The sequence below is a fragment of the Mycobacteriales bacterium genome, from assembly GCA_035550055.1.
Taxonomy (GTDB): domain Bacteria; phylum Actinomycetota; class Actinomycetes; order JAFAQI01; family JAFAQI01; genus DASZTV01.
The window spans coordinates 1-56,946 of record DASZRO010000095.1 but is presented as its reverse complement, the minus strand read 5'-3'; the positions used below and the strand labels follow the sequence as shown (position 1 = coordinate 56,946).

Genomic DNA, 56,946 nt, shown 5'->3' with positions numbered 1-56,946 from the left:
CGGTTCCGGCGGCTGGTTGTGTGCTACTTCGAACCGGGGTGGGGGTTATTTGTCGACGTCGCCGATCACGTAGAAGAAGCTTGCGAGGGCCGTGGTCAGGTCCTCGATGCGCGTTCCCGGCAGGGCGGCGCCCAGCGCCTGCACGTTGTTGAACGACGCGGTGCGCAGCTTGAGTCGCCACGGCGTCCGCTCGCCCCGGGAGACCAGGTAGTAGCCGTTGGCACCGAGCGGGTTCTCGGTCCACGCGTAGGTCTCGCCTTCCGGAGTGCGGACGACGTTGGGCAGCCGTACGTCGATCGGCCCGGGCGGCAGCTCGTGAAGTACGTCGATGCAGTGGTCGGTGATGGCGAGGGAGACCTCGATCTGCTCGACGAGGCACTCGTAGCGAGCCAGCGCGTCGCCGTCGCTGCGGGTGACGACCCGCATGAGCGAAGGCGGCAGCTCGGCGTACGCGAGGTAGGGGTCGTCCCGGCGCAGATCGATGTCGAGACCGCTGGCGCGTGCGACCGGACCCGAGACGCCGTACGCCGCGGCGTCCGAGACATCGAGGACGCCGACGCCTCGCGTGGCGGCTCGGAACTGATCGTCCTCGCGCACGAGCGCCGACAGCCGGGCCACGTCGTCGAATACGGCGGCCGTTGCCTCCCGGACGCGTCCCAGCCACCCTTCGGGCAGGTCGGCCTTGAGCCCGCCGACCTGGTTGAACATGAAGTGCATCCGGCCGCCGGTGGCCTCCTCCATGACTTGCTGGATCCGCTCCCGGGCCGACAACGCGGCGGCAGCCGGCGAACCCGGCTCGATCCCGGACGTGGCGCCCCCGAGGAACATCAGATGGCTGAGCACCCGGTTGAGCTCGGCGAGCAGCATGCGCGCCCAGACCGCACGGGCCGGTACCTCGATCCCCAGCATCCGCTCGACCGCGAGCACGACGCCGAGCTCGCTGCCGAACGCCGACAACCAGTCGTGGCGGTTCGCGAGCACCAGGATCTGGCGGTAGTCGCGGACTTCGAACAGCTTCTCGGCGCCGCGATGCATGTAGCCGACGATCGGCTCCGCCGTCGCCACCGCACCGTCTTCGACCGACAACGCAAGCCGCAGCACCCCGTGCGCGGCGGGGTGCTGCGGTGCGAGGGTCAAGACGGCGTCGGCGGTCTCCAGCCGACCGGTCGAGACGGTGAGTCTCGTCATCCCTTCCGCGGCGTCCACTGGAAGTGGCGTACCGCGAAGATCGTCGACCCGATGCCCCACAGCGCGAGGCTGCCCAACTGGTGCCAGGCCCACGCGCTGCCGGAGTTCAGCGGCGAGAAGGCGCCGTGGTAGTACAGCGCGACGATGAACGGCCGCAGCGGGAGCCAGGCGGCGATGTGCGCCATCGTCCCGCTGATCGGGAAGTACGTGCCGGAGATGAACACCAGCAGGAAGTACGGGACGTTGACGATTGCCGGGCCGGAGTCGACGTTCGGGATCACCGAGGAGATCGCAACGCCGAGCGCGCAGAACGCGACGGCGGCCAACGCGATCGTCACGACGGTCGGCAGGATGTCCTTGGCCGGGAACGACACGCCATAGGCGACGACCGCGAACACGATGCTGATCGCGGACAACGCCGTCGCGACGATCACCGCGTTTCCGATGACCCCTCCGATGACCGCCCACGAGGGCGCCGGCGTACCCCTCAGTCGCTTCAACACCCCGGCCTCGCGCTGGCGGACCAGGGTCATCGCCACCGACATGAAGCAGGCGCTCATCACGGCGTAGCTGAGCACGCTCGGCGTCAGGTACTGCGCAAGGTGCACGCCTTTGCCGAGATCCTTGGTGTCGGTCGAGCCCTTCGTGACGCCGACCAGGATGAAGAAGAGCACGAGCGGGAACAGGAACGTGAAGCCTGCCGCCAGCGGGTTGCGCCAGTAGCTCTTCTGCTCGTAACGGATCTGGGTGCCGACGAGTGCGATGTCTGTCATGAGCTTGCTCCGCTGGTCGCTGGGGTGAGTGCTTCGTCGAGTACGTCGTGGCCGACGAGGGCGAGGTAGGTGTCCTCGAGGCTCGGCCGGCTGGCCACCAGCCCTTCGAGCGGCACTCGTTGTTTCAGCGCCCAGCCGGTGAGGGTGTTGAGGACTCTGATGTCGTCGGTGGTCGTGACCTCGCAGAACCCGTGGTGGTCGACCGTCACGGGCACGGGCAGGCTCGCCGGGTCCACTTCCGACGGCAGGCGGAACCGGATCTGGAGTGCGGCAGTGTCTCGACCGCCGAGCGAGTCCGGGGTCCCGGTGGCGACGACCCGGCCGCCTCCGAGCACCACGATGTTGTCGGCGAGCGCCTGTGCCTCGTCCATGTAGTGGGTGGTCAGGATGATGGTCGTCCCGAGCGTTCGCAGGTCCTTCACGAGGTCCCAAGCGCCGCGGCGCGCGGAAGGGTCGAACCCGGTCGTCGGCTCGTCGAGGAACAGCAGCTTCGGGTTTCCGATGATCCCGTAGGCGACGTCGAGCCGGCGTTGCTGACCTCCGGAGAGCTTGTTGATCCGGGAGTCCTTCTTCTCGGCGAGGCCGACCAGCTCGATGACCTCGTCGACGTCGCGCGGCGCGCGATAGAACCCGGCGCTGCGGGTCAGCGTCTCGCGAACGGTCAGGTACGGGTCGACGGCGGTGCCCTGCAGCACGATGCCGATCTGCTCGCGCCACGCACGGGTGGCGTGTTGCGGGTCGACGCCGAGGACCTCGACTCGCCCGCCGTCGCGGGGCAGGTAGCCCTCGAGCACCTCGAGGGTGGTCGTCTTGCCGGCCCCGTTCGGGCCGAGCAGAGCCACGCACTCACCCTCGTTGACGGTGAAGCTGGCACCCGCTACGGCGTGAACCGCCCCGTAGCTCTTGCGGAGGTCCTCCACGAGGATCGCTGGCATTCGCGATGACCTTTCATCAGTACGGCTGGGCTGACCGATGCGACGGTACTAACCCCGATCCAGCGAGTTCCTCGGCCGTCGGGTGGAGCCCGGGTGGACAATCGCTGTCCACCTGCCGACCGATGTGCGGCCCGACCTCCGCGCCGTACCGTCCCTTCATGGGCGGACGAACGGACTGCACGCCGAGTGACTGCGGGCCGGACAGGATGGATCCGCTGCTGACCCAGCACTGGCCGGGGTCGGCGCGGCTGGTGCTGCGCAACCTGCTGGCGATCCTCATGGTCGTCGAGACCGTCACCGGGCTCGGCGGTCTGTCGACCGGCTACGTCGTGCTCAGTCTCGGGCTGATGGCGTTGGTGGTTGCCGCGGCGACGAGCTTCACCCATCGCCGCATTGGTGACTGGAAGGACATCGTCGCCATGTGCCTGATGGTCGGCGCTGGCGCCGGGCTCAACGTTCTCAGTGGTCACACCCAGGTCTATCTGTGCGGCTACACGGCGGTGTTCGTCGCGATGTACTGGTACCGCCTGCCGTGGAGTCTGATTCCCGCGAGCCTCGGTGTCGTCGCGGTCGGCCTGTCGACGGCGTACGTCGGGCGCTACGACCCGCTCGGCGGGCTCGGCCAGGCAGCCGGGGCCCTCGGGCTGGGTACGGCGATGGCGTTCCGACGTCGGGCGGTGCGGGCGAACTGGCGAAACCGCGAGCTTTCCGACGAGCTTCGCGACAGTCGCGAGGCGGAACAGCGAAACGCGATCGCGGCAGAGCGTGCCCGGCTCGCCCGCGAGTTCCATGACGTGCTTGCCCACACGTTGTCGAGCCTGTCGCTGCATCTGGAGTCGACGCGCGTGCTTGCCAAGTCGCGCGACGTCGACGCAGAGGTGCTGGAGCGCATCGACCGTGCGGTCGCCCTCGCGCGCACCGGTCTGGTCGAGGCGCGGGACGCGGTCGGCACGCTGCGCGATGACGCCCTGCCCGGCCCCGCTCGGTTGCCGGCGCTCGTCGCGGACTTCGAGCGCGACACCGGGCTGACCGTGCACTTCGCGCAGACCGGTACGCCGGGCGAGCTCGCAGCGGAGGCGCGCGTGGCGGTGTTTCGTGCCGCGCAGGAGGCGCTGACCAATGTGGTCAAGCACGCGCAGGCGACCGAGGTCGACGTCTCCTTCGCTTGGCAGCCCCACGAGGCCGTGCTGCGGGTCAGTGACAACGGCAAAGGCGCCGAGACGCCGCGAGCGGCAGGTGCCGGCAACGGGCTGCGCGGGATGCGCGAACGCGCCGAGCTCGCCGGCGGCAGCGTGAGTGCCGGTCCCGGAGACACTGGGTACGTGGTGGAGGTGAGACTGCCGCTCGTTGCGGCAAGCGTGTCGTGATTCGCGTCGTGCTCGCCGACGACCAGACCCTTGTCCGGGAGGGCCTCACTTTGATGCTCGGACTCATGGACGGCATCGAGGTGGTGGGCGTGGCCGCCGACGGCGAGGCGGCGGTCGCCGCGGTCGAGGACCAGCACCCCGACGTCGCTCTGCTCGACCTGCGGATGCCGCGCGTCGACGGCGTCGAGGCTACGCGACGGCTGCGGGCACGGGCGCCTGAGGTCGAGGTGGTGGTCCTCACGACGTACGCCGACGACGAGTCGGTGATGTCGGCTCTCCGCGCGGGCGCGCGCGGCTACCTCACCAAGGACGCGAGTGCCGAGGAGATCGAGAAGGCGATCCGCGACGCCGCTGCCGGCCGTACGCGCTTGGACGCAACGGTTCAGGAGCGGCTTGTCGAGCTGGTCACCTCCGGTACCGCGCCCGCGACACCGGGGGAGAGCCCGGTGCCGCCGGGCGGCGCGCTCACCGAACGCGAGACCGAGGTGGTGCAGCTGATGGCGCAAGGGCTGTCCAACCGGGACATCGCAGCGCGACTGTTCGTGACCGAGGCGACGGTGAAGACGCACGTCAACAACGTCTTCAGCAAGCTCGACGTGAGCGACCGTGCCGCCGCGGTCGCATGGGCGTTTCGCGCCGGACTCGCGACGTAGCGGCGCGCGCGGGCGTCCCCGGTGATCCCTACGCTTGCGCCCATGGCGTCCGGCGAGGAGGTTCGGGAGTTCTGTCTCACCCTGCCGCGCACGACTCTCGGCCTCGTCCGTGGCAGTGCCCGCTACCGCATCGGGCGCATCGTCTACGCAGGGGTCTCCCGCGACGAGGAGCTGTTGGGCTTCGCATTTCCCAAGCAGGAGCGGGACGGGCTCGTCGCGTCCGAGCCGGAGAAGTTCCAGCTGCCTCGGCCGGCTGACCTCCGCTACAACTGGGTCCACGGCCGGCTGGCCGTCATCGCGCTCGACGAGCTCCACGAGCTGCTGGTCGACGCCTGGACGATGTGTGTCCCCAAGAGCGTCGACCGCGAGTACCGGCTCACGCACGGCTGGCCGCTACCCGAGCGGTAGCGGCGCGATGCCGACCGGGTGAAGCAGCCAGGTGAAGCCGCCCAACCCCTCGGGGTTGAGCAGCTCGGCGACCTCGGTGGCACGGGTGAGCTCGGCGAGGTAGTGGCTGGGATCGGCGTCGTACTCCGGGGGGCTCGCGTCGACACCGAGCCGGCGAAGCGCTTCGCGCTGGGTGAGCAGCAGATCGCCGTCGCGCCGCATCGACTCGAACAACACGTGTGCGGTCAGGTCCATGGAGCCGTCGGGGACAGGGTCCCGATGACGGCCGTTGCGGTAGCCGGACAACGTGCCGGCGACGTGCTCCTGCGGGTTGGCGGCATAGTCGACCGCGGCGGCGAGTCCGGCTTCGAGGCCGTCGGTGAGCTCTCGCCACAGACGGTCGCGGGGCGCCCCGATCTCCGCGCGGTCACCTCGCAGTCGTAGCGGCCACCAGCGGGCGAGCCAGTCGCGGTCGTCGGCGCAGGCGGGGGCGCCGAGCCGCTCGGTGCCGTCCTCGTCGACCTCCACGATCTGCGGTACGTCGTCGCCGAGCTCGACGACGTCGACCGGGATGACGTCGAGCAGCTCGAGGGCGACCACGAGACCTCGGACCGCGTTGGGGAACTGGCGCTGCCAGCCGACTCGCGTCGGCAGCTCGGAGGGCCGGTCTGCGACATCGACGCCGGTCAACGACCATCGGGCCGGTGCGACCTGCGCGAGTCCGGCAAGCACCTCGCCTGCGCCGGCGCCGACGTCGACGACGGTGAAGTCGTCAGGGTTGCCGAGCGCGTCGTCCACCCGCCCGGCCAACTCGGCGATCGCATCGGTCCAGGTCGATCCGGTGTGCGCCGCCGTACGGAAGTGGCGCGCCGCCACCCCGGTCACGGTGTAGAAGCCCCGGTCGCCGTAGAGCGCGTCCGTCATCGCTTCGCGCCAGGTACGCCAACGAGTCGTCACCAGCCGAACAGTACGGCGTACGATCTTTGCGTCCGGGACCCTCACAGGACTGGAACACACCCTCATGACGACGCCAGCGGATCGGCCTGCCCGGCTCGCGGTCGGTGTGATCAGCGCCGGGCGGGTCGGCGCGGTGCTGGGGGCCGCGCTCGCCCGGGCCGGTCACCGCGTCGAGGCGGTCGCCGCGGTCTCCGATGCCAGCCGTCGTCGCGCCGACGCTCTGCTTCCGGGCGTGGCGATCCGGCCGCCCGACGAGGTCGCGGCGGCAGTCGACCTGTTGCTGCTCGCCGTCCCGGACGACTCGCTCGGCCCGCTCGTCGGCGGCCTCGCCGCCGCCGGCGCGGTACGCCGCGGCAGCCTGGTGGCGCACACCAGCGGGGCGCACGGCATCCGGCTGCTCGACCCACTGGCAGAGGTCGGGGCGTTGCCGCTTGCGCTCCACCCGGTGATGACCTTCACCGGCACCGAGGTGGATCTGCAACGCCTCGACGGCGCGGCATTCGGCGTGACCAGTGACGAGGTGCTGCGGCCGGTCGCGGAGACCCTCGTCCTCGAGATGGGGGGCGAGCCGTCGTGGATCGCCGAGGAGCTGCGCCCGCTCTACCACGCCGCGCTGGCGTTCGGCGCGAACCAGCTGGTCACGCTGGTCAGCCAGTCGGCCGACCTGCTCAGCGCCGCGGGCGTCGAAGCGCCGCAGCGAATGCTGGGCCCACTTCTCGGAGCGGCGCTCGACAACGCCTTGCGAAGCGGCGACCGCGCCTTGACCGGTCCGGTCGCGCGCGGTGACGCCGGGACCGTCAGCGTCCACTTGTCGACCCTTGTTGAACGTGCACCGGAAACGGTCGACGCCTACGTCGCGCTGTCGCGACTCACGGCGGGACGTGCGCTCGCGGCGGGCCTGCTCGACGTCGAGAAGGCCGCCGACCTGCTCGACGCGCTCGCCACCCGGAAGCAGTCATGAGCGACGTCGTCGTCGCGTCGAGCCGGGCGCAGCTTCGTACGGCGCGGGCGGCGTTGCCCGGTCGGGTCGCGGTCGTGATGACCATGGGGGCGCTGCACGACGGTCACGCGCAGCTGATGGACGTCGCGCGCGAGCACGCCGACCACGTGATCGTGACGATCTTCGTCAACCCGAAGCAGTTCGGTGCCGGAGAGGATCTCGACCGCTACCCACGAACGTTGGACGCGGATCTCGTGGTCTGCGCGGCGCACGGCGCCGACGTCGTGTTCGCTCCTGCGGTGGAGGAGGTCTATCCGGCCGACGAGCAGGTGCCGGCCGTCTCGGCCGGCGTGCTCGCGACGGTGCTGGAAGGCGCGCATCGGCCGGGGCACTTCGACGGCGTCGTGACTGTCGTCTCCCGGCTGCTCGACCTGGTCCGGCCCGACGTGGCGGTCTTCGGAGAGAAAGACGCCCAGCAGCTCGCGGTGATCCGCCGGATGGTCGCCGCCCAAGGCCGCGCGGTCGAGATCGTCGGCGTACCGACCGTGCGGGAGCCGGACGGCCTGGCCATGTCGAGCCGCAACCGATACCTCAGCGCCGGCGAGCGAGCCGCCGCACTCTCGCTGTCGAAGGCGCTGGCCGCCGGTGTCGAGCGCCAGGCCGAGGGCGCCGAGGCGGTGCTCGACGCGGCGCATGCGGTGCTCGACGCCGCGCCGGGGATCGTCGTGGACTACCTCGCGATCGTCGACACCGAGACCTGGCAGCCGCCGCGTGACCGAACCCGGTTCGGAAAGATTTTGGTGGCCGCCCGCGTCGGCGGCACCAGATTGATTGACAATATGGACGTACGCCTCGGCACCCGCGTTGGGCTGAAGGAGACCTAGATGTTCCGCACCATGCTCAAGAGCAAGCTGCACCGCGCCACGGTGACGCAGGCCGACTTGCACTATGTCGGGTCGGTCACGATCGACGAGGATCTGATGGACGCGGCGGATCTGCTGCCCGGCGAGCAGGTGGCGATCGTCGACATCAACAACGGATCGCGGCTCGAGACGTACGTGATCGCCGGTCCGCGCGGCAGCGGCGTCATCGGCATCAACGGTGCGGCGGCGCGGCTGGTCCACGAAGGCGACCTCGTCATCATCATCAGCTACTGCACGGTGACCGACGCCGAAGCGCGTGAGCTCAGCCCGCGTGTCGTGTTCGTGGACTCCGAGAATCGCATCGTCGGGACCGGGAGTGACCCGGCGGAGGCGCTCGCCGGGATGGACGCGGTGCGCGGCGACGCCGTCTACGGCGCCGCAGTCGCCGGCAACTGACGGGTTCCGGAGTCGTGGGGGACAGCCCGGCGGATCGGGTGCTGCTGGCGATCGACGTCGGCAACACCAACACCGTCATCGGCTGCTTCCACGGCGAGCGGCTCATCGAGTCGTGGCGGATCAAGACCGACACCCGGGCGACCGCCGACGAGCTGGCGTTGCTGTTACGCGGCCTGCTGTCGGACTCGCCGTCACCTGACGGCATCGCCGCCTGCTCGACGGTGCCCGCCGTCCTGCACGAGCTGCGCGGCGTGTTCGCGCGCTATTACGCGCAGGTGCCGGCGGTCATCGTCGAACCCGGCGTGAAGACCGGCGTCCCGCTGATGTACGACAACCCGCGTGAGGTCGGTGCCGACCGCATCGTGAACTCCCTGGCCGCCTTCCACCTCTACGGCGGGCCGGCGGTCGTCGTCGACTTCGGCACCTCGACCAACTTCGACGTCATCAGTGAGAAGGGCGAGTTCCTGGGTGGAGCGCTCGCACCTGGCATCGAGATCTCCGTGGACGCCCTGGCCGCACGTGGTGCACGGCTGTTCAAGGTCGAGCTGGCCCGGCCGCGCGCGGTGATCGGCAAGAGCACCGTCGAGGCGCTGCAGTCGGGAATGGTCTACGGCTTCGCCGGCCAGATCGACGGCCTGGTCCGGCGGATCAGCGAGGAGATGGACGCCGATCCCGTGGTCATCGCGACCGGCGGCCTCGCGTCACTGGTCATCGACGAGTGCGAGACGGTGACCGAGCATGAGCCGGACCTCACGCTGATCGGTCTGCGGCTCGTCTTCGAGCGCAACTGCGCCTGAAATACTCCACTGCGATGTCCAGGCTCGAAGGCGGTAGCGACGGCGACGCGACGGCCGGGGACCACGCCCTGTCCGAGCAGCAGCTGATCCGTCGCGAGAAGCTCGCCCGCCTGCAAGCCGCGGGCGCGGAGGGCTACCCGGTCAAGGTGCCGCGCACCACGACCAACGCGGCGATCCGCGCGGCACATCCCGACCTCGCTCCCGACACCGAGACCGGCGAGCAGGTCAGCATCGCGGGCCGCGTCGTACTCAAACGCGACGGCGGCAAGCTCTGCTTCGCGACCTTGCGCGACGGCACCGACGACCTGCAGGTCATGCTGTCGCTGGACCGCGTCGGCGCGGATCGGCTCGAGGACTGGAAGCGCGACGTCGATCTCGGCGACCACGTCAGCGTCGACGGGGAAGTCGTGGCGAGCCGGCGAGGCGAGCTCTCGGTCATGGCCGGCGCGTGGCGCATGGCGAGCAAGGCACTGCGGCCCCTGCCCGAGAAGTGGGCCGGGATCTCCGACGACGAGGAGCGGGTTCGCCGCCGCTACCTCGACCTGGTCGTCAACGCCGACGCCCGCGAGCTCGTCCATGCCCGGGCGACGGTGCTGCGGTCGTTGCGCGCTACGCTCGACGCCCGTGGCTACGTCGAGGTGGAGACCCCGATCCTGCAGACGCTGCACGGCGGGGCGTCGGCGCGGCCGTTCCAGACGCATCTCAACGCCTTCGACCTTCCGATGTATCTGCGGATCGCGCTCGAGCTGTGGCTGAAGCGTCTCGTCGTGGGCGGCGTCGAGCGGGTCTACGAGATCGGCCGGATCTTCCGCAACGAGGGCGTCGACACGACACACAGCCCCGAGTTCACGATGCTCGAGGCATATGAGGCGTACGGCGACTACGACACGATGGCCGAGCTCACCCGCGAGCTGGTGCTCGACGCGGCGACCGCGCTCGGTACGACGACGGTACGCGGGTCCGATGGCACCGACATCGACCTCACCGCGCCGTGGCAGACCGTCACCGTGTTCGGCGCCATCAGCGAGGCGCTCGGGACCGAGGTGACGGTCGAGACGCCCAAGGCGGAGCTCATCCGCCTCGCGGCGTCGCGAGACGTCGCATTGCGCCCGGACTGGGACGAGGGCGAGATCGTGCTCGAGCTCTACGAGCAGCTCGTCGAGGACCGGCTGATCCAGCCGACGTTCGTGCGCGACTACCCGGCGTCGGTCCGGCCGCTGGCCAGACCGCATCGCGACGACCCGCGGCTGTCCGAGGCGTGGGACCTCATCATCAACGGAGTCGAGCTCGCCCCGGCGTACTCGGAGCTCGTCGACCCCATCGAGCAACGGCGCCGGCTGACCGAACAGTCGGCAAAGGCGGCCGGCGGCAACGCCGAGGCGATGCAGCTCGACGAGGACTTCCTGCGCGCGCTCGAACACGGCGCCCCGCCGATGGGCGGGATGGGACTCGGTGTCGACCGGCTGGTGATGCTGCTGACCGGCGTCAACATTCGCGAAGCCATTACATTCCCGCTGCTGCGCCCGGAATAGCGGTATTTACGGCAAGCGGCGGAATCCGCATTTGTTGATTTCCGAAATCGCCGCGTAGTTTCGAATCACGCTTTGGATTTCGAGACGAGCGAGGTGACTTCCCCAAATGGCTCAGCGAGTACAGGTTCTGCTGGTTTGTGATCTCCATGACGACGACACCGAGGGCACCGAGACGATTCGGTTCGCATTGGATGGCGCCGGTTTCGAGATCGACGTGTGTGCACAGCACGCCGCGCAGTTGCGCGACTCCTTCGCGCCTTACGTCGGCGTTGCACGACGTACCGGACGGATCGCGGGATCGGGTGGGCGCCGGGCACGCGGATCGGCCGGCGTCGACCCGGCCGCGGTGCGAGCCTGGGCCAGGTCGTCGGGCATCAAGGTCAACGAGCGCGGGCGTATCCCGGCAGACATCATCGAGCAGTACACCGCCGCGGGCCACTGACCGCTTGGTGACGAAACGCCGCATTCGGCAAGGTTTCGCCATCGGCTGAAGTGGAATCGAACGTTCTTCGTGATTCGTTGCGTCTAAGTAAGTGAAGGCTCTGGAGGAGTGGCGCGGTGCGTCACATGCCAGGGCTAGCATGCGGACAACGGGGCAACCCGGGTACGGCGCGAGGAGCGAGGATGTTCGAGAGATTCACCGACCGCGCGCGACGCGTCGTGGTCCTGGCGCAAGAAGAAGCCAGGATGCTCAACCACAACTACATCGGGACCGAGCACATCCTGCTCGGCCTGATCCACGAAGGCGAAGGCGTTGCCGCCAAGGCCCTCGAGTCCCTGGGCATCTCGCTGGAGGGCGTCCGCCAGCAGGTCGAGGAGATCATCGGCCAAGGGCAGCAGGCGCCGAGCGGACACATCCCCTTCACGCCGCGGGCGAAGAAGGTGCTCGAGCTCAGCCTGCGTGAGGCGCTGCAGCTCGGACACAACTACATCGGGACCGAGCACATCCTGCTCGGGCTGATCCGTGAGGGCGAGGGTGTCGCCGCGCAGGTGCTCGTCAAGCTCGGCGCCGACCTCAACCGGGTGCGCCAGCAGGTCATCCAGCTGCTATCGGGCTACCAGGGCAAGGAGCCCGCGGCGGCCGGTGGCGTCGGGGAAGGCACCCCGAGCACCTCGCTCGTGCTCGACCAGTTCGGCCGAAATCTCACCCAAGCGGCGCGCGAAGGAAAGCTCGACCCGGTCATCGGGCGCGAGAAGGAAATCGAGCGCGTCATGCAGGTGCTGTCGCGTCGTACCAAGAACAACCCGGTGCTGATCGGCGAGCCCGGCGTCGGCAAGACCGCGGTCGTCGAGGGTCTCGCCCAGGGAATCGTCAAAGGCGAGGTTCCGGAAAACCTCAAGGAAAAGCAGCTTTACACCCTCGACCTCGGCGCGCTGGTCGCCGGCAGTCGCTATCGCGGCGATTTCGAGGAGCGGCTGAAGAAGGTCCTCAAAGAGATCCGCACCCGCGGCGACATCATCTTGTTCATCGACGAGATCCACACCCTGGTCGGTGCGGGTGCCGCCGAAGGCGCGATCGATGCGGCGTCGATCCTCAAGCCCATGCTCGCTCGCGGAGAGCTGCAGACGATCGGTGCGACGACCCTCGACGAGTACCGCAAGTACCTAGAGAAGGACGCGGCGCTCGAGCGCCGGTTCCAGCCGATCCAGGTGGGCGAGCCCACGCTGGCGCACACGATCGAGATCCTCAAGGGGCTGCGCGACCGGTACGAGTCCCACCACCGGGTCTCGATCACCGACGCCGCGCTGGTCGCCGCCGCGCAGCTCGCCGACCGTTACATTTCCGACCGGTTCCTGCCGGACAAGGCGATCGACCTGATCGACGAGGCCGGCTCCCGGATGCGGATCCGGCGGATGACCGCGCCGCCGGACCTGCGCGAGTTCGACGAGAAGATCGCCTCGGTACGCCGCGACAAGGAGAGCGCGATCGACGCGCAGGACTTCGAGAAGGCGGCGTCGCTGCGCGACAAGGAAAAGCAGCTGCTGGCGCAGAAGGCCGACCGTGAGCGCGAGTGGAAAGCCGGCGACATGGACGTCGTCGCCGAGGTCACCGACGAGGAGATCGCGGAGGTCCTCGCGACCTGGACCGGCATCCCGGTCTTCCGGCTGACCGAGGAGGAGACCGCGCGCCTGCTCCGCATGGAAGACGAGCTGCACAAGCGCGTCATCGGTCAGGAGCAGGCGGTCAAGGCCGTCGCGCAGGCGATCCGTCGTACCCGCGCCGGGCTGAAGGATCCGAAGCGGCCTGGTGGGTCGTTCATCTTCGCCGGGCCGTCGGGGGTCGGGAAGACGGAGCTGTCCAAGACGCTGGCCGAGTTCCTCTTCGGCGACGACGACTCGCTGATCCAGCTCGACATGAGCGAGTTCATGGAGAAGCACACCGTGTCGCGGCTGGTCGGCTCCCCGCCGGGTTACGTCGGCTACGAAGACGGCGGTCAGCTCACCGAGCGGGTACGCCGCAAGCCGTTCTCGGTGGTGCTCTTCGACGAGATCGAGAAGGCCCACCCCGACGTCTTCAACGCGCTGCTCCAGGTGCTCGAAGACGGCCGGCTCACCGATTCGCAGGGCCGTACGGTCGACTTCAAGAACACCGTGATCATCATGACCACGAACCTCGGGACCAAGGACATCGCGAAAGGCCTGAACCTCGGGTTCGCCGCCGGCGACCACGACGTCAACAACTACGAGCGCATGAAGCTCAAGGTCAACGACGAGCTGAAGTCGCACTTCCGGCCGGAGTTCCTCAACCGGGTCGACGACACGATCGTGTTCCACCAGCTCTCCGAGGAGAACATCGTCACGATCGTCGACCTGATGATCAGTCGCGTCGACGAGCAGATGAAGAACCGGGACATGGCGATCGAGCTCACCTCGGACGCCAAGCGGCTGCTGGCCAAGAAGGGGTACGACCCGGTGCTCGGCGCCCGACCGCTGCGTCGCACGATCCAGCGGGAGATCGAGGACACCCTGTCCGAGAAGATCCTCTACGGCGAGCTGACCGCCGGTCAGATCGTCGTCGTCGACGTCGACGAGCCGGAGGAGGGCGAGGAGCGGTTCACCTTCCGCGGCGAGTCGAAGCCGATGGAGCTCGACGTACCGCTGGTCGAGGCGGGCACCGCGCCCTCCGCGGACGGCGCTTCCGAGGCGAGCTAGTCCAAGTTGTCCGTGTCTGCGGCGCCGATGGCGACCGCAGACACGGACGAGTCGGTGGGGGACGATGACGACTGACGCGGCGACCGTGATCGCCGATCTTGCGGCCGAGCAGGACGCGATCGAGGCGATGGTCGGTGGCCTCGACGAGGCACAGTGGCTCTCGCCGTCAGCGGCCGTGGGGTGGAGCATTTCCGACGTCGTACTGCATCTCGCGCAGAGCGAGGAGGCGGTCGTCACGAGCGTGACCGGCGCACACGTGTCGTTGATCGACGCGTTCCCGGTGGAGGGCGACACGCTCGACGAGATCATGGACAACCGGGTGCGCGCCGAACGCGGCGACCCGTTCGAGGTCTTCCAGCGTTGGCGTACCGCGCGCCGGGCGGCACTAGCCGCCCTGCGCGAGGCGGACCCCGACGCGCGCTATCCCTGGGCCGCGGCGCCGTTGCGCCCACAGGTGATGGCGACGACCAGGCTGGCCGAGCACTGGGCGCACGCGCTCGACATCGCCGAGGCACTCGGCGTGCCCTATCCCGACACCGCGAGGTTGCGCCACGTCGCCTGGCTCGCCCACCGCACCCTGCCGTACGGTTTCGGCCTGGCCGGTCGAGACCCGCAGCCGGTCTATGCCGAGCTCGCCGGGCCGGACGGCCAGATCTGGCAGTACGGCGACAGCGATGCACCGTCGCGGATCACCGGCGACGCCGGCGCGTTCTGCCGGGTCGGCGCGCACCGACTGGCTCCCGAGGACTCGGGCTTGACCACTGACGGGCCCTACGCCGAGGCGGCCTTGCGGGTGCTCCGCAACTACGCCGCCTGACCCACGCCACGCGCCGCTGACCGCCCCTCGCCGTACGCAAGAAAACACAAACGTTGCGAAAGACCGTTCTGCCGAGCCCCGTGAGCGCTGAGAACGTGATTCCAGCAACGTTTGTGTTTCCTTAGGGGCCGGTGAGGGCTTTGTGGAGCAGATTGACGTGGTCGCTGAAGATTCCGTCGATGCCGAGGCGGCGACAGCGGGCGAGCGCGAGACGCCACTGCACGTCCCAGGCGAAGGCGAGTAGCCCGAGCTCGTGGACGTCATCGACCGCGCGACGATGCCAGTACGGCCACCGCGCGTTGACGACCTCGACGCCATCGCCCGCCAGGTGACGGAGCAGCTCCCGGCGGCGTGACCGGCGCCACAGCTGCCGTCCGCGCACCGTCACGCCGGCGTGTGCCGGCTCGATGGCACCGGGCAGGACGGCGCTCGGTGTGAACACCCATAGCCGGTCTGCGGCGCCGTGACGCCGGGCGACGTCCGCGATGGCCGGCGCGCCGCCGTCCCCCTTCGCGTCGACGGCGAGCTCGAAGTCCGTCCCGCAGCTGCGATAGAGGTCATCGAGGGTGGGGATGTGTACGGCGAGCTCGGCCCGGCGCACCGTGGTGATCGGGACCTCGTCGGCCGCGCCGGCGCGGTGCAGGCCGTCGTGATCGAGTACGACGATGCCGTCGGCGGTCACCCACGCGTCGGTCTCGATTGCGCGCGCGCCACGAGCCAGCGCCTCGGTGAACGTCGGCAGCACGTTGTCGGGCCCGTGTGCCCGTCCGCCGCGATGGGCGAACCCGTACCTCATGTCGGCAGCCGGAAGAGGTCGCTACCAACCGCCTCGACGAGCCCGTCCTCGATGAGGCCGGCCAACGAACGCTCACGCTGCACGACGTCGTCCCAGACGATTTCCAGCTCCGGCCGCGTGACCACGTCGGCCGCCTCGCGAAGGACTGCGAGCAGCCGGCCGCGCACCTGCCGGTCGGTGCCGGCGTACCCCTGTGGCTTGCGCGTGGCGGCCGCCGCGGGCTTGCCGGCTCGACGCCATGCGCAGTCGCCGCGGACCGGACAGGCCCCGCAGCGCGGGTCTCGCGACGTGCAGACCAACGCCCCGAGCTCCATGACGGCGACGCTGTATCGGGCCGGGTCGAGCGCGGGGACGCGGTCGGTCGCGGCGGCCTGCTCGGCGCGACTGGGCGAGGCCGTGGCTACGTCCGCCGCTCCCGAGAAGAACCTCGCGTAGACACGGCGGACGTTGGTGTCGAGCACGGCGTGCCGAGCGTGGTAGCCGAAGACTGCGACCGCGGCAGCGGTGTAGCCGCCGACGCCCGCAAGCGCGAGCAGGTCGTCGTACGACGCAGGCACCTCGCCGCCGTGGCGGGCGACGATCGCGTTGGCGGCCTGGTGCAGTCGTAGTGCCCGTCGCGGGTAACCGAGCCGGCCCCACTGCCGCACCGCTTCGCCCGGGGCCTCGCCGGCCAGCGATGCCGGGATCGGCCAGCGCGCCAGCCACGCCTGCCACGCGGGAAGCACTCGAGCGACGGGGGTCTGCTGGAGCATCACCTCGCTGACCAGCACGCCCCAGGCGGTGACGTCCGGCCCGCGCCAGGGGAGATCGCGCTTGTTCGCGTCGTACCAGCGCTGGACCTCGCGGGCGAACCTGATGTCGGTCATCCTCACCCTCGAGTGTCCCATCCGGCGCGACATTGCGTCCTACGATCATCCGGATGAGCAGCGTGCTGTCGCCGGTCGGCCCGCAGCCGGCGCGGGTCTACTGGATCCGCCGGCTGGTGGTCCTCGGCGTGCCGCTCATCCTGATCATCGTCATCGCGGTGTCCTGTTCGGGGGGCGGGAAGAAGCCGTCGGCGAGCTCGACCGGTTCCGGCACCCCGACCGGCAGCAGTACGCCGGCGGGTGGCGTCACGGACTGCGCGCCCGGAGACTTGTCCGCCGCGATCACGACCTCGGAGCAGACGTACGCCGTCGGTGACGAGCCGGTGTTCACCGGGACACTCACCAACGTCTCCTCGACCACCTGCCGGCTGACCACCGCGCCGTCGGACGAAATCTGGACGGTGACCTCGGGGGCCGCCGACTGGTGGACGACCGGGGCGAGCGCAGGCTGCCCGACCTCGGACGTCGCAACCACCAAGAATCTCGCCCCCGGTGCCACGACCACGCTGTCGATCACCTGGGACGGCAAGCGTCTCGACCCCGGCTGCAGCCCGGGCGAGGCGGCCTCGCCCGGCACCTACCACCTCGCCGCAAAGCTGGCCGGCGTCCGGGCGCAGCAGGTGACCTTCCATTTCACCCAGAACACTGACTGAACGCCTCAATCGGGTGGCTTCGGACATCTCGTCCGCAGCCTCAAGCACGTGGACGGACACGACGACATGTCACAGGTGACTGCGCAGCCGGAGCTCCCGTCTCCGGTCACGGTGGTCATCGTCGACGACTCGGCGACTCAGCGCCGGTTCATCCGCGCCGCGATGGCGGCGGACCCGCTGCTCGAGGTGGTCGGCGAGGCGCGAACCGGCCGCGATGCCGTCGCGCTCGTCGAACGGCTGCAGCCGACCGCCGTGATCATGGACCTGCATCTGCCGGTCATGAACGGCATCGAGGCGATCGAACGGATCATGGCCAATCGGCCGACACCGATCGTCGTGTACTCCGCCTTCGTCAACGGCGCCGACCGCGACAACGCGGCGTCGGCGCTGGCTGCCGGCGCCATCGACGTGATGGCCAAGCCCGGACCTGAGGACAGCGCCCGGCTCTCGGAGTACGCCGAGGAGCTGCGCCAGCGACTGCGGGTTGCCGGCCGGGTGCGGGTCATCACCCATCCCCGAGGACGGCTCGGCGTCACGCGGTCCTCGATGACCACGGCCCGGTTGGACGGCACGACCGAACGTCCGGCACCTCGAAGCACGTCGCGGCGGCAGCCGCCACCGCGTCCTGACGAGCCGAGCGCACTGATGGAGAGCCTCGCGCAGCGCGAGTTCGAGCTGCTCGTGATCGGTGCCTCGACGGGCGGCCCGCAGGCCCTCGCGACGCTGCTGGCGGATCTGCCGCGGCGTACCGACACCGCGATCGTGGTCGTGCAGCACATGGCCGACGGGTTCATGGAGGGCCTGACCCACTGGCTCGACGACGTCTGCCCGTTGCCCGTCGTCCTGGGCGAGCACGGCAAGCGGATCGCCCCGGGGGCAGTCACCGTGGCGCCCGGCGGAACCAACCTGGTCATTCACGACCATCTGCGGGTGACCACGTCACCGCCCCCTCCGACGCAGTACCACGTCCCGGGCATCGACGTGACGTTCACCTCCGCCGCCGAGTCCTACGGCTCGATGGCTGCCGGCGTACTGCTGACCGGCATGGGACGTGACGGTGCGACCGGTCTGAAGCGGATCCGGGACCGGGGTGGCCTCACGATCGGCCAGGACGAGTCGACCAGCGCGGTGTACGGGATGCCGGCGGCCGCGAAGTCCGAGGATGCGGTCGACCTCCAACTGCCCCTGCCGGAGATCTCGGTTGCGCTGCATCGGCTGCTCAGCCCGGTGGACGGCGGCAAGGTATGAAGCGCGTCGCGCTCAGCGACGCGGAGTTCGCGGCGATCACGAGGCTGCTCCACGAGGCCGCGGGGTTGTCCTTCGACGACTCGCGCCGGGACTCCCTCAGCTTCTCGGTCGGCGAGCGGATGCGGGCGACCAGAACCCCTGACGTTGCGGCCTACCTCGCGAAGGTCACTGCGGTCACCGGTGCAGAGGAGCGCCAGGCGCTGCTCGACGAGGTGACGATCCCGGAGACCCACTTCTTCCGGAACCCGCCGCAGATCCGGGCGCTTCGCAAGTACGTCATGCCTGAGCTGATTCGGCAGAACGCCGACCGCAAGCGGTTGCGCATCTGGAGTGCCGGCTGCTCGACCGGCGAGGAGGCCTACACGGTCGCGATCCTCGTCCGCGAACTGCTTCCCGCGTCGACCGACTGGGACGTCAAGGTGCTCGCCACTGACATCTCGACCCGCGGCCTCGCGGCGGGAGGCGCGGCGAGGTACGGCGAGCGGTCATTCGTGATGACCGAGCCGTCCGACCTGGCGCGCTGGTTCGTGCCGGACCCGGACGGCACCGCGTGGACGGTTCGCGACGAGGTCCGCTCGATCGTCGAGTTCGAGCACCGCAACCTGGTGACCGAACCGGCCGCGTTCGAGCCGGGAGAAGCCGACCTCATCCTGTGCCGCAACGTGACCATCTACTTCGACCGCGACACCACTCGTCAGCTCATGAAGCGCCTCCACGAGCGGCTGCGGGACGGCGGCTACCTGTTCCTCGGTCACGCCGAGACGCTCTGGCAGATCAGCGACGACTTCACCCTCGTCTCACTCGGGGACGCTTTCGTCTACCGCCGCCTCGACGACGTCGAGGAGAAGGCCGATGACGCCGACCGCCGCCGGGTGCTGCCCGACCGCCGCTCGGCTGACGAGCCGGTGCCGCGAGCGCCCGAACGCCGAAAGAGCGACTCCGACCGTCGTCGCCGGGAAAAGCATGCCGGCGCGGTGCCGAAGCTGCCGCGACTGGTCACCCCGGCGCTTCCGGTGCCGCGTGTCGTGCCTTCGGCGGCACCGCTTCCGGACCCGCTCGACGCGGTACGCGTCGCGTTGGACGAGGGCCGCTACGCCGAGGCCGCCGACATCGCGGCAGAGGTTGCCGGCAGCACTCCGCTGCGGCCGGATGCGCATTATCTGTGGGGGGTCGCGCTTACGAACCTCGGCAGGGATGCCGATGCACTCGTCGTGCTGCGAAAGACCTTGTACCTCGACCCTGAGCACGGGTTCGCCCATTTCATGCTTGCCGGTGCCCTCGACCGGGTGGGTGAAGGTGTGGCCGCCGCTCGCTCCTACCGAGCGGCGGCGCGCACGCTCGGCAACCGTCCGGCCGACATGACCGCTCCCGAGCTCGGTGGGCGCGAGGTCGGCGAGCTCGCCGCGCTGTGTCACCAGCTGGCCGATCGAGCCGGCGCGGCTGCTTCACTCGAGGGCACACCATGACCACCGGCTACGTGATGTTCCGCCTCGCGGCGCGCACCTTCGCGACCTCGTTGGACGACGTACGCGAGATCGTGCGGCTGACCGGTCTGCAACGGCTGCCCGGGGTGCAGGCGCCGCTGGCCGGCGTGATCGAGCTGCGCGGCGCGCCGTTGCCGGTCCTCGACGTCCGCGGCGCAGACGCACCGGAGGACCAGGGTGACGTTCTGGTGGTCGAGGTGGCGGAGGACGCCGTCGGCGTCGCGGTCGACCAGGTGCTTGCCGTGCTCCCTGCCGACGCGTTGCCCGAACTGACCGATCGACCCGCGAAGGTCCTGCCGTCGTACGTCGTCGGGGTGCGCAGCTCGGCAGACGGTCCGGTGCTCCTGGTGGACCTCGAGAAGATGCTCGACGTCGCGGCTTCCGGTTGGGCGGAGACCCTTGCGGGAGTCGACGACCTGAGCGCCGCGCTCTGATCAGACGGGCGGTCCTCGCGACCGCCGTCGTCGCAGCTGTCGTCGCGACCGTGCCGGGTCCGGCGGCCGTCCGGGCGAGCGCCGCGCCGTCTTCGGCCGCCTCGCCGTTCGCCGACTGCCAAGCCGCGAACGCAGCCGTGGTGGTGGGCGTGGTCACCTGCCGGCGCGAACCGGCACCGGACCTCGGCGGGACCACCGCGTTCTCCTACTTCGTGCCGGCCGGTTGCGCCCGCCGGCGCTGCCCGACGCTCTACCTGCTGCACGGGTTCGGTGGCGACCTCACCTCCATGCTGGGTACGGCGAGGGATCCCAGCGCCTGGGTGGCCGCGCTCGACAGCGAGCCCGCGGTCTCGCCGTACCGCACGCCCACCCCGTGGAAGTACGCCGACCAGGCGAAGTGGAAGCCGGCAGCGCCGCTGGACCTGGTGCTGGTCGCGCCGGATGGCCGGACGGTCCCCGGCGGCTACGGTCCGGGCCCGTTGCTGGACGGCTTCTGGGTGGACTGGAACCCGAGGTACGGCCGCGGTGGCGACCGGCAGAGCTATCCGAGTCCGCCACCGCGGTTCGCGTCGTACGTCGTCGACGAGCTGGTGCCCTTCGTCGAGCGGCACCTGCACGTCGCGCGTGGCCGCGCATCCCGCATCCTCGACGGCGAGTCACTCGGTGGCTACGGGTCCTACGCCATCGGGCTGACGCATCCCGACCGGTGGGCGAGCATCGGCGCCGACTCCGGGATCATGAACATCCTGCTGGCGCCCGGCCTCGCTGACCTCGGCCCGCTCCCCGACGGGCTGCCGGATCTGCTCGGCGGCACTGTCCCGTTGAACGGGCTGCCCGGAACCGCGCAAGACGTCGCGGTCGTGCTGTACGCGTTCGGTGATCCGGCAGCCGATGAGGGGTACTACCTCGCCCGCCAGCCGGTCGACCTGGCGCTCAACGCGGCCGCCTTCGCGCGCGGACGGCAGTCACTGATGATCCGTGGCTTCTCCAACGACACCCTCCCGCGCGTTTCGGCTGACCTCTCACTGCCCGGTTACCTCACGGCGCAGGCGTTCGAGGATCTGGTGTTGCCGACGAACGTCGAGATGAACCAGGCGTTCGCCGCGGCCGGGGTGCGCCAGCACTACGAGCTCCACCCGGGCATACACGAAGACCGGTACTGGAACCCGTGGCTGCGTGCGCAGCTGGTGGCCCAGTACGCCGTCGTCCGGCATGCCGACGGCGGCGGCGCGCCGCCACCAGTGCCAACCCGGTTCTCCTATCTCAGCGGCGCCCGTTCGTTCGGCGTCTGGGGCTGGCGGGTACGCGATCGCGACGAGCGTCCGGGGATGCTGACGATCACCGACGCCAGCTGCCGCGGTCTTACCCTGCGAGGGACCGGGGAGGTGACGGTGCGGCCGGCACCGCGATGTGACGCCCGCGACGTGCGAGTGGAGCTCGGAAGCGCTCCGCGCCAGCTATACGTACCGCTCCAGGATTGAGGATTCCGCCAGCCGCGACAGGCCCTCGCGGACCGACCGGGCCCGGGTCTCGCCGACGCCCTCGACCAGCTGCAAGTCGTCGATGGTGGCCGAGAGCAGCTTCTGCAGTCCGCCGAAATGGTCGACGAGCCGGTCGATGACGGCCGACGGCAGCCGCGGCACTCTCGCGAGCAGCCGGTAGCCGCGCGGGGACACCGGGGTGTCGAGCACGTCGGCGGCGCTGCCGAGCCCGCACACCCGAGCGATCACCTCGAGGTCGAGCAGGTCGACGCCGGACAGTGCGTCGAGCTCGGCGAGGACGTGCTCGGCGGTTCGCGGCTTGCGGCCGTGTGGCAGCGGCATGTAGTCGCGCACCACCAGCTCGCGTTCCTGGATCACCCCGGCCATCAGCTCGTCCCGCTGCAACGCGAGCAGTCGGCCGTCGGTGCCGAGCTCGACGACGTACCCGTCGATCTCCGAGGCGATCCGCAGCACCATCTCGAGGCGCTGGGTCACGACGACGGCGTCGCGGACGGTGACGAGGTCTTCGATCTCGAGCGCCGAGAGCGTGCCGCTCACCTCGTCGAGGCGCAGCTTGTACCGCTCGAGCGTGGCGAGGGCCTGGTTGGCACGCGACAGGATCGCCGCGGAGTCGTCGAGCACGTAGCGCCGGCCCTCGACGTAGAGCGCGATGATCCGCATCGACTGGCTGACGCTGATCACCGGGTAGCCGGTCTGGCGCGCCACCCGCTCCGCCGTACGGTGGCGAGTGCCGGACTCTTCGGTCGGGATCGACGGGTCGGGCACCAGGTGTGTCGCGGCGCGAAGGATCCGGGTGAGGCCGTCGTCGAGGACGATGGCGCCATCCATCTTCGCCAGCTCGCGCAGCCGGGTCGCGGCGAACTCGACGTCGAGCGGGAACCCGCCGGTGCAGATTCCCTCGACGACCTTGTCGTGACCGAGGACGATCAGCGCGCCAGTGTGACCGCGCAGGATCCGCTCGAGGCCGTCGCGAAGCTGGGTGCCCGGCGCGACTTTGGCAAGGGTCGCCCGCAGCAGATCGCCTTCGGCGCGCTCGGGTGCCACGTCATTCCTCGATTCGCTCGACGAGCGAGTCTATTGGTGGGGCCGGTGATCGTTGTCGATCTTCGTCCGGCGAGCTAGGCGTCAGGCCACACCCGGCGTACCGCGTCCATGACGTCGCTGACCTCGATCGCGCGGATGCCCGCGGCGTCCGAGCCGCATCGCGGCGGGACGAGGGCCGTCGTGAAACCCAGTCGGGCCGCTTCGACCAGCCGGCCGCGTACGCCGGAGACCGGCCGGATCTCCCCGGCGAGCCCTACCTCGCCGATCGCGACAAGGCCGGGCAGTACCGCGACGTTGAGGAACGTGCTGGCCAGCGCGAGCGCGAGCGACAAATCTGAGGCGGGGTCGTCGATTCGTACGCCGCCGACCGTCGCGGCGTAGACGTCTCGCTTGAAGAACGCCAGGTTGGCCCGGCGTTGCAGCACCGCGAGCAGCATCGCCAACCGGGCCGCGTCGACGCCGCTGGTCGCCCGTCGAGGGTTGGGCAGATCGGTGGTCATCACGAGTGCTTGCACCTCTGCGACCAGTGCGCGCCGGCCCTCCATCGTGACCGTCACGCAGGTCCCGGGCACGGGGTTGCTGCCGTGCGAGAGGAACAGGCCGGACGGGTCGGGCAGACCGACGATGCCGTCGTCGGTGAGGTTGAAGCACCCCACCTCGTCCGCCGGCCCGAACCGGTTCTTCACGGTGCGTACGAGTCGCAGCCGCGAGTGGCGGTCTCCTTCGAACGACAAGACCACGTCCACCAGGTGTTCGAGGGTGCGAGGGCCGGCGACCGCGCCGTCCTTGGTGACGTGGCCGACCAGAATCGTCGCCATCCCACGGGCCTTCGCCAACCGGATGATGGCGGCCGCGACCTCGCGAACCTGCGCGACGCCGCCGGCCGCTCCGTCGACGTCCGCCGATCCGATCGTCTGGACCGAGTCGACGACGAGGACGTCGGGGTTGACCGTCTCGACGTGGCCGAGCAGCGCGGAGAGCTCGGTTTCGGCGGCGAGATAGAGGTCGTCGGCGAGGGCGCCGATCCGTCCGGCCCGCAGGCGTACCTGGGCCGCCGACTCCTCGCCGGTCACGACGAGGCAGCGCCGACCGCTCTCCGCGATCCTGGCCGCCGCGCTGATCAGCAACGTCGACTTGCCGACGCCGGGTTCCCCCGCGAGCAGCACGACCGAGCCCGGGACCAGCCCGCCGCCGAGCACCCGGTCGAGCTCGGCCTCACCGGTAGCGCGGTGCCGGGCGGACCCTTCCTCGACCTCGGCGATCGGTCTGGCGGGAGCCGACACCGGGCCGGCGACGACACTGAGGCCCGGCCTCGCGCCGGCCTCGCTGATCGTGCCCCATGCCTGGCACTCCGGGCAGCGCCCCACCCATTTGGCGACCTCGACGCCGCACTCGTCACACCGGTATGCAGGCCGCGCGGCCGCCTTCGACGCCATGGCTGAGACGGTAAGGCGCACCGGCGACACTTCCCCGCAACGCGCCCAGCGACGCTGCGTTGCTGGGCCATTCCCCCCAGCAACGCAGCGTCGCTGGGCGGATTGCCCCAGCTAAGGAGCGTTGCTGGTCAGTCGGCGGGGTGGGCGGTGAAGCGGCCGGCGAGGTTGGCCTCGCAGATCTCGGCGAGTACGTCGTAGGCCGGCTGCCCCATCAGCTCGATGAGCTCCGGGGCGTTGCTCACATACACCGGCTCCTCGCCCACGTGGGCCTCGGTGGCGCCGGTGCAGTACCAGTTGAGGTCGTGACCACCGGGACCCCAGCCGCGCCGGTCGTACTCGCCGATCGAGACGACCTGGACCTCGGTGTCGTCGGGGCGGACCCGCTTGTCGTAGGTACGCCGGATCGGCAGCTGCCAGCAGACGTCCGGTTTGGTCACCAGCGGGTTCTTGCCGATGTTGAGGGCGTGCAGGTGCAGGGCGCAGCCCTGCCCGCCGGGAAAGCCCGGCCGGTTGAGGAAGACGCAGGCGCCCTTGTACACGCGGGTCTTGGCGGCGCCGTCCTCCAGCTCAGTGACGCCGTTCTTCAGCCCCTCGTCGCGGTACTGCCATTCCTCGGCACTCAGCGCCTTCGCGTACTTCTTCGTCTTCTTCTCGTCGGCCTTGTCCGAGAAGTGTGCGCCGTGCGTGCAACAGCCGTCGTCCTTGCGGCCCTTGACGATGCCCTTGCAGCCGTTGCCGAAGATGCACGTCCAGCGCGACAGCAGCCAGGTGAGGTCGCAGCGGAAGATCTGGTCGGCGTCCGCCGGGTCGGCGAACTCGACCCACTGTCGCGGGAAATCCAGATCTACCTCGGGCACCGGACAACCCTACGGCGATCGGCACCGCCGGCCGCCACGGGCCTAGGCTTTGACGTCGTGACAGTCGTCAAGGTGCCGGACGCGAAGGTGGCCTTGTCGACCGCGTCCGTCTATCCGGAGTCGACGGCTGCCGCGTTCGAGATGGCCGCTCGGCTCGGGTACGACGGGGTCGAGGTGATGGTCACCCCCGACCCGGTCAGCCAGGACGTCGAGGCGCTGCGCAAGCTGTCGGACTACCACGGCATCGCGATCCTCGCCGTCCACGCGCCCTGCCTGATCATCACGCGCACCGTCTGGGGCACCGAGCCATGGGGGAAGCTCGTGAAGGCACAGGCGGTCGCCGAGGCGTTGCAGTCGCCCACGGTCGTCGTACACCCGCCGTTTCGCTGGCAGCGCGAGTACGCCCGTGACTTCATCGAAGGCATCGAACGAATGGCCAACGAGACCGACGTTCGCTTTGCCGTCGAGAACATGTTCCCGTTGCGTGCCCGCGGCCGGTCCGTCGTTCCGTACTCGCCCGACTACGACCCGAGCGAAGAGGACTTCCGTCACTTCACCCTGGACCTCTCCCACACCGCCGTCTCGCAGAACGACGCACTCGAGATGGCTGCGCGCATGGGCGATCGCCTCGCTCACATCCACATCGCGGACGGCATGGGCAGCGCCCGCGACGAGCATCTCGTCCCGGGCCGTGGCGCGCAGCCGTGCGCCGAGCTGCTGGAGCAGCTCGCGGTCAACGGCTTCAACGGCACGGTCGTGGTGGAGATCAACACCCGTCGTGCTGACGACCGCATCGAGCGTGAGTCCGACGTCGCGGAGGCGCTCGCCTTCACCAGGCTGCACCTCGCGGCTCCGGTCGCCGCCGACGAATCGAGCGCCTAGCCCGCACCCGATCTGCGAGGATCGCGGCATGGCTTCGACGGTCGCGTTCCTCGGCGCGGGGAAGATGGGCGAGGCGCTGATCTCGGGCCTGCTCCGGTCCGGGTACGACGCGGATGACGTCGTCTTCGTCGAGCGGTACGACGACCGCGCGGCCTACGTCGCCGAGCAGTACGGCATCGCCCGACACGACGTGGCCGGCGCCCTCGGACGTGCCGACACGTTGCTCGTCGCCGTGAAGCCGGCGGAGACGACGGCTCTGCTCGACGAGGTGTCGACGCTGGGCGCGGCCGGCAAGCTGGTGATCTCGATCGTCGCTGGGTTGTCCTGCGCGACGCTCGAGCAACATCTGCCGGCCGGCACCGCGCTCGTCCGCGTCATGCCGAACACGCCGGCGTTGGTCAACGAGGCCATGAGTGCGGTGGCGCCGGGCACGAACGCCGGCGAGGAGCATTTGGCGAGGGCAGAGGCGCTGCTCGCCACCGTGGGCAAGGTCATCCGGGTCGACGAGGACCACCTCGACGCCGTGACGGCGGTGTCGGGAAGCGGGCCGGCGTACTTCTTCTACGTCGTCGAGTCGATGGTCGCGGCGGGCGTTGCGCTCGGGCTGGACAAAGACGTCGCGCAGGACCTGGCGATCCAGACCGTGACGGGAGCGGCGGCGATGATGCGCGACTCCGGTGACGACCCGACGACGCTTCGCGAGAACGTCACCAGCCCGAACGGCACGACCGCTGCGGCGATCCGCACCTTTGACGAGATGGGAATCCGACAGGCCATCGCGGCCGGCATGCAGGCTTGCCGCGACCGGTCGCGAGAGCTCGCCGTCGAGCTGACGTGACCTGCTCGGTCGCCGCCGCGTGGGACGAACGGCTGCTGGAGTACGACTTCGGCCCCTCCCATCCGCTCAACCCGGTTCGCGTCGAGCTCACGATGGCGCTGGCGCGAGACCTCGGGGTGCTCGACCGCGTCGAGCTGATCGGGTTCGACGCCGCCGACGACGCGTTGCTCGAACCGGTGCACTCCGCGGCCTACGTCGAGGCGGTCCGCCGGGCGGGCCAGTCCTTGGCGCCTGATCCGGCTCACGGCCTGGGTACGCCGGACGACCCAGTGTTCTGCGACATGCACGGCGCGAGCGCTCTGGTGGCCGGTGCCACTGTCGCGGCGGCGCGTGCCGTCGTTGCCGGCGACGCCGACCACGGTGTGAGCATCTCCGGCGGCCTGCACCACGCGATGCGCTCACGGGCGTCCGGGTTCTGCGTCTACAACGATCCGGCCGTCGCGATCGCCTGGTTGCTGGCGCAGGGTTACGAGCGGGTTGCGTACGTCGACATCGACGTCCATCACGGGGACGGCGTGCAGGCGCTGTTCTGGGACGACCCGCGGGTGCTCACCGTCAGCCTCCACGAGTCCGGTCGCACTCTGTTTCCCGGCACCGGCTTCGCCGACGAGACCGGCGGTCCGAACGCTCGCGGCAGCGCCGTCAACATCCCGTTCGCGCCAGGGGTCGACGACGAGGCGTGGCATCGTGAGTTCGACGCGGTCGTACCCGACGCGTTGCGCGCGTTTCAGCCGCAGTTCCTCGTCAGCCAGCATGGGTGCGACACCCACCGGCTCGACCCGCTCGCCAACCTCGCGCTGACCGTCGACGGTCAGCGCGCTGCGCACGCGAAGGTGCACGACCTCGCGCACGAGCTCTGCGACGGCCGGTGGCTGGCAACCGGCGGTGGTGGATACGAGCTGGTCCAGGTGGTGCCTCGCAGCTGGGCGCACCTGCTGGCGGTCGCAACCGGCGTACCGATCGACCTTGCGACGCCGACCCCTGCCACGTGGCGCGACCTCGTCTGCGAACGAACCGGCAGGCAGGCGCCGCAGACGATGTCCGACCTCGTGGAAGCAGTCCGATGAAGACCTACCTGGTGCGTGGCGCGATGACCGCCTCGCTCGTGGCCGGCGGCCTGGCGTGTGGCGCCGGACTGGGAGACGCCACACCGGCGCCGACCTCGACGCCTGCACCGGCGGCGGCGACCGGCACCATCACGATCGCCGCAGTCGGCGACACGATCCTCGGCAACACACCGTCACTGGCTCCCGACCCGGGGCACTACCTCGACCCCATCGACCACGCGCTGACCGCCGGATCGCAGATCGTCTTCGGCAACCTCGAGGGCACCTTGACGACCGCCTCGACGAGCAAGTGCCCGCCCCACGACGACGAGTGCTTCGCCTTCCGCAACCCGCCGCGGTTCGCCCGCTACCTCGCGAACGACGGGTTCACGATCCTCAACGACGCCAACAACCACTCGTTCGACTACGGCAGGGCCGGGCAGGAGCAGACCGTCCGTGCGATCCACGCCGCAGGCATGGCGCAGACCGGGCTTCCCGGCGAGATCACCGTCGTCAAGGCGGCCGGCGAGAAGGTCGCGTTCGTGGCGTTCGCGCCGTACGACTACGACGCGAACCTGCTCGACCTCGAGACTGCCGCGGCGATGATCCGCGAGGCCGCCAAGGAGGCGTCGATCGTCGTCGTCTACATGCACGCCGGAGCCGAGGGATCGGACCGTACGCACGTCACCGGCGAGGAGGAGTACTTCCTCGGCGAGGATCGCGGCAACCCGCAAGCCTTCGCGCACCTGGCGATCCGCGACGGCGCCGACCTGGTGCTGGCGAGCGGGCCGCACGTGCTGCGCGGGATGGAGTTCTACCGCGGCCACCTGATCGCCTACAGCCTCGGCAACTTCGCGAACTTCCACAACTTCGGTGGTGGGGGAGTCCTGTCGGACTCGGCGATCCTGCACGTCACGCTGAGTCCCAGCGGCGGCTTTGTCGGCGGCAAGCTCACGAGCGTGCTGCTCGACAGCGAGGGGCGGCCGTCGCTCGGTGGCGAGTCGTTGTCGCTGGTGCGTTCGCTGTCCCGGGAGGACTTCGCCGGCAACGCCGCCCGCATCGGCGACAAGGGCCTGATCCGCCCGCCGTACCAATGATCTTGCGCCGGCGCTCGTCACTCGTTCGGCCGAATGCCTCACCCGCCACAGTGACGCGGTGCTGTATCTCCCGATACAGTCGCATCTGAGCACGAGGTCGGAGCGTGCGCCGGAGGGGAAGCCGGCGCGCCGTCCACGTGGGAGGGCGGTTGACGCATGGCCACCGAAGCCGAGCGGCTCGGAGAGTTGCGCTTTCTGACGGTCGCTGAGGTTGCATCGGTGATGCGCGTCTCCAAGATGACCGTGTACCGGCTCGTGAACGCCGGGACGCTGCCCGCCGTGCGGGTCGGCCGCTCGGTGCGAGTGCCCGAGCAGGCGGTTCACGACTACCTTCGGCACTCGTTCGTCGAGGCCGGGTAGCCTCGTCGCAAGAGACCGGACGCGAGAGACCTCACCGCCGGTTCGCTAACGAAATCGGCTAGGAAGAAGGCTCCTCGTGGGTTCGGTCATCAAGAAGCGCCGCAAGCGGATGGCGAAGAAGAAGCACCGCAAGCTGCTCAAGAAGACTCGCGTCCAGCGCCGCAACAAGAAGTAGCGACCCCCGGGCCCGTACCCTCTTTGGGGTGAGCGGCCGGGTTGTCCTGATCACCGGCGTTTCCCGTTACCTCGGGGGGCGGCTGGCGGCGGAGCTGTCCGCCGACGACTCGATCGAGCGGCTGATCGGCGTCGACGTGGTACCGCCGCGCGCCGACGTCGGCCGGACCGAGTTCGTCCGCGCCGACATCCGCAACCCGATCATCGCGAAAGTCATCGCCTCGGCGCACGTCGACACCGTCGTCCACATGAGCGTCATCGCGACGCCGTACGGCGCCGGCGGGCGTACCGCGATGAAAGAGATCAACGTGATCGGCACGATGCAGCTGCTCGCCGCGTGCCAGAAGGCCCCCAGCGTGCGCAAGCTGGTCGTCAAGTCGACGACCGCGGTCTACGGCTCCTCCTCACGCGACCCCGCGCTGTTCACCGAGAACATGGAGCCTCGCCGGCTGCCGGGCTCGGGCTACGGGAAGGACTCGGTCGAGGTCGAGGGCTACGTACGCGGTCTCGGCCGGCGCCGCCCCGACGTCGACGTGACGCTCCTGCGGTTCGCGAACTTCATCGGCCCGAGCATCGACACCCCGCTTACGCGGTACTTCGCCCTGCCGGTCGTGCCGAAGGTGTTCGGCTTCGACCCGCGCCTGCAGTTCGTCCATGTCGAGGACGGTCTCGAGGTGGTACGACGGGCCGTCGTCGAGGACCACCGCGGGACCTTCAACGTCGCGGGCGACGGGGTGGTGCTGCTCTCCCAGGCGATCCGCCGGGCTGGTCGCACCAGCGTGCTGCTGCCCTCGCCTGCGGTCTCGTTCGTCGGCTCGATGTTTCGTCGTACCGGCCTCGTCGACTTCTCCCCTGAGCAGCTCGCCTTCCTGCAGTTCGGCCGGGGCGTCGACACCCGGCGCCTGCGCGAGGACTTCGGCTACGAGCCGCGCTTCAGCACGCTCGCCGCCTTCGACGACTTCGTGTCGGGTAGTGGGCTGCAACGCATCATCGACCCGGACAAGATCGAGTCGGCCGGCCGTGCCGTGGCCGGGATGGTGGGGATTCATGCCTGAGGCGACAGTGATCCCGCTCGACGGCGGGTCGGAGGGCGGACCGCGTCGCCGCCGCGCGCGCCCGGCGCCCGCCGACGTCGCGCCGGTCGAGTCCGCCGGCACCGGGCAGACCTCCGACCTCGAACGCAAGCTCGCCTCGGGGCTGGCGTTCCTTCGCCGGCGCATCTCCGGTGACTTCCCGGTCGACGACTTCGGCTTCGACCCCGACCTGACCGACAGCGTCGTGCTGCCGGCGCTGCGGCCGGTCTATGAGAAGTACTTCCGCATCGAGGTGCGCGGCATGGAGAACGTGCCGCTGACCGGCGGCACGCTGATCGTGGCCAACCACTCCGGCACGATCCCGATCGACTCGGCGATGACCGGCGTCGCGTTGCACGACCACCATCCCGCCAAACGACACCTGCGGATGCTCGCTGCCGACCTGGTCTTCACGATGCCGATCGTCGCGCCGATGGCACGTAAGGCCGGCGCGACGCTGGCCTGCAACGAGGACGCCGAGCGACTGATGAAGGCCGGTGAACTCGTCGGAGTCTGGCCGGAGGGCTTCAAGGGAATCGGCAAGCCCTACCGCGAGCGCTACAAGCTGCAACGGTTCGGTCGCGGCGGGTTCGTGTCCGCTGCGCTGCGCTCCGGCGTACCGATCATCCCGTGCTCGATCGTCGGCGCCGAGGAGATCTATCCCCTGGTCGGCAACGTCCCGGCGCTGGCGCGGGCGCTAGGGCTGCCGTACCTGCCGATCACGCCGTTCTTCCCTCTGCTCGGGCCGCTCGGGATGATCCCGCTGCCGTCGAAGTGGATCATCGAGTTCGGCGAACCGATCGAGACCGACAAGATCGGCCCCGAGGGCGCCGACGACCCCATGCTGGTCTTCAACCTGACCGACCAGGTCCGCGAGGTCATCCAGCAGACCCTCTACAAGCTCCTTCTCGCGCGCAAGTCCGTCTTCTTCTAACCGCCGAGCCCTACGTATTTGGTCTTTCGAGGGGGGTTGAAGACCAACAACGTTGGGCTCGACGTAGCGGGGGAGGGGGTGGGTCAGCGGCGGTTGCGGCGCATGCTCAGGCCGACTGCTATCCCGCCGGCTACTGCGCCGGCGCTGGCTGCTGCCGGTACGCCGATCTTCGCCGCCTTGCGCCCGGTCCGGAAGTCGCGGATCTCCCACTCGTTCTCTTTCGCGATCCGCTTCAGCGCCGCGTCCGGGTTCACCGCGACGGGGTGACCCACCAGCGAGAGCATCGGCAGGTCGTTGGCCGAGTCCGAGTACGCCGAGCACTGCGACAGGTCCAGGCCCTCCTTCTCGGCTAGTGCAGTGATCGCTTCGGCCTTCGCCGGGCCGTGCAGCGGCTCCCCGACGAGGCGCCCGGTGTAGATCCCGTTCTTCACCTCTGACACCGTGCCGAGCGCCCCCGTCAGGCCCAGGCGCCGGGCCAGCAGCGAGGCGAGCTCGGCCGGCGCCGCCGTGACCAGCCAGACCCGTTGCCCGGCGTCGAGGTGCTGTTGGGCCAGTGCCCGGGTGCCGGACCAGATCTTGTCCGCCATGAGGTCGTCGTAGATCTCCTCGCCGAGCCCGACGACCTCCTCGACGCTGTGGCCGGCGACGAAGCCGAGGGCGGCTTCTTTCGCCTCCTCCATGTGCGCCGGGTCCTCGACACCTTTGAGGCGGAAGGCGACCTGCTTCCAGGCGAAGGCCGCGAGGTCGCGCCAGGTGAAGAAGTCGCGAGCGGCCAGTCCGCGGGCGAAATGGTAGATCGAGGCGCCTTGCATCATCGTGTTGTCGACGTCGAAGAAGCCCGCGACCTTCGGATCGAGCGGTACGGCGAGCGAGGCCTCGACTTCCGCCGCCGCAGCCGAGGCGAGCCCGGCCTCGACGGCGCTGTCCCGGGAACGCGCACGCGCCGCCATGTGCACCAGCGTAGGGGCCATCGCCCGCCTCGCAACGCCAGGAAGCCCCGGTGTCGACGACACCGGGGCTTCCTGAGCTTCGCCTCTAGTGAGGCATCAGCGCGTGACCTAGCGGGCCATCAGACGTCGCCGAACCACCACCGCGATGCCGAGCAGCACCATGGCGAGCACGCCGAGCAGGCCTTCGTTCAGGCCCGTGTACGGCAGCGTCTTCGGCGTGTTCTGCGGGTCGTGGAACACGACGACCTTGGACGGCTTGTCCTGCAGGGCCGCCGCCGAGGCGGAGACGCCGTTGCCGAGGGTCACGGTCAGGAGGTTGCCGACCGAGATGTTGTACGACGGCGCGGTCGCGGTAGCGCTCTTGCCGTCCTCGGACACGTGCGTCGAGCCCGGCGTCTCGCTGATCAGCGGGACGCTGCCGAGGATCTTCGAGGTGATCTGGTTGATCTCGTTCGAGAGGGTCTTCAGCAGGCCGTTGACCTGCGTGGTGATCGCGGCCGGCAGGCCGAGACCGTCCACGTTGCACAGGCTGATGCCATCGGCACCTACCTGGGCGCAGAGCGCGTCAGCAGCGTTGATCTGGATCAGCGGCTTCGATGCGGAGACGGTCGCCTTGGCGCCGCCAGCGACACCGTTGGCGAACGCGGTCGCCGAGTTGTTGAAGCCGTCGATCGAGAGCAGCCCGCCCAGCACGTTGAGGTCGACGAGGCCCATCGAGCTGGTCGAGGTGACGCCGTTCGCGGTGGGCGTGACGTTCTGGTTGGTCGAGTGCACGTCGATGCTCACCAGCGGCGTCGTCCCGAGGTTGTTGACCAGGTTGGTCACCTTGGCGAGGACCGCGTTCACCGTGTTGGTGACGGTGTTGACCGCGTCACCGACGATCGGGGTCGTGGCGGTGACCTTCTGCAGCGTCGAGAGCACCTGGTTGACCGTGCCCTGCAGCGTGGTCGTCAGGTGAGTCGAGTTGACCAGGTTCTGCACCTGAGTGACCGTCTGCGCGCCGAGCAGGTCGTTGCCGGACGCGATGTTCGCGTGGATCGACTCCGCGCCTGAGCTCGTCGCGTTCGTGCTCTTGACGAGGTTGGCGACCAGGTCACCGATCGAGAGGTCCGCCAGCGGCTTCGCCGGGATGTCCAGCAGCGAGGTCTCCTGGTGGGCCAGCCCACCGAGCGCCACCGATGCGGTGCGGTTGAGGTCGACGTGCAAAGTGTTCTGCAGGGCGTCGACGAGGCTGCCGGTCACCAGGCTCGCGGTCGCGTTCGACACCGCGGAGGTCGTGCCGGCGAGGTGCAGCGGGTCGTGGACCGTCTTGCCCTCGAGGTGGATCAGGTTGAGGCTGAGCGGGTTGGGCAGCAGCGGGAGCTTGACCGGAAGGTCGATGCTCAGGCCGAGCGCGTTCCCCTGCGCCGCGCCGGCGTAGTACGCCGGTGCCTTGGTCGTTCCGCTCGCAGCGGTCGCCGGGGTGGCGGCCACAGCCGCCAACGTCGTCGTGCTGGCGAGCGCGAGTGCACCGAGGGCTGCGCCCCGACGCGTTCTCATGCTGGGCATGCCATTACCTCCATGAAGGTCCGGCGGACCGGATGTGCTTGCGCGGCGACTGGGCGCCGCCAGTTGCTTCAACGACCGACCCAGGTGGTGGTGACGGACCAAACGCGGCGTTCCGGGCACAACGAAAGTCGCCCCGGCGCTGGGAGCCGGGGCGACCGTGGAGGGGAAGCGGTTGGGCTAGCTGCTGCCGAGCAGCTGCGCCAGGGAAGTGAGCAGCGGCAACGGGGTGAGATTCGGCAGCGGCTCGCCGGTGCCGCCGCCGAGCAGCGGGGGCACGGTCGGCAGCAGGTTGTGGAGCGGGTTCGTGGTGGTGGCCACGCTCGGCTTGACCGACGGCGTATCGGACGGCTTGCCGGTGTGCGGGGTGGTGCTCGGGTGGCTCGACGGCGTGGTGCTCGGCGCGACGGTCGGCGAGGGCATCGACGGGGCGGACCCGGTGGCGCACTGGTGGCAGACGCCGACGGTCAGCGACCGGATCTCCTGGGTCACGCCGTTGAGCAGGTTCGCCGAGTACGCCGTGTCCTGGTGCAGCGTCGCGGGCAGCCTCGCGCCGAGCTGTGCGAGCTCGCCGGCCTGGGTCCGGGCGAAGCGCACCAGGTCGGCGAGCGGTTGGACGTCGCCGGTCGAGCGGTACGCCTTGACGAGCTCGGAGTTGGCCTGACGGATCTCGTCGTTCATCGCCTTCAGCGTCGAGGCGAGATACGGCGAGTCGGCGGGCAGGTTCGACGCCTCGTTGATCCGGGTGCGGGCGAACTCGAGGTGTCGCTGGCCCTTGGCGGCCTCTCCCGAGGTTGCCCACAGCTGGACTGCCTCGGTGGCGCGCTTGAGGTCGTAGAAAGGCGAGCCGGGCAGCGAACGCGCGGCGGCGACCCCTACGCCGGCGACCGAGGTCACGATGACCACCGAGCCGACCAGGGTGGTGATGCGCCGGCTGACCCGCCGACCGGCACGGGCGGCCCGTCGTTCTCCGCTCTCGATCACCTCCACCACGCGGGCGGCGACGCCGGGCGTCGCCGCTACGGGAGGCGTCGCGGTCGCGGCGGCAACCAGGCGCTCGCGCATGGCGAGCTTCGTCGCGCTGGACATCGGTTCCGGGGCGGTCGCGGTCGCGGCCTGGCGCAGCGCCGCGGCGAGCGCGACGACCGGCCGCATCCGCGGGTCGCCGCCGTCGAGGAACCCTGACGGCGCGTCGAGGTCGACCAGCTGCGCGAAGCGCTCGCTCGGGCTCATGGTGTGGCTCATCGGGTCGCCGCCCGTCCCGCGGTGCGGACCCAGAGCAGGTTCGGCGTACTCATGCGACCAGGTCCTCCGGGAGTAGTCGGCCGAGTGCCTTCACCGCGCGGTACTGCAGCGCCTTGACCGCGCCCTCGTTCTTGCCGAGGATCGCCGCGGTCTCTGCGACCGACAGGCCTTGCAAGAACCGCAGCACGATGCACTCCTGCTGCTCGTGACCGAGCTGACGCACCGCGTTGAGCAGGGCGGCGTTGGTGATGCCGGCCAGGACCTCGTTCTCCGGCCCGTCCTCGTGGCGCTCGGCGCCGGCTTCGATCAGGTCGGCGGTCGAGTGCTCCAGCTTGTGACGGCTCGACTTGTAGTGGTCGGCGATCAGGTTGCGCGCGATGGTCACCAGCCACGCGCCGAAGTCGCGACCCTGCCAGGTGAAGGTGGAGATGCGCCGCAGCGCCCGAAGGAAGGTTTCGCTGGTCAGGTCCTCGGCGAGTGCGTGGTTGTTCACCCGGTAGGAGATGTAGCGGTGCACGAGGTCGGCGTACGCGTCGTAGAGCAGACCGAACGCTTCACCGTCGCCGTCCTGCGTCGCCTTCACGGCGGCCATGATCCGAGCCTGCTCGTTGGTCGGTTCAGCCGGCGGGGACGGGCTCGGGATCCGGGGTGCCGTCTCGCTCGCGGCTCGCTGCAGCGTGCCGACGGTGTGGGCGGGGCGCGCCGCCGTCCGCGGCCGGGGGATCGAGCGGTAGACCGCCCGTTCCTCAGCGCCGCCGAGCGGGTCGCGTGCCATCGAAACCGCGTGCCGCAGCGCCGACATGCCGTCGTACCCGCCTACACCGATCCCGGTGTATCCGTACGGCTGCATGGGTGTCATGACACACCGGACGAAGCGGGGCGGACCATGGCGAATCCGGGCCATTTCTGACTAGTCATCTGCCTAGTCACGGGCGGGCGCATAGGGTCTGGCTCATGCCGGCTGTCACGTCGAATCGGCCCGGCGCCCGGCCGCTGATCCGCCGCAGCGCGGCCTCTGCCATCGCCGCTCGCCGCCGCCGGGCGGCGCGGGTACGACGGCGCCGGCGCCAGGTGATCGGCTGGATCGTCCTCGCGGTCGTGGTCGGGCTGACCTGCTTCGCTGCCGGCCTGGTCGCGGCCCCCCTCAACTACGACTTCCAGCCGGTGCCGCCGAAGTCGGTGCAGCTGCTCGACTCCGACGGCCACGCGTTCGCCACGATCCACTCGCCGCAGATCGAGCATCCCGTCCCGGCATCGAAGATCCCGGTGGTGATGCGGCAGGCGATCGTCGCCGCGGAAGACAAGAGCTTCTACTCGAACTCGGGCATCGACCCGATCGCCATCCTGCGCGCCGCGTGGCGGGACATCACCGGAGGGTCGCTGCAAGGCGGGTCGACGATCACCCAGCAGTACGTCAAGCAGGTGTACACCGGCGGCGAGCGCACGGCGCTGCGCAAGCTCCGCGAGGCGTCGTTGGCGATCCGACTCGAGCGTCACCTGTCGAAGGCCGACATCCTGACCCGCTACCTCAACACGCTCTACCTGGGCAACGGCGTCGCCGGAGTCGATGCGGCGAGCCGCTTCTACTTCGGGGTGCCGATCGACCAGATCGACCTCGACGCGCACGGCAACGACGACCCGTCGCTGGGCCTTGCCCGGGCCGCCACGCTTGCCGGGATCGCACCCGCGCCGTCGGTGTGGAACCCGGTGAACGATCCGACTCAGGCGCGAGCCCGCGAGCTCTACGTGCTCAACCAGATGTTCAAGGCCGGTGACATCACCTCCCAGCAGGCCGGGGACGCCTACGGCTCCGCGCTGCCGAAGATCGTCGCCGCCGCGCAGCCGGACGCGCAGACGATCGCTCCGGAGTTCCGTGACCTCGTCGCCCAGTCGCTGCAGCACTACGGCGACTCGACGCTGTTCGAGTCCGGTGGCATGAAGGTGAAGACGACCCTCGACCTCGACCTCCAGCAGGCGGCCGTGCAGGCGTTGCACGAGGTGCTGCCGAAGTCGAAGGGCCTCGACGCGGCGATCGTGGCGGTCGACCCGCGCAACGGCGACTTGCGTGCGCTCACCGAGCAGAAGGCCGGTGGGTACGTCGAGAACGGCGAGGACGTCGCCGACCCGCCGCAGAGCGACATCACCCGTTCATCGGGCTCGACGATCAAGCCGTTCACGCTGGCCGTGGCGCTCGAGCACGGCCACACCCTCACCGAGGGCCACTACGCGCCGGAGTGCATCCAGGTCGCGCCCGGATACCGGCCGTGCAACTCGGAGGGCGGCGCTGGGTACTACAGCCTGGCGAGTGCGCTGGTGAGCTCGATCAACACGGTCTACGCACCGCTCGGTGTGAAGGTGGGGCTCAACCGAGTCGTGCGGCTGGCACGTCGGGCCGGCATGGCGGTCGGGCATCTCGACTCCGGAAGGTTCTGCGGAGTGCCCAAGGGCACGATCTGCCCGTCGTACGCGCTCGGCATCCCGGTCAGCCCGCTGTCCGAAGCCGACGCGTTCGGCACCTTCATCGACCACGGCATCCACCACCCGGTCCGCAGCGTGCTGTCGGTACGCACTCCCGCGCAGGGGGAGCTCTTCCGGGCGGCGGCGCACCCGGCGGGCACCCGGGTGATGCCGGCGGCGATCGCCGACGAGGTCACGACCGTGATGGGTGACGTCGTCTCCTACGGCACCGGCACCGCCGCCCGCCAGCCGTTCCCCATCTACGGCAAGACCGGGACGACCGACGACTACACCAACGCTTGGTTCACCGGCTGCACCCGAGCGGTCTGCATCACGGTCTGGATGGGCTACGACAAGCCCTACGTGAAGGTCCACGGCAGATACGTCGCGCACGAGCTCCGCGACGCCTACGGGGCGCCGGTGTTCGGCGGCACGGTGCCGGCGGAGATCTTCTCCCGGATCTTCACCGACTACCGCGAGCTGGATGCCCCACCCGCGGCGATCGGCGCCTCGCCGTACCCGACGTACGTCCCCACGACCACCTCGCCGACCGCTTCGCCGACCGTCTCGCCCAATGCGAGTGCGGCAGCGACCGCAGGCCCGGGTGGCCGGGCGCCGGTCGCTACGCCGGCGACGGCGCCGGCAAGCGTTCCGGCGACGCTCACACCGTCACGGCAGGCAGGGCAGCCCGGCTCGCCCGGCGGATAGGTTTCGGCCATGCCGCCAGGTGAGCTGCAGGAGCTGATCTCGGCCGCGTTCGAGCCCGCGATGGCGATGCTCGATGCGCTCGACCTCGACGACCTGCCCGTCGAGCCCGACCTCGACCCGGGTCGCCCGCCGCGTCGCCACGAGGTGGCCGAGCAGTGACTTCGCCGCAGGATCTCTCCTTGGTCGCGCAAGCCAGGGCGCTCGCCACGGGAGAGCTTTCGGCAGTGGAACTGCTCGACGCGACGCTGGCCCGGATCGAGGAGGCCAACGCCGACCTCAACGCGATTGCTGTCACGTTCCCGGCGCAGTCGCGCGCGATGGCGGCCGCGGCGCCCGAGGGGCCGTTGCACGGCGTCCCGGTGACGGTGAAGGACATGTTCTCCTTGCCGTGGCGCGGCTATCACAACGGCACGTCGCAGGAGATCGGCGCCCGTGAACCATCGGGTGTGTTCCGCCGGCTGCAGCAGGCGGGTGCGGTCATCGTCGGGGTCGACAACCAGCATCAGCTCGGCTTCGGCACGACCGGGCTGGTGTCGGCCTACGGGCCGTCCGGCAACCCGTGGAACGCCGCGCACTGCAGTGGCGGGTCCTCCGGCGGGTCGGCGGCGGCGGTCGGGGCTCGGCTGGTCGCGGGCTCGGTCGGCAGCGACAGCGGAGGGTCGACGCGGCTGCCGGCCGGCTGGTGCGGTGTGGTCGGTCTGAAGCTGACCTACGGCGCACTGCCCTACCGCGGGTACTCGGGCGCCAACTCGACGCTGTCGGCTCCCGGGGTGTTCGGCAGGGACAGCGCCGATGCGCGAGTGATGGCGCAGGCGCTGCTCGCCCGACCGGTGCCGGTCGGTGACGGCTCGAAGCTGCGCGTCGGCGTGGTACGCACTCCGTTCTGGCAGGACGTCGACGTCGAGGTGGCCGGGTTGTGCGAAGCGGCGCTCACGGCGGCGGCGGTCGAGGTCGACGAGGTGTCCATCCCGTACGCCGAGGTCGCGGCCGCGGCGGGCGGCGTGCGTGCCAGCGTCGAGCTGTCAGCCGCGGTGCCCGCCAGGGTGCTCGCCGATCTCGATCCGGTGACCCGCGCCATGATCGGCTACGCGACGAAGATCCCGGCCGTCCGGCTGTTGCGTGCGGACCGGGTGCGCGCGCAGCTGCGACGCGAGCTGGCGGCCGCCTTCGAACGGGTCGATCTGCTGGCGTGGCCGACGAACCCGGCGCCGGCACCGCCGATGGCCGCGCCGGTGGTCGAGCTGCCGTCCGGCCCGGCCATGCCGGACACCGGCAACCTCCGGCAAGCGGTCCTGGCCAACCTGGCGGGGGTGCCGGGGATCTCGGTCCCGGTGGGGCTGCACTCCGGCGGTCTGCCGGTGGGCCTGCAGCTGCTCGCACCGTGGGGCGCCGAGGCGCGGCTGCTCGACGCGGCCGCGCACTTCGAAGCGGCGATCGGGGTGCTTGCAAGTGTGAAACACTCGGCTCATGGGGGCTAGTGCTGGCAACCTCGCCGAGCTCGTGCGCTCGGCGGCCGCTGCGACCCCGGAGAAGCCCGCACTGGTCGACGGCACGGCGTCACTGACCTGGGCGGAGCTCGACGGGCAGGTGGACCGTTGCGCGGCCGGGCTGCGTGCCGCGGGGCACGAGCAGGGCAGCCGGATCGGCGTGCTGCTGCCGAACTCGATCGACTTCGCCGTTGCGTATTTCGGCATCCTTCGCGGCGGGTTCGTCGCCGTACCGCTCAACACCGGCTACACCGCGCCGGAGCTGGCCTACCAGCTGGAGAACGCGACGGTCTCGGTGGTCGTGACCGACTCGGCTCACGTCGCGGTCGTCGCGGAGGCCGCGCCAGAGGTGGTGTCCCTCGTCGTCGACGTCGAGGCCGGCGGGTGGCGCGATCTGCTCGCCGCAGGCGAGGCAACCGCGGTCGAGGCGACGACGGGCGGCGAGGACCTCGCCGCGCTGCTCTACACCTCGGGCACATCCGGCCGTCCGCGCGGGGCCATGCTCACCCACCGCGCGCTGCTGGCGAACCTCGACCAGTTGTCCCGGATCGACCCGCCGGTCGTGGCCAGCGACGACCGGGTGCTGCTCGTGCTGCCGCTGTTCCACGTGTACGGCCTCAACGCCGGGCTCGGCATGGTCGCGCGGACCGGTGCGACCGGCATCCTCGCCAGCCGGTTCGACCCGGTGGAGACGCTCGCGCTCGTCCGCGACCAGCAGGTCAGCGACGTTGTCGGCGCGCCACCGATGTACGTCGCGTGGTCGATGCTGCCCGATCTGGGCGACTCGCTGTCGTCGGTGCGGCTGGCCTCGTCGGGTGCGGCCCCGCTGCCGCCTTCGGTGCTGTCGGCGGTGCTGGAGAGCAGCGGTCATCACGTCTTCGAGGGCTACGGCCTCACCGAGACGGCGCCGGTGCTGACCACGACGCTGTGCAGCGAGGTCGCGAAGCCGGGGAGCGTGGGCCGACCGGTTCCCGACGTCGAGCTGCGGATCACCGCCGCCGACGGTGAGGAGGATCTCGTCGACGAGGACGAGCCCGAATACGACCCGGGCGAGATCGTCGTCCGCGGCCCGAACTTGTTCTCCGGCTACTGGCCCGACGGCGCGGGCGGTCCCGACGAAGACGGCTGGTTCCGTACGGGTGACGTCGGCTATCTCGACGCCGACGGCGACCTGTTCCTCGTCGACCGGGCTCGCGACCTGATCCTGGTCAGCGGGTTCAACGTGTACCCGAAAGAAGTCGAGGACGCGCTCGCCCAGCACGCCGATGTCGACGAGGTCGCAGTGATCGGCGTACCGCACCCCTACACCGGTGAGACGGTCAAGGCGCTGGTGGTCCGTCGGGACGGCTCGACGCTCGATGCGGACGCGTTGATCGACTACGCCGCGACCCGGCTTGCCAGGTTCAAGTGCCCGACCGCGATCGAGTTCGTCGATGAGCTCCCGCACTCGCTGGTCGGCAAAGTGGCACGCGGTCGGCTCAAGGAGTCGCCCGCCGTCGCCGGCTGACCGCGATGGACGGTCCCGCGACCGAGCGTGTCGTCGTCGTCGTCAATCCCGGCTGCCACCTGTGCGAGGACGCGGTCGGCGTGGTGTCGATGGTCTGTGGGGAGCTCGGAGTCGGCTGGCGCTCGGTCGAGCTGACGTCGGTCGAGGAGCCGCGGCGTACCGAATGGCGCGAGATGGTACCGGTCGTGCTCGTCGACGGTTCGGTGCACGACGTGTTCCGGGTCGACGACCGCCGGCTTCGCGAGGCGCTGACCTAGCCGGCGGACTCCGCTTGGCTCAGCCACTGCTGCTGGGTCTTGAGTGACTCCTCGGTCTCGGCAATCAGCTTGTGGTCGCCGGCGGTGCGGGCGCGCTCGAGCCGGGCCTCGAGCTTCTGCACTGACTCGCGCAACCGGATCACGAGCGGGGACTCCGTGACGGTGACCTTGCGGCCGGCGCTCGCTGCGTCGCGGATGGTGCGCTCGATGTCACCGAGCTCCCGTTCCAGCTTGTCCTTGTCCTCGCGCGGGACATGACCGATCTTCTCCCAGCGGTCGTGAATCGACTTCAGCCGCTTGCGGGCGCCTTCCGGGTCGGCTTTGGCGTCGAGCGTGCGTGCCTCGTCGATGAGCTGCCGCTTCGCGGCGAGGTTGGCGGACTGCTCCTCGTCGCGCGCGCTGAACGCCTCGGAGCGCCGGGCGAAGAACGCGTCCTGCGCGGCCTTGAAGCGGCTCCACAGCTCGTCGTCGACGCCCCGGTTGGCTCGGCCGGCCGCCTTCCAGTCGTTCATCAGGTCGCGGAACCGCTTCGCGGTCGCCGCCCACTCGCTGGAGTCGACCAGCTTCTCGGCCTCCGCCGCGATCCTGGTCTTCTTCTCCGCCACCGCCTCACGCGCCGCGTCCAGCTCGGCGAAGTGGGCGCGACGGCGGGCGTCGAAGGAACGGCGGGCGGCCGCGAACGACTCCCACAGCGCAGAGTCGGTCTTGCGATCGATGCGGATCGACTTCCACTCTTCGACGATCGCGCGGAACCGCTCCGAGCCCGCCTTCCAACTGTCGCTTTTCGCCAGCTTCTCGGCTTCGGCGACCAGCGCGCGCTTGCGCTCGACGGCGGCCTCGGCTGCTTTTGCTCGTTCGGCGGCCCGCTCGGCGAGCCGCTCGTCGGTCTTGGCCACCACTGCGTCGAGGCGGTCGGCGAGGCTGGCGAGGTCGCCGAGGGCGGCCGCGCCCTTCACCGTCGCGGCGAGCTTGGTGGCCGCCTCGCGCACCGCCGCCGGATCCGCGGACGCAGCAGCGGCGCGCCCTTCGAGCAACGCGACGTCGGCGGCGAGGTCGTTGAAGCGCTTCGTGTAGAACGCGAGGCCTTCTTCCGGGGTGCCGGCCTGCCACGAGCCGATCTGCCGCTCGCCGTCCGACGTACGGAGATAGACCGACCCGTCGGCGTCGATCCGACCCCACTCGCTGCTCATCGGACCCGATCCTAGGGAGAGCGCGGCAACCGGACTAACCGGGCACGGGCAAAGCGTCTTCACGAACGCACAACCAGTTTGTGCACGAGTTCACAATCGAAGTAGGGTCCGGCTGTGTCGGTCACTTCCCTGCCATCGCGACCTGGCCGGCGCGGCACGATCTCGGAGGCAACGGTGGCGCGCCTTCCGGTCTACCTGCGCGTGCTCACCGGCTTCGCCGAAAGCGGTGTGTCGACCGTCTCCTCCGAAACGCTGGCACAGGCAGCCGGGGTGGGCCCGGCGAAGCTGCGCAAGGATTTGTCGCACCTCGGCTCCTACGGGACCCGGGGGGTGGGCTATGACGTCGAGTTCCTCGTCTACCAGATCTCCCGGGCGCTCGGGCTGACCCAGCACTACAGCGTCGTGATCGTCGGCGTAGGGAACCTGGGCCATGCCCTCGCCGGCTACGCCGGCTTCGGCACGCGCGGATTCGGAGTGGTCGCGCTGGTCGACGCGGACCGGTCGCGGGTCGGGGAGACGATCGCGGGCATCGAGGTGCGCCACGTCGACGAGCTCGAAGCGATCGTCGCCGAGCACGAGGTGTCGATCGGCGTGATCGCCACTCCGGCCTCGGCCGCCCAGGACGTCTGCGACCGGCTGGTCGCTTGCGGCGTCACCAGCGTGCTGAACTTCGCGCCGGTCGTGCTCAACGTTCCCGAGCAGGTCGACGTCCGCAAGGTCGACCTGTCCATCGAGCTGCAGATCCTCGCCTTCCACGAGCAGCGCAAGTCGTTGGTCGAGGTTCCGTCGTGAGCCTGCTCGCGGTCGGTCTGTCTCATCGGTCCACACCGGTGGAGCTGCTGGAGCGCGTCGCGCTCGGCGCGGACCAGCTCACGAAGCTGCTCGCCGCGCTGGTCAGCGCCGACCACATCTCCGAGGCGCTGGTGCTTGCGACCTGCAACCGGCTCGAGGTCCACGCCGAGGTCGCGAAGTTCCACGGTGGGGTGAAGGAGATCGGTGAGCAGCTGTCCGCCTCGACCGGCGTGGAGCTCGACGTACTGACCGATCACCTCTACGTCCACTACGAGGACCGGGCGGTCCAGCACATCTTCGAGGTGGCGGCGGGGCTGGACTCCATGGTGGTCGGCGAACAGCAGATCCTCGGCCAGCTACGCAGCGCGCTGAACCTCGCGCGCGAGGAGTCGACAGTCGGTCGGGCCCTGGGCACCGTCGTCGACCACGCCATCCGAGTCGGCCGCCGTGCCCACCACGAGACCGGGATCGACCGCGCCGGTCGCTCGGTCGTCTCGACCGGGATCGACTACGCCGTGCAGGCCGTCGGCCCGCTGGATGGTCGCCGTGCCGCAGTCGTCGGTGCCGGCTCGATGAGCACCATCGCCGCGACGGAGCTGGCTCGGCGCGGTGTCGCGGACCTGACGGTGGTGAACCGCACCTTCGCCCGCGCCGAGCAACTCGCCGAGCAGGTCGGCGGCACCGCGGTCGAGCTCAGCGACCTCGCGGCTGTGGTCGCGGCCTGCGACGTGGTCGTCTCGTGCACCGGCGCGCTCGGTGTCGTCATCGACGCGCAGCTGCTGGCGGATCGCGGTGACCGACCGGTCTTCGTCGTCGACCTCGCGATGCCCCGCGACGTCGACCCGGCTGCACGCGACCTGCCCGGGGTGACGGTCGTCGACCTCGAGGTGCTCGGCGAAGCGCTCGAAGGCGCTCAGGTCGCACGTGAGGTCGAAGCGGTCCGGCGCATCGTCCACGAGGAGGTGGGGGGCTATCTCGCCCGGCAGCGCGCCGATCGGGTCGCTCCTACCGTGGTGGCGCTCCGGGAGCGTGCGCAGCAGGTCGTCGACAGCGAGATGGGTCGGCTGCTCGGGCGGCTGCCGGACGCCGACGAGCGCACGGTGCGTGAGCTGCGCCAGACCGTCGAACGGGTGGTCGACAAGCTGCTGCACGCACCGACCGTCCGGGTGAAGGAGCTTGCCGAGGAGCCCGGCGGCGACAGCTACGCCGAAGTGCTTCGCGAGCTGTTCGCGCTCGACCCGTCCGCGACGGAGGCCGTGGCTCGGGCCGCCGTCGTCGTCGAAGCCGACGAGGCGGTCACGTGACGGCCACCACGACCGGCACGCTGCGGCTCGGCACCCGTCGCTCGGCGCTCGCGCTCGCCCAGTCGGGGCTTGTCGCACAGTCGCTGCGCGATGCGGGCCACCAGGTCGAGCTGGTCGAGCTGAGTACGACCGGCGACCGCTCGGGGGCGCCCGTCGCCGATCTCGGCACCGGGGTCTGGGTCAACGAGCTGCGCCGGGCGCTGGTTGCCGGCGAGGTGGACCTGGCCGTGCACTCGCTGAAAGACCTGCCGACGTACCCGGCGGATGACGTGGTCCTCGCCGCGGTGCCGCGACGCGGCGACCCGCGGGACGCGCTCGTCGCGCGGGACGGCCTGACACTCGGCGAGCTGCCGGCCGGCTCGAGAGTCGGGACCGGCGCGCCACGGCGCACCGCGCAGCTGCGCGCGCTCGGCTACGGCCTTTCGGTGGTGCCGATCCGCGGCAACGTCGACACCCGGGTGGCCAAGGTCGCCTCCGGGGAGCTCGACGCCGTGGTCGTCGCCGCCGCCGGCCTCGATCGGCTCGGTCGGCGCGAGGAGGCCACCGAGGTCGTCGATCCGGGCCAGCTGCTGCCGGCTCCCGGTCAGGGGGCCCTCGCGGTCGAGTGCCGTGCGGAGGATGACGAGCTCACGAGGCAGCTGCGTTCTGCCCTCGACGACGCAACCAGCCGTGCGGCGGTCACTGCCGAGCGCACGCTGCTCGCCCGGCTCGAAGCCGGTTGCTCGGCGCCGGTGGGGGCACTTGCCGACGTAGCGGTCGGCGACGAAGGAGAAGAGGAGATCTACCTGCGAGCTGTCGTTGCTGACACGAACGGCACTCGCACCATCCGGTTGTCCATCACCGGCGAGCTCGGTCAACCCGAGGACGTCGGAAATCGCCTGGCGGCGGCCCTGCTCGATGCAGGTGCTGCCGATCTGATCGGGGAGTCCAGAAAGTGACCACACGTAGTACATCCACCCGCACCCGGACCAAGACCGGCGCGGTCGTCTTCATCGGAGCCGGGCCCGGTGATCCCGGGCTGCTGACGCTGCGGGCGGCCGACGTGCTCGGTGCGGTCGACGCGGTCGCGGTCCACGAGTCGATTCGCGACGCCGTGCTGCCGCACTGCCGGGCGGACGTCGAGATCCTCGACGTCTCGGGGCTGGACAGCGCGGGCGCCGGCAAAGCTCTGGCGGCGGCGGCGAAGGCCGGCAAGGACGTGGCGCGGGTGTTCGCCGGCGACCCCACGGTGCTTTGTCATTTCGCCGAGGAGGCCGACGCCGTCGTCAAGGCGAAGGTCGCCTTCGAGCTCGTGCCGGGAGTCAGCTCGGCGTTCGCCGTGCCGGCGTACGCCGGGGTGCCGGTGTCGGACGCCAAGCATCGGTCGGTGCACGTGATCGACGTCTCGGAGCATGCGGAGGAGCCGGACTGGGCCGCGTGCACCGACGCCGGCCAGACCCTGGTGCTGCTCAACTGCGCTCACAGCCTCGGCAAGGTCGCGGCAGCACTCGTCGAGCACGGGCTGCGCGGCGACACCCCGGTGGCGGTCACCGCCGCAGGCACGACCACCTCCCAGCAGACCGTCGTGTCGACGCTCGACACCGTCGAGCGCGACAGCGCGGTCCTCGACGGCATGAGCACGGCGGTCGTGGGCGAGGTCGTGCGACTGCGCGAGAAGCTGTCGTGGTTCGAGAGCAAGCCGCTGTTCGGTTGGAAGGTGCTCGTCCCGCGGACGAAGGACCAGGCCGGACCGATGTCGCAGCGCCTGGTGTCCTACGGCGCGGTTCCGGTCGAGGTGCCGACGATCGCCGTCGAGCCGCCGCGTACGCCGCAGGCCGTCGACCGCGCGATCCGCGGTCTCGTGCAGGGCCGGTACGCGTGGGTGGCGCTGACGTCGGTCAATGCGGTGAAGGCGATCCGCGAGAAGATCGAGGAGCTCGGCCTCGACGCGCGGGCACTGGCGGGCGTGAAGGTGGCGTGCGTGGGCGAGCAGACCGCCGCGGCCGTCGTGGCCTGGGGGATCCGGCCCGACCTGGTGCCGTCAGGGGAGCAGTCGAGTGAAGGCCTGCTCGCCGACTGGCCGGAGTTCGACCCGACCTATGACGCGCTCGAGCGGGTGCTGCTGCCGCGCGCCGACATCGCGACCGAGACGCTGGCCGCCGGGCTGCTCGAGCGCGGTTGGCAGATCGACGACGTCACCGCCTACCGGACGGTGCGCGCAGCGCCCCCGCCGGCGGAGACCCGCGAGGCGATCAAGGCGGGCGGGTTCGACGCGGTCGTCTTCACGTCGTCGTCGACGGTGCGGAACCTGGTCGGCATTGCCGGCAAGCCGCACACCTCGAGCATCATCGCGGTCATCGGGCCGCAGACCGCCAAGGCGGCCGCCGAGCTCGGCCTGCGGGTCGACGTGACGGCGTCCTCGCCCTCGGCGACGGTGCTCGCCGACGCCCTCGCGGCGTTCGGGCGGGAGCGTCGTGAAGCGGGTGAGGTCTACCCGCCGGGCAAGGCAAACAAGGCGAAGATCGTCGCGAGGAACAAGCGAGCGCGATGACCGATCACGGTGCGGCGTTTCCGGCGTCGCGGCCTCGCCGGCTGCGGCGTACCGCGGCACTGCGCCGCCTCGTCGCATCGGTGGAGGTGACGGCGTCGGACCTGGTGCTGCCGCTGTTCGTCAAGGAAGGCATCGCCGAACCGGTCGCCATCCCCTCGATGCCCGGGGTCTTCCAGCACACCCGTGACTCGTTGCGGAAGGCGGTGGTCGAGGCGGCGGCGGCGGGCGTCGGCGGCGTCATCCTGTTCGGCGTCCCGGCGGTCAAGGACGCCCGCGGCAGCTCCGCCGACGACCCGAACGGGATCGTGCAGCTGGCGCTGCGCGACGTCGCCTCGGAGGTCGGCGACTCGCTCGTGGTGATGGCTGATCTGTGTCTGGACGAGTACACCGACCACGGGCACTGCGGACTGCTCACCGACGGTGGCGACGTCGACAACGACGCCACACTCGAGCGCTACGCGGCCATCGCGTTGGCGCAGGCTGCGGCCGGCGTACAGGTCGTCGGGCCGAGCGGGATGATGGACGGCCAGGTCGCAGCGATCCGAGCTGCCCTCGATGGCGCCGGGTATTCCGACGTGGCGATCATGGCCTACTCCGCGAAGTACGCCTCCGCCTTCTACGGGCCGTTCCGTGACGCCGCGGAGTGCGCCCCACAGTTCGGTGACCGGTCCTCCTACCAGCAGGACCCGGCCAGGTCGGCGCGCGAGGCGGTCGCGGAGGCGAGGCTCGACGTCGCCGAGGGTGCCGACCTCGTGATGGTGAAGCCGGCCGTCGGCTACCTGGACGTGGTGCGGGCGCTCGCCGGCGCGGTGGACGTGCCGGTCGCGGCGTACAACGTGTCGGGGGAGTACGCGATGGTCGAGGCGGCAGCTGCCAACGGGTGGCTGGACCGCGAGCGCGCGATCGGGGAGATGGTGACCTCGATCAAGCGCGCCGGCGCCGGCATCGTGCTGACCTACTGGGCGACGGAGCTCGCGGCGCGAGCGAACGGCACATGGGTATCGCCATAGCAGTACGCATGTGCCTTGCGCTCTAGTCGATGAGTGCCTGGTAGACGAGCTGACGCAGCTGGCTGCGGATCGGGTAGGTGCTCGACGGCATCAGCTGCGTCATGAACACGACCGCGAGATCCTCCGCCGGGTCGACCCAGAACGCGGTGCTGGCCATGCCGCCCCAGTAGTACTCGCCGGCGCTGCACATCACCTTGTGCGCGACCGGGTCCTCGGTGACCGCGAAGCCGAGGCCGAAGCCGACGCCGTCGTAGCGGGTCTCGGCGAACAGCGGCCGGCCGAACGTCTCGAGATCCGCGCCGCCGGGCAGGTGGTTCTTGCTCATGAACCGGATGGTGCGCGGCGAGAGGATGCGCGCCCCGTCGAGCGTGCCCTGGTTCAGCAGCATCTGCGCGAAGCGGGTGTAGTCGCGGCTGGTCGAGACCAGTCCGCCGCCGCCGGACAGCCACGAGGGCGCCTTCATGAAAGCGTTGCCGAACACGTCGAAGCGCACCTTCTCCGGCGACCCGGGGGTCACCGCGTAGAGCGCGCACAGCCGGTCGAGATCGGCCGCCGGCGGGTAGAAGCCGGTGTCGACCATGTCCAGCGGTCCGAAGATGCGTTCGGCAAAGAAGGCGTCGAGGGTCTGGCCCGACCAGCACTCGACGAGCCGGCCGAGTACGTCGGTCGCCATTGAGTACAGCCACTCGCTGCCCGGGTTGAACGCCAGCGGGAGCGCCGCCACCGCCGCCGCCACGCCGGCGAGGTCGAGTCCTTTCGGCACGCCGAACTCGAAGCCGGCGTTGCGGTAGATCTCGTCGGTGACGTGGACCCGGTGGAAGCCGTAGGTCAGGCCCGCCGTGTGGGTGAGGATGTGCCAGACCCGCACCGGCTCGGTGGCCGGCACCAGCACGGGCTTCGCGGCCGACCCCTGGACGTACACCTGCGGTTCGGCGAACTCGGGGATCCAGTTGCTGATCGGGTCCGTCAGCTCGAAGGCGCCCTCCTCGTAGAGCATCATCGCCGCGACCGACGTGATCGGCTTCGACATCGAGTAGATCCGCCAGATGGTTTCGGTCTCCACCGCTCGGCCGGCCTCGATGTCGGCTTGCCCGTACGACGACAGGTGGGCGATCTCGCCCCGGCGGCTGACCGTGAGCTGCCACCCCGGCAGCCGCCCGTCGTCGACGTACCTCGCGAAGTGGCGGTCGATGCGCGCCAGCCGGTCCGCGTCGATGCCCACCTGTGCCGGGTCCGTCGTCACCCCGAAATCAGCCATGCCAGCAGCGTCCCACGGCTGCCCGAGTCGCGCCTGCGAGGATGGGTGCATGCCCACCGATGCCTCTGCGGCGCTGTTCGCGCGCGCCCAGCAGGTGACGCCGGGAGGGGTGAACTCACCGGTTCGCGCGTTCGGCGCGGTCGGGGGGGCGCCGCGGTTCATGGTCCGCGGCCGCGGGCCGTACCTGTACGACGCGGACGGCAACGAATACGTGGACCTCGTCTGCTCCTGGGGACCGATGATCCTCGGCCATGCGCATCCGGCCGTCGTCGAGGCGGTCGCCCGGGCCGCATCGTCGGGGCTGTCCTTCGGCGCGCCGACTCCGGGCGAGGTCGAGCTGGCTGAGCTGATCTGCGAGCGGGTGGCGCCCGTCGAGCGAGTACGGCTGGTGAGCTCGGGGACCGAGGCGACGATGACCGCCGTACGGCTGGCCCGCGGGGTCACCGGCCGGGCGAAGGTGGTGAAGTTCGCGGGTTGCTACCACGGCCACGTCGACGCGTTGCTCGCCAGCGCCGGCAGCGGGGTGTTGACCTTCGGCTTGCCTGACACGCCCGGAGTGACGGGCGCCAGCGCCGCAGACACGATCGTTCTTCCGTACAACGACGTGACGGCAGCGACCGCGGCCTTCGACGGGTTCGGCGCCGACATCGCGTGCGTGATCGTCGAAGCCGCCGCGGCGAACATGGGCGTCGTCGCTCCGCGGGCGGGATTCAACGCCCTGCTGCGCGAGCTGACCGCCACCCACGGCGCGTTGCTGATCCTCGACGAGGTGCTCACCGGCTTCCGCGTCGGGCCGGCGGGATGGTGGGGGCTCGAAGGTGTCAGCCCTGACCTGTTCACCTTCGGCAAGGTGATGAGCGGCGGGCTGCCCGCGGCGGCGTTCGGCGGCCAAGCGGAGGTGATGTCGGCGCTTGCCCCGGCCGGGCCGGTCTACCAGGCGGGGACCCTGTCGGGGAACCCGGCCGCCGTCGCGGCGGGGCTCGCCCAGCTGTCGAACTGCACCCCCGAGGTCTATGCGACGGTGGACGCGGCCTCGCAGCGGCTGTCGGCGGCGGTGTCGGCGGCGTTGACCGAGGGCGGTGTGGCCCATCGGGTGAACAGTGCGGGCAACCTGTTCTCCGTGTTCTTCACCGACACGGAGGTGATCGACTTCGCGACCGCGAGTACGACGTCGACGCGGCGTTACGCGGCGTTCTTCCACGCCATGCTCGACCGCGGCGTCTACCTGCCGCCGTCGGCGTACGAGGCGTGGTTCCTCAGCGCCGCGCACGACGACGCCGCGCTCGACCGGGTCATCGACGCGCTGCCCGCCGCGGCCGCTGCCGCGGCGGAGGTCGCGCAGTGACGCAGACGATCGTCCACCTGCTGCGCCACGGAGAGGTCTACAACCCGACCGGTGTGCTCTACGGCCGGCTGCCCGGCTTCGTGCTCTCCGAGGCAGGGGAGCGGATGGCGCTGCAGGCCCGCGACGCGCTCGCGAGCCACGACGTGACCGTCGTACGGTCCTCGCCGCTGGAGCGTGCCGTCCAGACCGCGGCGCCCACCGCGGAGCTGTTCGGGATCACGCCGACGACCGACGAGCGGCTGATCGAAAGCGAGAACTTCTTCGAGGGCAAGACGTTCGGCGTCGGGGATGGGTCGCTGCGCCGGCCGGCGGTGTGGCGGCATCTGTGGAACCCGTTCCGGCCGTCGTGGGGCGAGCCCTACCTCGCCGTGGCCAAGCGGGTGGCGGCGGCGGTGGCCGACGCGCGTGAGGCGGCCGAGGGGCACGAGGCGGTGCTGGTCAGCCACCAGCTGCCGATCGAGGTCACCCGTCGCTACCTGACCGGCGAGACGCTGTGGCACCGGCCGGACCGCAGGCGGTGCGCGCTCGCGTCGCTCACCTCGATCGTGTACGACGGGGACCGGATCGCCCGGGTGGACTACTCAGAACCCGCCGGCGACACCGGCCGCAAGCGGGTAGGCGGCGCGTAGCGCGCATGTGCCATCCGCCCGAAGGGTTCTCAGGTGGGAGGGCGACAATGGTGGGCCATGGTTTTTCGTCTTCCCCGGGTTCTCCTTGCCGGCCTCACCGCGCTCGCGGTCGCCGGGTGTGCCGGGGGCAGCAGCGTCAGCCAGGGTGACGTCGACGGCTCGCTCGGGATCCAGGGCGGCAGCGGCAACATCACCGTCCTGGCCGGTCATCACTACCAGGTAGGAGACGTCAGCGGTACGACGTTGACCGGTACTCACTTCGACCTGACCAGCGACCGCGGCAAGGTGGTCGTCGTGAACTTCTGGGGCAGCTGGTGTGTGCCCTGCCACGAAGAAGAGCAGGGCTTCGCGCAGCTCGCCAAGGACGACGCGGCAAAAGGAGTCGCCTTCCTCGGCATCGACGAGCGCGAGACCTCGCCCGCCGCCGGGCAGAGCTTCGAGCGGCAGTACCACGTGACCTACCCCAGCATCTACGACGCCAACGAGAGCCTCGCGCTGCAGTTCCCGCACGCCATCCCCGCGTCGACCCCGACGACGATCGTGGTCGCCCCGAACGGCGACATCCTCGCCAAGGTCACCGGCGGGATCGAGTACACCGCGCTGCGCACCCTCGTCCAGGACGCTCTCGACGGGAAGCTCGCGTGATCGTCCTGGCAAGCGCGAGCAGCGCGTTCGAGCACGCCGCCTCGGGGAGCCTGGTGCTCGCGATCCCGGTGGCGTTCCTCGCCGGTCTGGTGTCGTTCCTGTCCCCGTGCGTGCTGCCGCTCGTTCCGGCGTACCTGTCGTACGTGACCGGGCTGTCAGCCGCCGACCTCGCCGCGAGCACCCAGCGGCTCTCCGACGGCCCGGGTGCCACGGTCGCGGTCGAGGCACGGCCGCGCACCCCCGGCAGCCGCCGCGGCCGGGTGCTCGTCGGCTCGCTGCTGTTCGTCGCCGGGTTCTCCTCGGTCTTCGTGCTGTTCGGCGCGTTCTTCGGCGCCGCCGGCGCCCACCTCGACCAGCACGCGACGCTGGTGGACCGGATCGCCGGCGCCGTCGCGGTCGTCATGGGACTCGCCTTCATGGGGCTCATGCCAGGCTTCCAGCGCGAGTGGCGCTTCCATCGGCTGCCGATGCTCGGCATCGCCGGCGCGCCGCTGCTCGGGCTGGCGTTCGGGGTCGGCTGGACGCCGTGCACCGGGCCCACGCTCGGTGTCGTGCTGAGCCTCGCCGGCGATCCCAACACCGCGACGGCGGGGCGGGGGGCGCTGCTCACCGCGGTCTACTGCGCTGGGCTCGGCCTGCCGTTCGTCGTGGCCGGGCTCGCATTCCGCAAGGCGCTCGGCGCTTTCGCGGTCGTGAAACGTCACTACGCCGTCGTCGTACGCGGCGGCGGCCTGCTGCTCGTCGCGGTCGGCGTACTGCTGCTCACCGGCGAGTGGACCACGCTGTCGAACCACGTCCGTGACTGGTTCCCGAGCTACACGGCTCCGGTCTGATGTCGACGACGACCGAGCCGACCGAGGCCACCAACGAGGAGCTGACACCGCTCTCGACCGCTCCCGCGCCCGTGCCCGACGCGCGGCCCGGCGGCCTTTTCGCGACCGGCCGCCGGCTGTGGCGCCAGCTGACCAGCATGCGTACGGCGCTGCTGCTGCTCACCTTGCTCGCGCTCGCCGCGATCCCGGGAACCTTCATCCCGCAGACCGGGCTCGACCCGGTCAAGGTCGACAACTTCATCGCGAACCATCCCCACCTCGGGCCGCTGATGAAGCACCTGTCACTGTTCAACGTCTTCGGCGCGCCGTGGTTCGCCGCGATCTATCTGCTGCTGTTCGTCTCGCTGATCGGCTGCCTGGTTCCCCGGATCCGGCTGCACGCCGCGGCGTTGCGCCGACGCGCTCCCGACGCGCCACGTCACCTGATGCGGCTGCCGGCCTCGACGAAGTGGACGACCGAGTCCTCGCCCGACCAGGTGGCCGCCGACGCCCATCGGGTCCTGCGACGGTCGCGCTGGCGGGTCGACCGTCGCGAGGAGGCCGACGGGGTCGTCACGGTTGCAGCCGAGAAGGGCTACTTGCGCGAGACCGGCAACCTCGTGTTCCACGTGTCGCTCGTCGTACTGCTCGTCGGCATTGCGGCGACCGGCCTCTACGGCTTCAAGGGCACCGTGCTCGTGACCGACGGCGGCAGCTTCGCCAACGCGCGCGAGTTCTACGACGTGTTCGAGCCCTCGCGGCTGTTCACCGACTCCCAGCTCGCGCCGTTCTCGTTCTCCCTCGACAAGTTCACCGCCGCCTACCAGTCCAACGGTGAGCCGACCGCGTTCAACGCGCACATCACGTACAAGAGCTCGCCCACCGCGGTGGCGAAGCCCTACGACATCGAGGTCAACCACCCGCTCGACGTCGACGGCGCGAAGGTATTCCTCGTCGGACACGGGTACTCGTTGAAGATCAGCGTGACCAACTCCGCCGGTGAGACGGTCTACTCCGGGGACACGCCCTTCCTGCCCGACGACTCCGAGTTCACCTCGCACGGCGTCGTGAAGATCCCGGATCTCGGCGGGGGGCAGCAGCTCGGGCTGACCGGGTTCTTCTACCCGACCCAGGGCTACGCGGCCAACGGTGCCGTCACCTCTGTGTACCCGGGACTGGAACGTCCGGTGCTCTCGCTCGCCGCGTGGTCGGGCAACCTCGGCATGAACTCCGGCGTACCGCAGTCGGTGTACTCCCTCAACGTCGCGTCGCTGAAGAACATCGGCGTCACGCAGCTGTCGCCGGGCAAGAGCTGGCACCTCAAAGACGGCGCGACGGTGACCTTCCACGGGGTCGACCAGTGGGCGACGTTCCAGGTCGCGCACGAGCCGGGCAAGCGCACGCTGTTGGCCGGCGCGATCCTCGTGATCGCCGGGCTGCTCGCCTCGCTGCGGGTACGCCGGCGCCGGTTCTGGCTACGGGCGATCCCGGCGGCGAGTGACGATCCCGACGGGCGTACGGTTGTGATGGCGGCCGGGCTCGCCCGCAGTGACGTCGACGGATTCAACGGCGAGCTCGAAGATCTGGTCGGTCGGATCGCTGGCGAACCACCGGGGGCTGCGTCGACTGACACCGGGTCGACCGACGTAGAGCCGACCGAGAAGGACTAGGGATGCAGCCGAACCTCCACCTCGCACACATCTCCGATGTGCTGCTGACGTGGGCGGTCTTCGCGTACGCATTCGCCATGTTCGGCTACGCCGCGGAGTTCGCCGCGGGCCGTCGAGCCGAGGCGCGTGGTGGAGGTACGGCGGCCGTCGAGCAAGGTCGACGCCGGGTGGAGCTCGTCGGTCGTGGCGCGGTCCTGCTCACCGTCGCGGGCTGGGGCTTTCACCTGTCGTCGGTCATCACTCGCGGCGCCGCCGTACATCGGGTGCCGTGGGGGAACATGTACGAGTTCTCGTGCATGGTCACCCTCGTCGCGGTGACGATCTACCTGTTCCTGCTGGCGCAGCCGAAGCTGCGTGGCGGGTTCGGCCGGACCCGTCGTACCACGGAGTCGGTGCGCTGTCTCGGCGCGTTCCTGATGGCCCCCGTGGTGCTCTATCTCGGGCTCGCCGGGACCGTTCTGTATGCCGCTCCGGGTCCGCTGGTGCCGGCGCTGAACTCGTACTGGATCAAGATCCACGTCGTCGCGGCGATCACCGCCACCGGCGCGTTCATGGTCTCCGGCGTGGTGACGATCCTCTACCTGCTCAAGGAGCGCTACGAGCGGGGCAAGCCGCCGCTGCACGTGTCGGCGCTGGCGCGGCTGCGCTCGCCGATGCACCCGGAGCAGGTCAGCCTCGGCCCGGGCACCGCCGCAGCGGTCGAGATGACCTCGGCGCGAGGCGGGCTGATGCGTGCATTGCCGTCCGCCGCGTCGCTCGACCGGCTGGCCTACCGGGTCATCACGTTCGCTTTCCCGGTCTGGACGTTCGCGATCATCGCCGGTGCGATCTGGGCCGAGCAGGCGTGGAGCCGGTACTGGGGCTGGGATCCGAAGGAGACCTGGTCGTTCATCACCTGGCTCGGCTATGCGGCGTACCTGCATGCGCGGGCGACCGCCGGCTGGCGAGGCCGTCGTGCCGCGACGCTGTCATTGATCGCCTTCGGCTGCCTGATGGTCGACTACTACGTGGTCAACACCGTCATCACCGGTCTGCACAGCTACGCCGGCATCTCCTAACGCCGAGCCCAACGTTTTTGGTCTTTCAACCCCCCTCGAAAGACCAAAAGCGTTGGGCTCGACGTGGTCAGGCGTGAGGCTGTGGATGGGTGCTCACGTGGATCGCCTCGAGTGATGCAGGCTGCGGCGCGTGCCGGTGACCCCGAATGTTCCCGTTGGCCTGACCCACTGCCCGTTCACGACCGCGGAGGCGCGGGCGGCCGGGGTGACTACGACCGCGCTGGCGGGCGACGAATGGCGCCACGTCTTTCGCGAGGTCTGGGTACACAAGTCGGTCCCTGACAATCTGACGACGCGAATCGAAGCGGCGAAGCTGGTCCTCGGTCAGGACGGGTTTCTCTGCGGTCTGACCGCGGCGTGGATATACGGCGTCGAGGTGCAGGACCGTCGCGGACTGCAGGTGTGGATGGGCAGGCCCACGGGCGACTGGCGGCGGGTGCGGCCGGGATGCATCGTTCGCGAGATCACCGTCGAGGCTTCGGACCTGCACGTGATCGACGAAGCGGCGATCACGACTCCGGTGCGGACCGCCTTCGACTGCGCTCGTTGGCTCTCGCTGACCGAGGCTGTCGTCGTCGTCGATGCGCTCTGCCACGCCGGCCTGATGGGCCCGGACGACTTCTCGGCGTACGTCAGGTCGCATCGAAGGCTTCGCGGCGTTCGCCAGGCCGACTGGGTCGCCCAGCTCGTCGAGCCGCTCACCGAGTCGCCCATGGAGTCGCGTCTTCGGGTGTTGCTCATCAGCGCCGGCTTCGACCGCCCGGTCGCGCAATACGTCGTCACCGACCAGACCGGCCGCTTCATCGGGCGGGCAGACTTCGCCTATCCGGAACGGCGCCTCATCATCGAGTACGACGGCGCGCATCACTGGGAGCAGCGTCGAGCCGATGACCGGCGACGGGAACAGATGCGTGCCTCGGGCTGGACTGTCCTGGTCGCCAGCCGTGAGGACTACTACGAGCGCCCGCAGGAGTTCCTCGGACGGGTCCGCCGCGCGTTCGACGC

General features: G+C 70.1%; 56 protein-coding genes. 41 read left to right on the top strand and 15 right to left on the bottom strand.

The features are described from left to right. Positions 1–45 precede the first annotated feature (45 nt). Genes VG899_14220 through VG899_14210 form a run of 3 tightly spaced genes read right to left on the bottom strand, consistent with a single transcriptional unit; the run spans position 46 to position 2,896 of the window. On the bottom strand, positions 46–1,206 hold the full coding sequence (locus VG899_14220; protein ID HWA67513.1) for a hypothetical protein: 1,161 nt from the start codon (positions 1,204–1,206) through the stop codon (positions 46–48). Next, positions 1,185–1,961 carry an ABC transporter permease gene (locus tag VG899_14215; protein HWA67512.1) on the bottom strand — a complete coding sequence of 259 codons (777 nt, stop codon included), beginning with the start codon at positions 1,959–1,961 and terminating at the stop codon, positions 1,185–1,187. The genes VG899_14220 and VG899_14215 overlap by 22 nt, the downstream gene beginning before the upstream one ends. After that, positions 1,958–2,896, bottom strand: coding sequence for an ABC transporter ATP-binding protein (locus VG899_14210; GenBank protein HWA67511.1), 939 nt, complete (start codon positions 2,894–2,896; stop codon positions 1,958–1,960). The genes VG899_14215 and VG899_14210 overlap by 4 nt, the downstream gene beginning before the upstream one ends. 158 nt (positions 2,897–3,054) lie before the next feature. Between VG899_14210 and VG899_14205 the strand changes: the two genes are divergently transcribed. Genes VG899_14205 through VG899_14195 form a run of 3 tightly spaced genes read left to right on the top strand, consistent with a single transcriptional unit; the run spans position 3,055 to position 5,324 of the window. Further along, positions 3,055–4,263 carry a sensor histidine kinase gene (locus tag VG899_14205; protein HWA67510.1) on the top strand — a complete coding sequence of 403 codons (1,209 nt, stop codon included), beginning with the start codon at positions 3,055–3,057 and terminating at the stop codon, positions 4,261–4,263. After that, the gene (locus VG899_14200; protein ID HWA67509.1) at positions 4,260–4,916 is read left to right on the top strand and encodes a response regulator transcription factor; all 657 of its coding nucleotides are present in this window, start codon (positions 4,260–4,262) and stop codon (positions 4,914–4,916) included. Before VG899_14205 ends, VG899_14200 begins: the two co-directional genes overlap by 4 nt. A 42-nt stretch (positions 4,917–4,958) precedes the next feature. After that, positions 4,959–5,324: an MmcQ/YjbR family DNA-binding protein gene (locus VG899_14195; GenBank protein HWA67508.1), complete on the top strand. Its 366-nt coding sequence runs from the start codon at positions 4,959–4,961 to the stop codon at positions 5,322–5,324. On the opposite strand, the gene VG899_14190 is transcribed toward VG899_14195, so the two are convergent. Further along, a complete protein-coding gene (locus VG899_14190; GenBank protein HWA67507.1) occupies positions 5,310–6,260 on the bottom strand; it encodes an SAM-dependent methyltransferase in 951 nt (316 codons plus the stop codon). The genes VG899_14195 and VG899_14190 overlap by 15 nt on opposite strands. Positions 6,261–6,324: 64 nt before the next feature. Between VG899_14190 and VG899_14185 the strand changes: the two genes are divergently transcribed. The 8 genes from VG899_14185 to VG899_14150 all read left to right on the top strand — a co-directional run bounded on the left by VG899_14185 (position 6,325) and on the right by VG899_14150 (position 14,818). Then, entirely contained in the window at positions 6,325–7,221 is an 897-nt protein-coding gene (locus VG899_14185; GenBank protein ID HWA67506.1) for a DUF2520 domain-containing protein, read from the top strand. Next, positions 7,218–8,084, top strand: coding sequence for a pantoate--beta-alanine ligase (gene panC / locus VG899_14180; protein ID HWA67505.1), 867 nt, complete (start codon positions 7,218–7,220; stop codon positions 8,082–8,084). The genes VG899_14185 and panC overlap by 4 nt, the downstream gene beginning before the upstream one ends. Further along, the gene (panD, locus tag VG899_14175; protein ID HWA67504.1) at positions 8,085–8,519 is read left to right on the top strand and encodes an aspartate 1-decarboxylase; all 435 of its coding nucleotides are present in this window, start codon (positions 8,085–8,087) and stop codon (positions 8,517–8,519) included. Positions 8,520–8,557: 38 nt separating this feature from the next. Next, a complete protein-coding gene (locus tag VG899_14170) occupies positions 8,558–9,316 on the top strand; it encodes a type III pantothenate kinase (protein ID HWA67503.1) in 759 nt (252 codons plus the stop codon). 14 nt (positions 9,317–9,330) lie between these two features. Continuing rightward, positions 9,331–10,848, top strand: coding sequence for a bifunctional lysylphosphatidylglycerol synthetase/lysine--tRNA ligase LysX (gene lysX, locus VG899_14165; protein ID HWA67502.1), 1,518 nt, complete (start codon positions 9,331–9,333; stop codon positions 10,846–10,848). Between the two features lie 106 nt (positions 10,849–10,954). After that, positions 10,955–11,290, top strand: a complete 336-nt coding sequence (locus VG899_14160) for an Lsr2 family protein (protein HWA67501.1) — start codon at positions 10,955–10,957, stop codon at positions 11,288–11,290. Positions 11,291–11,472: 182 nt separating this feature from the next. Next, positions 11,473–14,001, top strand: a complete 2,529-nt coding sequence (locus VG899_14155) for an ATP-dependent Clp protease ATP-binding subunit (GenBank protein HWA67500.1) — start codon at positions 11,473–11,475, stop codon at positions 13,999–14,001. Positions 14,002–14,065: 64 nt separating this feature from the next. Continuing rightward, positions 14,066–14,818, top strand: a complete 753-nt coding sequence (locus VG899_14150) for a maleylpyruvate isomerase family mycothiol-dependent enzyme (protein ID HWA67499.1) — start codon at positions 14,066–14,068, stop codon at positions 14,816–14,818. 121 nt (positions 14,819–14,939) lie between these two features. Here VG899_14150 and VG899_14145 read toward each other — a convergent pair whose 3' ends face one another. Next, complete coding sequence (locus VG899_14145; protein HWA67498.1) at positions 14,940–15,614, bottom strand: glycerophosphodiester phosphodiesterase; 675 nt, start codon at positions 15,612–15,614, stop codon at positions 14,940–14,942. Continuing rightward, the gene (locus VG899_14140) at positions 15,611–16,480 is read right to left on the bottom strand and encodes an A/G-specific adenine glycosylase (GenBank protein ID HWA67497.1); all 870 of its coding nucleotides are present in this window, start codon (positions 16,478–16,480) and stop codon (positions 15,611–15,613) included. Before VG899_14140 ends, VG899_14145 begins: the two co-directional genes overlap by 4 nt. Positions 16,481–16,533: 53 nt before the next feature. On the opposite strand from VG899_14140, the gene VG899_14135 reads away from it, so the two are divergent. From VG899_14135 to VG899_14115, 5 genes are read left to right on the top strand one after another with little or no spacing between them, the layout of a single operon-like run. After that, complete coding sequence (locus VG899_14135; protein ID HWA67496.1) at positions 16,534–17,133, top strand: hypothetical protein; 600 nt, start codon at positions 16,534–16,536, stop codon at positions 17,131–17,133. A gap of 48 nt (positions 17,134–17,181) precedes the next feature. After that, positions 17,182–18,381 (top strand): chemotaxis-specific protein-glutamate methyltransferase CheB, encoded by a 1,200-nt coding sequence (gene cheB, locus VG899_14130; GenBank protein HWA67495.1) that lies wholly within the window; start codon positions 17,182–17,184, stop codon positions 18,379–18,381. Continuing rightward, positions 18,378–19,847, top strand: coding sequence for a CheR family methyltransferase (locus VG899_14125; protein ID HWA67494.1), 1,470 nt, complete (start codon positions 18,378–18,380; stop codon positions 19,845–19,847). Before cheB ends, VG899_14125 begins: the two co-directional genes overlap by 4 nt. Beyond that, the gene (locus tag VG899_14120) at positions 19,844–20,299 is read left to right on the top strand and encodes a chemotaxis protein CheW (GenBank protein ID HWA67493.1); all 456 of its coding nucleotides are present in this window, start codon (positions 19,844–19,846) and stop codon (positions 20,297–20,299) included. Before VG899_14125 ends, VG899_14120 begins: the two co-directional genes overlap by 4 nt. A 50-nt stretch (positions 20,300–20,349) precedes the next feature. Continuing rightward, positions 20,350–21,780, top strand: a complete 1,431-nt coding sequence (locus VG899_14115; GenBank protein ID HWA67492.1) for an alpha/beta hydrolase-fold protein — start codon at positions 20,350–20,352, stop codon at positions 21,778–21,780. On the opposite strand, the gene disA is transcribed toward VG899_14115, so the two are convergent. The 3 genes from disA to VG899_14100 form a co-directional block, all read right to left on the bottom strand. Then, the gene (gene disA, locus VG899_14110) at positions 21,757–22,845 is read right to left on the bottom strand and encodes a DNA integrity scanning diadenylate cyclase DisA (protein HWA67491.1); all 1,089 of its coding nucleotides are present in this window, start codon (positions 22,843–22,845) and stop codon (positions 21,757–21,759) included. The genes VG899_14115 and disA overlap by 24 nt on opposite strands. Positions 22,846–22,919: 74 nt before the next feature. Beyond that, entirely contained in the window at positions 22,920–24,281 is a 1,362-nt protein-coding gene (gene radA / locus VG899_14105; GenBank protein ID HWA67490.1) for a DNA repair protein RadA, read from the bottom strand. A 128-nt stretch (positions 24,282–24,409) separates the two neighbouring features. Then, the gene (locus VG899_14100) at positions 24,410–25,138 is read right to left on the bottom strand and encodes a hypothetical protein (GenBank protein HWA67489.1); all 729 of its coding nucleotides are present in this window, start codon (positions 25,136–25,138) and stop codon (positions 24,410–24,412) included. A gap of 57 nt (positions 25,139–25,195) precedes the next feature. Between VG899_14100 and VG899_14095 the strand changes: the two genes are divergently transcribed. The 8 genes from VG899_14095 to VG899_14060 all read left to right on the top strand — a co-directional run bounded on the left by VG899_14095 (position 25,196) and on the right by VG899_14060 (position 31,542). After that, complete coding sequence (locus VG899_14095; GenBank protein ID HWA67488.1) at positions 25,196–26,020, top strand: sugar phosphate isomerase/epimerase; 825 nt, start codon at positions 25,196–25,198, stop codon at positions 26,018–26,020. A gap of 28 nt (positions 26,021–26,048) precedes the next feature. Next, complete coding sequence (gene proC / locus VG899_14090; GenBank protein ID HWA67487.1) at positions 26,049–26,858, top strand: pyrroline-5-carboxylate reductase; 810 nt, start codon at positions 26,049–26,051, stop codon at positions 26,856–26,858. Beyond that, positions 26,855–27,925 (top strand): acetoin utilization protein AcuC, encoded by a 1,071-nt coding sequence (locus VG899_14085; GenBank protein ID HWA67486.1) that lies wholly within the window; start codon positions 26,855–26,857, stop codon positions 27,923–27,925. Before proC ends, VG899_14085 begins: the two co-directional genes overlap by 4 nt. Then, positions 27,922–29,001, top strand: a complete 1,080-nt coding sequence (locus VG899_14080; GenBank protein ID HWA67485.1) for a CapA family protein — start codon at positions 27,922–27,924, stop codon at positions 28,999–29,001. Before VG899_14085 ends, VG899_14080 begins: the two co-directional genes overlap by 4 nt. Positions 29,002–29,157: 156 nt before the next feature. Then, on the top strand, positions 29,158–29,361 hold the full coding sequence (locus tag VG899_14075) for a helix-turn-helix domain-containing protein (protein HWA67484.1): 204 nt from the start codon (positions 29,158–29,160) through the stop codon (positions 29,359–29,361). A gap of 76 nt (positions 29,362–29,437) precedes the next feature. Further along, the gene (locus VG899_14070; protein ID HWA67483.1) at positions 29,438–29,536 is read left to right on the top strand and encodes an AURKAIP1/COX24 domain-containing protein; all 99 of its coding nucleotides are present in this window, start codon (positions 29,438–29,440) and stop codon (positions 29,534–29,536) included. Between the two features lie 28 nt (positions 29,537–29,564). Then, positions 29,565–30,590 (top strand): SDR family oxidoreductase, encoded by a 1,026-nt coding sequence (locus tag VG899_14065; GenBank protein ID HWA67482.1) that lies wholly within the window; start codon positions 29,565–29,567, stop codon positions 30,588–30,590. Continuing rightward, a complete protein-coding gene (locus VG899_14060) occupies positions 30,583–31,542 on the top strand; it encodes a lysophospholipid acyltransferase family protein (GenBank protein ID HWA67481.1) in 960 nt (319 codons plus the stop codon). The genes VG899_14065 and VG899_14060 overlap by 8 nt, the downstream gene beginning before the upstream one ends. A gap of 83 nt (positions 31,543–31,625) precedes the next feature. Here VG899_14060 and VG899_14055 read toward each other — a convergent pair whose 3' ends face one another. From VG899_14055 to VG899_14040, 4 genes are all read right to left on the bottom strand, one after another. Beyond that, entirely contained in the window at positions 31,626–32,492 is an 867-nt protein-coding gene (locus VG899_14055) for an HAD family hydrolase (protein ID HWA67480.1), read from the bottom strand. Positions 32,493–32,600: 108 nt separating this feature from the next. Then, positions 32,601–34,031 (bottom strand): hypothetical protein, encoded by a 1,431-nt coding sequence (locus VG899_14050; GenBank protein ID HWA67479.1) that lies wholly within the window; start codon positions 34,029–34,031, stop codon positions 32,601–32,603. 186 nt (positions 34,032–34,217) lie between these two features. Then, entirely contained in the window at positions 34,218–35,282 is a 1,065-nt protein-coding gene (locus tag VG899_14045) for a DUF5667 domain-containing protein (GenBank protein ID HWA67478.1), read from the bottom strand. 49 nt (positions 35,283–35,331) lie between these two features. Continuing rightward, entirely contained in the window at positions 35,332–36,132 is an 801-nt protein-coding gene (locus tag VG899_14040; protein HWA67477.1) for a sigma-70 family RNA polymerase sigma factor, read from the bottom strand. Between the two features lie 104 nt (positions 36,133–36,236). On the opposite strand from VG899_14040, the gene VG899_14035 reads away from it, so the two are divergent. From VG899_14035 to VG899_14015, 5 genes are all read left to right on the top strand, one after another. Beyond that, on the top strand, positions 36,237–38,447 hold the full coding sequence (locus VG899_14035; GenBank protein HWA67476.1) for a transglycosylase domain-containing protein: 2,211 nt from the start codon (positions 36,237–36,239) through the stop codon (positions 38,445–38,447). 9 nt (positions 38,448–38,456) lie between these two features. Then, complete coding sequence (locus VG899_14030) at positions 38,457–38,606, top strand: hypothetical protein (GenBank protein ID HWA67475.1); 150 nt, start codon at positions 38,457–38,459, stop codon at positions 38,604–38,606. Between the two features lie 65 nt (positions 38,607–38,671). After that, a complete protein-coding gene (locus tag VG899_14025) occupies positions 38,672–39,925 on the top strand; it encodes an amidase (protein ID HWA67474.1) in 1,254 nt (417 codons plus the stop codon). Beyond that, positions 39,915–41,441, top strand: coding sequence for an AMP-binding protein (locus tag VG899_14020; protein HWA67473.1), 1,527 nt, complete (start codon positions 39,915–39,917; stop codon positions 41,439–41,441). Before VG899_14025 ends, VG899_14020 begins: the two co-directional genes overlap by 11 nt. A 5-nt stretch (positions 41,442–41,446) precedes the next feature. Beyond that, complete coding sequence (locus VG899_14015) at positions 41,447–41,698, top strand: glutaredoxin family protein (protein HWA67472.1); 252 nt, start codon at positions 41,447–41,449, stop codon at positions 41,696–41,698. Here the strand turns inward: VG899_14015 and VG899_14010 are convergent. Further along, positions 41,695–42,888 (bottom strand): DUF349 domain-containing protein, encoded by a 1,194-nt coding sequence (locus VG899_14010; protein ID HWA67471.1) that lies wholly within the window; start codon positions 42,886–42,888, stop codon positions 41,695–41,697. The genes VG899_14015 and VG899_14010 overlap by 4 nt on opposite strands. Before the next feature lie 114 nt (positions 42,889–43,002). Between VG899_14010 and VG899_14005 the strand changes: the two genes are divergently transcribed. The 5 genes from VG899_14005 to hemB are packed head-to-tail and all read left to right on the top strand — an operon-like array spanning position 43,003 to position 48,524. Then, positions 43,003–43,680 (top strand): redox-sensing transcriptional repressor Rex, encoded by a 678-nt coding sequence (locus VG899_14005; GenBank protein ID HWA67470.1) that lies wholly within the window; start codon positions 43,003–43,005, stop codon positions 43,678–43,680. Further along, entirely contained in the window at positions 43,677–44,984 is a 1,308-nt protein-coding gene (locus tag VG899_14000; GenBank protein ID HWA67469.1) for a glutamyl-tRNA reductase, read from the top strand. Before VG899_14005 ends, VG899_14000 begins: the two co-directional genes overlap by 4 nt. Then, positions 44,981–45,922: a hydroxymethylbilane synthase gene (gene hemC / locus VG899_13995; protein ID HWA67468.1), complete on the top strand. Its 942-nt coding sequence runs from the start codon at positions 44,981–44,983 to the stop codon at positions 45,920–45,922. The genes VG899_14000 and hemC overlap by 4 nt, the downstream gene beginning before the upstream one ends. After that, on the top strand, positions 45,919–47,514 hold the full coding sequence (locus tag VG899_13990; protein HWA67467.1) for a uroporphyrinogen-III synthase: 1,596 nt from the start codon (positions 45,919–45,921) through the stop codon (positions 47,512–47,514). Before hemC ends, VG899_13990 begins: the two co-directional genes overlap by 4 nt. Continuing rightward, on the top strand, positions 47,511–48,524 hold the full coding sequence (hemB, locus tag VG899_13985; protein HWA67466.1) for a porphobilinogen synthase: 1,014 nt from the start codon (positions 47,511–47,513) through the stop codon (positions 48,522–48,524). Before VG899_13990 ends, hemB begins: the two co-directional genes overlap by 4 nt. A 22-nt stretch (positions 48,525–48,546) precedes the next feature. Here hemB and VG899_13980 read toward each other — a convergent pair whose 3' ends face one another. After that, positions 48,547–49,782: a serine hydrolase gene (locus VG899_13980; protein ID HWA67465.1), complete on the bottom strand. Its 1,236-nt coding sequence runs from the start codon at positions 49,780–49,782 to the stop codon at positions 48,547–48,549. A 49-nt stretch (positions 49,783–49,831) separates the two neighbouring features. On the opposite strand from VG899_13980, the gene hemL reads away from it, so the two are divergent. The 7 genes from hemL to VG899_13945 form a co-directional block, all read left to right on the top strand. After that, entirely contained in the window at positions 49,832–51,127 is a 1,296-nt protein-coding gene (gene hemL / locus VG899_13975) for a glutamate-1-semialdehyde 2,1-aminomutase (GenBank protein ID HWA67464.1), read from the top strand. After that, a complete protein-coding gene (locus VG899_13970; GenBank protein HWA67463.1) occupies positions 51,124–51,756 on the top strand; it encodes a histidine phosphatase family protein in 633 nt (210 codons plus the stop codon). The genes hemL and VG899_13970 overlap by 4 nt, the downstream gene beginning before the upstream one ends. A 57-nt stretch (positions 51,757–51,813) precedes the next feature. After that, on the top strand, positions 51,814–52,401 hold the full coding sequence (locus VG899_13965; GenBank protein ID HWA67462.1) for a TlpA disulfide reductase family protein: 588 nt from the start codon (positions 51,814–51,816) through the stop codon (positions 52,399–52,401). After that, positions 52,398–53,234, top strand: a complete 837-nt coding sequence (locus VG899_13960) for a cytochrome c biogenesis CcdA family protein (GenBank protein ID HWA67461.1) — start codon at positions 52,398–52,400, stop codon at positions 53,232–53,234. The genes VG899_13965 and VG899_13960 overlap by 4 nt, the downstream gene beginning before the upstream one ends. Continuing rightward, the gene (locus VG899_13955) at positions 53,234–54,883 is read left to right on the top strand and encodes a cytochrome c biogenesis protein ResB (protein ID HWA67460.1); all 1,650 of its coding nucleotides are present in this window, start codon (positions 53,234–53,236) and stop codon (positions 54,881–54,883) included. The genes VG899_13960 and VG899_13955 overlap by 1 nt, the downstream gene beginning before the upstream one ends. 2 nt (positions 54,884–54,885) lie before the next feature. Beyond that, on the top strand, positions 54,886–55,941 hold the full coding sequence (gene ccsB, locus VG899_13950; protein ID HWA67459.1) for a c-type cytochrome biogenesis protein CcsB: 1,056 nt from the start codon (positions 54,886–54,888) through the stop codon (positions 55,939–55,941). A gap of 130 nt (positions 55,942–56,071) precedes the next feature. After that, the coding region (locus VG899_13945) for a DUF559 domain-containing protein (GenBank protein HWA67458.1) at positions 56,072–56,946 on the top strand (875 nt) is incomplete at its 3' end.

Coding starts and splice junctions, on each gene's coding strand:
- hemB (HWA67466.1), top strand. CDS start 47,511: ATGACCGATCACGGTGCGGCGTTTCCGGCGTCGCGGCCTCGCCGGCTG.
- VG899_14210 (HWA67511.1), bottom strand. CDS start 2,896: ATGCCAGCGATCCTCGTGGAGGACCTCCGCAAGAGCTACGGGGCGGTT.
- panD (HWA67504.1), top strand. CDS start 8,085: ATGTTCCGCACCATGCTCAAGAGCAAGCTGCACCGCGCCACGGTGACG.
- VG899_13955 (HWA67460.1), top strand. CDS start 53,234: ATGTCGACGACGACCGAGCCGACCGAGGCCACCAACGAGGAGCTGACA.
- VG899_14215 (HWA67512.1), bottom strand. CDS start 1,961: ATGACAGACATCGCACTCGTCGGCACCCAGATCCGTTACGAGCAGAAG.
- VG899_14010 (HWA67471.1), bottom strand. CDS start 42,888: ATGAGCAGCGAGTGGGGTCGGATCGACGCCGACGGGTCGGTCTATCTC.
- VG899_13965 (HWA67462.1), top strand. CDS start 51,814: ATGGTTTTTCGTCTTCCCCGGGTTCTCCTTGCCGGCCTCACCGCGCTC.
- VG899_14145 (HWA67498.1), bottom strand. CDS start 15,614: ATGAGGTACGGGTTCGCCCATCGCGGCGGACGGGCACACGGGCCCGAC.
- VG899_14050 (HWA67479.1), bottom strand. CDS start 34,031: ATGAGAACGCGTCGGGGCGCAGCCCTCGGTGCACTCGCGCTCGCCAGC.
- VG899_14155 (HWA67500.1), top strand. CDS start 11,473: ATGTTCGAGAGATTCACCGACCGCGCGCGACGCGTCGTGGTCCTGGCG.
- VG899_14030 (HWA67475.1), top strand. CDS start 38,457: ATGCCGCCAGGTGAGCTGCAGGAGCTGATCTCGGCCGCGTTCGAGCCC.
- VG899_14120 (HWA67493.1), top strand. CDS start 19,844: ATGACCACCGGCTACGTGATGTTCCGCCTCGCGGCGCGCACCTTCGCG.
- ccsB (HWA67459.1), top strand. CDS start 54,886: ATGCAGCCGAACCTCCACCTCGCACACATCTCCGATGTGCTGCTGACG.
- VG899_14035 (HWA67476.1), top strand. CDS start 36,237: ATGCCGGCTGTCACGTCGAATCGGCCCGGCGCCCGGCCGCTGATCCGC.
- radA (HWA67490.1), bottom strand. CDS start 24,281: ATGGCGTCGAAGGCGGCCGCGCGGCCTGCATACCGGTGTGACGAGTGC.
- VG899_14040 (HWA67477.1), bottom strand. CDS start 36,132: ATGCAGCCGTACGGATACACCGGGATCGGTGTAGGCGGGTACGACGGC.
- VG899_14185 (HWA67506.1), top strand. CDS start 6,325: ATGACGACGCCAGCGGATCGGCCTGCCCGGCTCGCGGTCGGTGTGATC.
- lysX (HWA67502.1), top strand. CDS start 9,331: ATGTCCAGGCTCGAAGGCGGTAGCGACGGCGACGCGACGGCCGGGGAC.
- VG899_14205 (HWA67510.1), top strand. CDS start 3,055: ATGGGCGGACGAACGGACTGCACGCCGAGTGACTGCGGGCCGGACAGG.
- VG899_14140 (HWA67497.1), bottom strand. CDS start 16,480: ATGACCGACATCAGGTTCGCCCGCGAGGTCCAGCGCTGGTACGACGCG.
- VG899_14020 (HWA67473.1), top strand. CDS start 39,915: ATGGGGGCTAGTGCTGGCAACCTCGCCGAGCTCGTGCGCTCGGCGGCC.
- VG899_14195 (HWA67508.1), top strand. CDS start 4,959: ATGGCGTCCGGCGAGGAGGTTCGGGAGTTCTGTCTCACCCTGCCGCGC.
- VG899_14125 (HWA67494.1), top strand. CDS start 18,378: ATGAAGCGCGTCGCGCTCAGCGACGCGGAGTTCGCGGCGATCACGAGG.
- VG899_13980 (HWA67465.1), bottom strand. CDS start 49,782: ATGGCTGATTTCGGGGTGACGACGGACCCGGCACAGGTGGGCATCGAC.
- proC (HWA67487.1), top strand. CDS start 26,049: ATGGCTTCGACGGTCGCGTTCCTCGGCGCGGGGAAGATGGGCGAGGCG.
- panC (HWA67505.1), top strand. CDS start 7,218: ATGAGCGACGTCGTCGTCGCGTCGAGCCGGGCGCAGCTTCGTACGGCG.
- VG899_14075 (HWA67484.1), top strand. CDS start 29,158: ATGGCCACCGAAGCCGAGCGGCTCGGAGAGTTGCGCTTTCTGACGGTC.
- VG899_14015 (HWA67472.1), top strand. CDS start 41,447: ATGGACGGTCCCGCGACCGAGCGTGTCGTCGTCGTCGTCAATCCCGGC.
- VG899_14080 (HWA67485.1), top strand. CDS start 27,922: ATGAAGACCTACCTGGTGCGTGGCGCGATGACCGCCTCGCTCGTGGCC.
- hemL (HWA67464.1), top strand. CDS start 49,832: ATGCCCACCGATGCCTCTGCGGCGCTGTTCGCGCGCGCCCAGCAGGTG.
- VG899_14045 (HWA67478.1), bottom strand. CDS start 35,282: ATGAGCCACACCATGAGCCCGAGCGAGCGCTTCGCGCAGCTGGTCGAC.
- VG899_14150 (HWA67499.1), top strand. CDS start 14,066: ATGACGACTGACGCGGCGACCGTGATCGCCGATCTTGCGGCCGAGCAG.
- VG899_14160 (HWA67501.1), top strand. CDS start 10,955: ATGGCTCAGCGAGTACAGGTTCTGCTGGTTTGTGATCTCCATGACGAC.
- VG899_14060 (HWA67481.1), top strand. CDS start 30,583: ATGCCTGAGGCGACAGTGATCCCGCTCGACGGCGGGTCGGAGGGCGGA.
- VG899_14135 (HWA67496.1), top strand. CDS start 16,534: ATGAGCAGCGTGCTGTCGCCGGTCGGCCCGCAGCCGGCGCGGGTCTAC.
- VG899_14055 (HWA67480.1), bottom strand. CDS start 32,492: ATGGCGGCGCGTGCGCGTTCCCGGGACAGCGCCGTCGAGGCCGGGCTC.